The sequence below is a fragment of the Cryobacterium sp. PH31-L1 genome, assembly GCF_030063145.1.
In the GTDB taxonomy this organism is placed as follows: Bacteria; Actinomycetota; Actinomycetes; order Actinomycetales; family Microbacteriaceae; genus Cryobacterium.
Genome location: NZ_JASISM010000006.1, coordinates 171,847 through 229,517, shown reverse-complemented (window position 1 = coordinate 229,517; position 57,671 = coordinate 171,847). Strand labels below are relative to the sequence as shown.

The window sequence follows — 57,671 nt, the reverse complement described above, 5'->3', positions numbered from 1 at the left end:
ATCGGTCACCGCGGGTGCGGTGGTGGTCATCGCGTTCCATTCTTCGCGAACTTCGCGACCTGCTCCGCGTTGTCCTTGGTGACGAAGCCGGGGCCGGAGTACACGGGCAGGCCGCCACCGACGACATCGCCGTTGCGAGCCTGGAGGGTGAGGAAGGTCACGGGCAGGTAGCCCTGGGAGTAGGGCTGCTGGTCGACGGCGAACAGGATCTTGCCGTCGAGGATCAGCTGGGTGACGTCGGAGGACACGTCGAAGGTCGCGAGTTTCGCCGAACTGGCGGCTTCTTCGATCGCCTGGCTGGCCGCTACAGCAATGCCGGGGTTCAGGGTGAGCACGCCATCGATGGACGGGTCGGCGAGCAGGCTGCTCTTGATCGTGTTCTGGGCGTCGGCGACGTTCGCGACGTCGACCTGAACGTTGGTGACCGTGCCTCCGAGGGTGTCGGCCGCTCCCTTGCAACGTTCTTCCAGTCCGCTGTTGCCAGCCTCATGAATGACGCAGATGACGTTGCTGACACCAGCGTTCGCCAGCTGCTCTCCCGCACCCTGACCAGCGATGAACTCACTCTGGCCGACGTGGGTCTGAGCACCGAATGCCTTGGACTGCTCGAGGCCGGAGTTGATCGTGATCACCGGGATGCCGGCGGCAACGGCCTTTTCGATGGCGTTCTTGACTCCGTCCGGGTTGGCCATCGAGACGATCAGTCCGTCGGGATGGGTCGCAACGGCGGCGTCGATGAGCTGGCTCTGTTTCACCGGGTCGCCATCACCCTGGTAGGTGACAGTGGCACCGAGATCCTTGCCGGCCTGCTCGGCGCCGCTTTTGACGACGTCCCAGAAGGTATCTCCCGGGGAGCCATGGGTTACGACTGCGATCGTGACCTGGTCGCCCGAGGCCGCAGCGTCGGTGGTGGCTGCCGTGTTCGTGGTGGACGTGCAACCGGTGAGGGCGAGCGGCAGGACGACGAGCGCCGCCATCCAGCGAGATTTGAGCTTCATGAGTGGATCCTCCATTGGATACATTGTGACTGAGGCGGTGCCGTGTGTGGTGCGGATGGTGCTGTCGGTCGTGAAGAGTCTTAGGGAGTCGCCAAACCGGCGATGAAGTCGATGCTGGTGCGCACATCCGCGAATGGGCCCTGGCCCTCTGCCGGGTTCTCGGTCAGGATCGTGTCCTGCTCGAGCACGTAATAGCCCGCATAGCCCGCTGCTTCCAGAGACCGAACGATCGTTGCAATGTCGATATCGCCGGTACCGAGCGGGGTGTACATGCCCAGACCCACACCGTCGGTGTAGCTGAGCTCCTTGCGCTGCACCTTCTCGGCCAGATCGCGGCGCACGTCTTTGAGGTGCACGTGGGTGATCCGAGCGGCGTTGTTGTTGGCCAGTGCGACCGGGTCGGTACCCCCGATCAACAGATGTCCGGTGTCGAGGCAGAGCCCGATCCTGGAACCGCTCAGCACGCGCTCGACATCAGCGCTCGATTCGATCATCGTTCCGACATGGGGGTGGATGGATGCCACCACGCCCCGCGCGGCCGCCGTCTGCACCAGGCGGTCGAGGTTGGTCAGGAGCGTTTTCCACTCCGGCTCGCTCAGCGTCGGGCGGGAGTCGTAGCCGACCTGGCCGGTGTCGGCTGAGAGAACGAGCCGGGAAGCCCCGGCTGCCAGAAACGAGTCGAGTTCGGCTTCGATTACCGGAACGGGGTCGCTGCCGGCGTCATGAAGCACAATCGGCACGAATCCTCCGACGGCTTTCAGCCCGGCATCCGCCAAGATCGCAGCTTTATCGCTCGGACTCACCGGCAGGAAACCTTCGGGACCGAACTCGGTGGCCACGACGCCCAACTCGCGCATCTCACCGAGCACACGCTCGGGTGTGAGCTGAAACCCCCAACCGGGAACCTCGCAGACGCCCCAGGAAATGGGTGCGGCAGCAATGCGGCTCAGCAGACTCATCTCGGCCACGGTCACCGCTTGACTTCGTCGAGGCGCACGGGGCGTCCCTCGGCACGGGACAGCTCGGCGGCCTCGGCTATGTAGAGCGCTTCGAGGGCGTCCCGAGGAGTGCACGGGCTCACGGTCTCGCCGGCAGCGACGGTGACGAATCGGGCCAGTTCCGCAGCGTAGGCAGGAGCGAACCGCTCCTGGAAATTGGGCCAGGCAGACTCGGTGGGAAAGCTGACGCCCGGTTCGGCACTGGTCAGCGGAACGCGATCGTCGAGTCCAACGGACCGGTTCCCGAGGCTTCCGGCCAGTTCCATGCGCACGTCGTAGCCGGCGCCGTTGTAACGCGAACCCTGAACGGTGACCAGGGTTCCGTCATCGAGGGTGAGCAGGGCTGCGGATTCGTCCACGTCGCCGGCCTCGCCGAAGAAGGACGCTCCACGGTTCGCACCGGTAGCGAAGACCGTAGCCACCTCGCGGCCGGTGACCCAACGCAGAATGTCGAAGTCATGGATGTGGCAGTCGCGGTAGATTCCCCCGCTGGTCGGAATGTACTCGGCCGGAGGCGGCGTCGGATCGAAGGTCAGCACGTGCAGGCGGCGCAGTTCGCCGATCTCACCGTTCTCCAGCGCCCGCTTGGCCTCCGTGTAGCCAGCGTCGAAGCGGCGCTGGAACCCGATCTGTACGGGAACGTCGTGACGCTCGACCTCTTCGACGAGCGCGATGCTCGAGCTGAGGTTCTCGGCGAGGGGTTTCTCGCAGAAGGTCGGGATACCCGCTCGCACGGCCCGCACAATGAGCTCGGCGTGGGCCGAGGTCGGTGCGGCAATCACGATGCCGTCCGGCTTCGAGGCGAAGGCCTCGTCGATGGTGGCAGACGCGGAGCCAACCGAAGCTGCCGCGGCCGCAGCGCGGGCCGGATCGAGATCAGCGATCAGGAGGTCGGTGACGCCGGCCTGCGCCTTCAGCGTGCCGACGTGAGAGAGCCCGATCCTGCCGGCACCCAAAACTACGAATCGCACTTTATTGCCTCCACATTGAGTTTGTTTTAATGTCCTGATGTTGTTGCTTTTGACCAGGGTATAGGGTTGATAACCAGTCGTCAAGAGTTTGTCTTGACATACTGACAAATTTATTCTGACGCAGGTTAGGCGCCTAAGTACGGGCGCTGATTTTCACGCTGCGCCACGTAGTCAATCCGCGCCTGCGTCGTGCTCTCGAGGTCCGATACTTCGGCCACCGGAACGTCCCACCAGCTCTCCGTATCGGGTGAAAACAGCAGGGGATCGCTGTTGATGTGAATCAGGGTGGCCGTGCTGGACGCTTTCGCCGTGGCCACGGCCGCAGCCAGGTCGGCGATGACGTTCACCCCGGGCTCCACCCTGATCACGGCTATCCCCAGACTTGCCGCGTTGGCTGCAAGGTCGATCGGCAGCGTCGCATCCGTTTCAAAGTTATTGTGAGCCTTGTCTTGAAAACGATACTGCGTGCCATACCGCTGTGAGCCCACCGTGTCGCTCAGATGCCCGATGGAGGCGTAGCCGTGATTTTGCACCAGCACGATGATGAATTTGAGCCCCTCAGCCACGGCCGACACGATCTCCGTGTGCATCATGAGATAGGAGCCGTCGCCGACCATGACGATCGAGTCGCGGTCGGGGGCAGCCCGGCGCACGCCGATGCCTCCGGCAATCTCGTAGCCCATGCAGGAGAAGCCATATTCAACGTGGTAACCCAGTTCGTCGCGCACCCGCCAGAGCTTGTGCAGGTCTCCGGGCAGTGAACCGGCGGCGCAGACGACCACGTCGCGCGGGTCAGAGGCCTGCTGCACGGCACCGATAATCTCCGACTGGGCTGGCAACGGCCGACCGCTCGGGGCGATGGCCGCGTCGACAACCGCGTTCCACTCCGCCTTCTCCAAACGGATGCGTTCGGCGAATTCAGCATCGACCTGGTACCGCTCAAGACCCTCGGTCAGTTCCAACAGGGCCTCACGGGCATCCGCTACCACCGCGATGGCTGCGCCATGCTTGATCGCGTCGAAGGATGCCACGTTGATGTTGATGAAGCGCACGCCCGGGTGCTGGAACGTGGTGCGACTGCCGGTCGTGAAGTCACTGTATCGAGTGCCGATTCCGATGATCAGGTCAGCGTTCCGGGCGATTCGGTTGGCCGCGGTCGTTCCGGTAGCGCCCACGGCGCCGAGGCTTTGCGGGTGGTCCCACAGCAGCGATCCGACACCGGCCTGCGACGTGCCCACCGGAATGCCGGTCAGTTCAACCAAGGCGGCGAGCTCAGCGGCAGCGTCGGAGTAGATGACGCCGCCGCCCGCGACTATCAGGGGCCGCTTTGCCTCACGGATGGCGCGCACCACCTTGTCGATAACGCCCCGATCCGGCCGGGGGCGACGGATGTGCCACTCACGATCGGCCAGGAACTCCAACGGCACATCGAGCGCTTGCGCCTGGACATCTTCGGGAAGACACAGGGTCACCGCGCCGGTTTCAACCGGGTCCGTGAGCACCCGCATCGCGCCGATGGCAGCAGAGAAGAGCTGTTCGGGGCGCTGCACCCTGTCGAAGAAGCGCGACAGCGGCTTGAAGGCATCGTTCACGCTGATGCTGGCGTCGTTGGGCAGTTCCAACTGCTGCAGCACCGGGTCGGCCACCCGGGTGGCGAAGGTGTCAGAGGGAAGCAGGAGCACGGGCAGGCGGTTGATTGTGGCGAGGGCGGCACCGGTGAGCATGTTGGTGGCACCGGGCCCGACCGAGGCGGTGCAGGCAAAGGTCGACCGACGCCGCCGCATCCGTGCGAAAGCCACCGATTCGTGCACCATTCCCTGCTCGTTGCGCGCCTGGTGATACGGCATGAGCGTCGGGTCCTCAAGCGAGAGCTGCTTGAGAGCCTGACCGATGCCGGCGACGTTTCCGTGACCGAAGATGCCGAAGGTGCCCGCGATGGTGCGCTCGCGCACGGCGCCGTCGACCGTGAACTGGTGGGCGAGGAACTCGATGAGGGCCTGGCTGACTGTCATGCGACGAGTAGTCACTACGTTGTGTCCTTTCGGGGAAAAGTTATGCCGTGTAGGGAAGCCGGGAATCGAACGCCTGGCCGACCCAGGTATCGCGAATCCAACCGTGCGCCGGATCGTCGCTGATGCGCCATGAGCGGTCGGGATCCGGCCCGGCCATCACGTTGAGGTAGTAGAGGTCGTAGCCGGGAGCCGCAACGCAGGGGCCATGCCAGCCGAAGGGCACGAGGGCCACGTCGCCCGTGTGCACCTCCGCCATGATGTCGATGTCGCCGGCCTCGGATGAATACGTGCGCATGAGGCCGAACGGGTTCGCCGTCTCCGGCGCGCTCTGGCCGCGGGTGACGGCGCTCTCGAAGTAGTAGATCTCCTCAAGCTGCGACTCGACGCCGGCTGTATATTCGTCGTGCTTGTGCGGCGGGTAACTCGACCAGTTCTCGGCCGGGGTGATCACCTCGCACACGATCAACCGGTCGGCCGCGAGGCTGGCCGGCGTGCCGAAGTTGTGCACCTGCCGGCTCGACCGGCCGGCTCCGCGCAACTCGATCGGCACATCCGCTTGCGGAATATAGGCCACCGGCAGTTCCCGGTCGGTCGGCGCTTCGGCCACGGCCACCCGGCCGGCGCCGTCGATCGAAACGACGGCACCGGTGGGTAGGTAAAGGGTGTCGGTGGGGCCGTGAAAAACGGATGCCCGACCCGCGAGCGCCTGCACGCGCTCCTCGGTCTCCCCCGCGAGGGTGTACCGCACCGTGAACGACCCGGCGAGGGGCACCACGATGCGTTCGACCGCCTCGGCGTTCAGCGAGACGGTGTCGCCCGCTGCCAGGGCTGCGACGCGAATGCCGGTGTAGCGCCATCCGCTAATGGTTCGGTCGACGACCGACTCCCAACCGTCACGCTCCAGGGACCCCTGGGCATAGAACCAGTCAGCGGACGGCGTTGTCATGGCGTGGCCTAGGCGTTCTGCGGGAAGCCGAGGTTAATGCCGCCGTGGCTCGGGTCGAGCCAGCGGCTGGTGATAGCTTTGCCGCGGGTGAAGAAGTGCACGCCCTCGACGCCGTGGGCCTTGGTGTCGCCGAAGAGCGAGTTCTTCCAGCCGCCGAAGGAAAAGTACGACACGGGCACGGGAATGGGAACGTTGATGCCGATCATACCCACCTCGATCTCGTTCTGAAAACGCCGGGCGGCGCCGCCGTCATTGGTGAAGATGGCGGTTCCGTTGCCGAATGCCCCGGAGTTGATCAGGTCAACGCCCTCGTCGTAGCTTGCCACGCGCACCACCGGCAGTACCGGTCCGAAGATCTCCTCCGTGTAGGCCTTGGAGGTCACCGGCAGGGCGTCAATCAGGGTCGGGCCGAGCCAGAATCCGTTCGGGTCTCCGTCAACTTCGATGCCGCGGCCGTCGACGACGATGGCGGCGCCGTCCTGCGCGGCGATCTCGATGTAGCTCGCAACCTTGTCGCGGTGCACCTCGGTGACCAGCGGTCCCATGTCGCAGGATCTGCGGCCATCGCCCACGGTGAGGGTCTTCATCCGGCTGACGATCTTCTCGATCAGGGCGTCGGCGACGGGTTCGACCGCGACGACCACGCTGATGGCCATGCAGCGCTCCCCCGCGCTGCCGAAGCCCGCGTTGATGGCGGAGTCGGCGACCAGGTCGAGGTCAGCGTCGGGCAGCACGAGCATGTGGTTCTTGGCGCCGCCGAGGGCCTGCACGCGCTTGCCGTTGCGGGTGCCGGTTTCGTAGACGTACTGGGCGATGGGGGTGGAGCCCACGAAGGAGATGGGCTTCACGTCGGGGTGCTCGAGCAGGCCGTCGACGGATTCCTTGTCGCCCTGCAGCACGGTGAATACGCCGTCGGGAAGGCCGGCTTCCTTGAGCAGCTTCGCCATCCAGATGGCAGCGCTCGGGTCTTTCTCACTCGGCTTCAGGATGACGGAGTTGCCGGCCGCGAGGGCCAGCGGGAAGAACCACATCGGCACCATGGCCGGAAAGTTGAACGGGCTGATCACGGCAACGACGCCGAGCGCCTGGCGGGTCGAATAGACATCCACGCCGGTGGACACGTTTTCGGAGTAGTCACCCTTGAGCAGGTGCGGAATGCCGGTGGCGAATTCCACGACCTCCTGGCCGCGGGAGATCTCGCCGAGGGCATCGGAGAGAACCTTGCCGTGTTCACTCGTGATGATCTCGGCCATCTCGCCCTTTCGGGCGTTCAGCAGCTCCCGAAAGCTGAACAGGATCTGCTGGCGCTTGGCGATCGACAGGTCGCGCCAGGCCGGGAAGGCTGCCTTGGCGCTCGCAATGGCAGCCGCGATCTCGGCCTGGTTGGCCAGCGGCACGTTCTTGCTGACAGTGCCGAGCGCGGGGTCGTAGACCGGCGCGGTTCGGCCGGACATTCCCGCCTGCTCTTTTCCGTCAATCCAGTGCGCGACGAGGGCCAGATCCGTGGTGTTTGCGGGCATGGTGATCTTCTTTCTACTTCGAGTGGATGAAAGTTTCAGGCGCCGTGCACGAGGGCAGCGGCGGTGTCGATGGCTGACTCGACATTGCCGTCGTGCGGGTACAGCAGGCTGCGGCCGACGACGAGTCCGCGCACTCCGGGAAGCTCGAGGGCGTGACGCCAGGATTCGAACGTTTCGGTCTGATCGCCAACCGGGTCACCACCCAGCAGCAGGGTCGGCAGGGTGGTCGCGGCCATGACGCGGTCCATATCGGGCACGACGGGGAGCTTGAGCCAGGAATAGGCGCTGGAGTTTCCGAGACCTTCCGCGATCGCGATCGAGAGGATCACGGCATCCGTTGTGAGATCGTTTTTGACCCGACCGTTGACCCAGCTGCTCATGAACGGTTCCAGCATGATCGGCAGACCGGCCGCGGCGGCCTCGCTCACGGCCAGCGCTGTCGCCTCGAGGGTGGCCAGCGATCCGGCGTCTTCGAGGTTGATGCGCACGAGGTTCTTGGCGAAGTCCAGTCGGTCGCGCTTGATGCGGTCGACGTCGTAAGCCGTGTAGCGGTCATCCATCTCGAACGAGGAACCCCAGAGCCCGCCGCGGTTCATCGACCCCACGACGATCTTGTCGTCGAGCAGTCCGAGCAGGGCGAGGTCGTCGATGATGTCGGGGGTACCCAGCACGCCGTCCACGCCGGGGCGACAGAGTGCGGCGGCCAGGCTTTCGAGCAGGTCGTAGCGGTTGGCCATGGCGGTGGCGTCGTTGCGCACGCCGAGGGCGCCGCGAGCGCGGTGGTCGGCGGCGACGATGAACAGTCGACCGTCATCGCGAATCAGCTCCCGCCGGGTACGGCTGGCGAGGATCTCGCCGATCCGCTCGGGGTGTTGCGCGCGGGCATCGCGCAGCGCATCGAAGTCCAGCGTGGTCATGCGCTCACACCGGCCAGAATCTGCTCGACCTCGCTCGTGGTGGGCATGGCCGTCGAGCATTCACGGCGGCCGGCCACAATGGCGCCGGCCACGTTGGCGAATTGCAGAATACGGCGCAGCGGCCAGTCCTGCAGCAGTCCGTAGCAGAGTGCCCCGCCGAAGCTGTCGCCGGCGCCGAGCCCGTCCACGACATCGACGAAGTATGGGGGCACCTCGACGGTATCGGTGCGGGTCTTCGCGAGCACGCCCTTGGGGCCTTGCTTTACGATGGCCAGTTCCACGCCGCGTTCCAGCAGGGCATCGGCGGCACGTGAAGGCTCGGTCTCGCCGACGGCGATCTCGCACTCCTCCTTGTTGCCGACGGCGACGGTCACCTGGTCGAGGGCAAGTGCCACCTGGGCGCTCGCCTCGTCGGGCGAGGCCCAGAACATGGGGCGGTAGTCGAGGTCGAGAATCGTCAGCGGGCTGCGGCCGCGGGCGCGCCAGGCCGCGAAGTGTGCGGATCGGCTGGGCTCGTCGCTCAGACCGGTCACGGTCGCCCAGTAGATGCGCGCGTTCGCAATGGCCTCGAGGTCGAGTTCGTCGCCGTTGATGACGAGGTCGGGGGCTTTGGGAGCCCGATAGAAGTAGAGCGGAAAGTCGTCGGGCGGAAAGATCTCGCAGAACACGACGGGCGTGTTGAGGTCTGGGACCCCCGAGACGAATTCGTCGCTGACACCGAGGCGCACCAGTTCCTGGTGCACGTAGTTGCCGAAAGGGTCGTTGCCCGTGCGGGTGATCACGGCCGAGTTCAGACCGTGGCGCGCAGCGGCGACCGCAACGTTGGTGGCGCTGCCACCGAGGTACTTGCCGAAGGTCGAGACATCTTCGAGGCCGACGCCATCTTGCAGCGGATAGATGTCTACGCTGACGCGACCAATGGTCAGCACATCGTGCGGGGTTCGCGGTGTTGTCGTCATACTCCGATGAGCAACTTTCTGAGCTAGGAGTGGTCGGCCTGTCGCCGTTCCTCCACAGTAGCGCCCATTACGTTTAATGTCATGACATATTCACAATAAGTTTTTTCAGAGCCAGCGCGGAGCCGCCGGAACCGGTGACTCACCGCAGGAAATGCCCCGGGTCGTTCGCCCGGTCGCCCAGCCAGTGAGGTCGGCGAGGCTCCCGGAGACAACGCTCGCAGCATCGTCATCGCCAATGGTTGTCGCGTATGGTGCAGCAACGACTAAACGGATGCTGCTCGCCGGCCAGGACCCGGCCACGTCACCCAACGTGCGCCGCAGCATCCGCTCGGGAAGGGCATCGAACCCCGCGCCGACGTTGAGGTCGACGCCGTGCACCCAGAGTTCGCGGGTGCGCATCCAGAGCGTAGCGGATGCCGGCACCACGCGACCCTGCCCGCCGCGCACCTTGGCCGACCAGCTCGCCGCGGGCAGGGCCAGCCAGGCGCTCGTGAGGGTTGCGGCTTCGCTGTGGAACAGCGCGCGCAGCGAATTCGGGGCCAGAAGCGCGGTCTCCGCAATATCGCGGTCGCGCACCTCACGCGACTCGTACATCGGGTTCTCGACACCGGTCGCCGCCCAGTTTACGAGGCGGCCGACGGCGAGAGCATTCTGGGCCAGGTGCGCCACGACGTGGCGCCGGGTCCAGCCGGGGAGCAGCGACTCGCCGTCGAGATCGACATCGGAGAGGGTGTCGAGAAAGTCGGCCACAACGTGGTGGCTGCCCGCGCATCGTCCAGCTCGGTATCGATCGACATGGTCGCGTCATTGCTCATGACGACAACGCTACGGCACCCCGCGGGCACGAACTGCATGCACGAAAAAGCCCCCGGAACCAAGGGTTCCGGGGGCATCTGTTGCGGGGGCAGGATTTGAACCTACGACCTCTGGGTTATGAGCCCAGCGAGCTACCGAACTGCTCCACCCCGCGCCGCTGACCGTTTCTATGCGGTCATTCTTCGAAAAAAGCCTAGTCAGATCGGGTTTCCTCGATCCAGCTGTTTGCGTTGGTGATTTTAGTTTAGCTCACTCTTCGGTACACCTCGACCCAGCTCGATCCCGTTTGGGACGCTATCGCGCCGAGTTTTCGCCGACCTTTCAAGTCTCGCTAGAGGAACGATCTTCGCCCGCGATTGTCACGCAACTGGAGGGGGAAGGGTCCACTCTTGGCCGGAGCGATTGCAGCGACACTTTGCCTTGCCTCGCTCTCGGCAAGACGTCGATCGCGATTTTACGCGAACATCGCAATCCTCAAGGTCGTCACGCGCCCAAAGAAGGACCCGCAGTACAAGCTCGTCCGGCCCAAACGGGGTATACAGCGCGCCTTACGTGCACTGCTAGCCTGTCGTTCGTTGGGAATGGCAATCGTGGGGATGCGACATGACGCGGCCGGGGGGCTCTATCGCCTCGTCGACGCCGCCTATCAAAAGCGATCCATCGCCGTCTCGTCAAATTTGCACCCTTCCGGGTTCGACGAGCTCATGCCCAAGACCCTCGCGACAGCGACCGTCGGCCGGCTACTCCACCACGCTCACGCCTGTCAGACGTCGGGCGAATCGATCCGCCTCACTCAGGCCCTCGCCGGGCAGGGCGTGACGCCAATGAACTAACACTCGCCCCGCGCATGGCCAACGCCGCCGATCTCTGCTGGGCAGATCTGTTGGCCACCAGCGGGCATTTCCAGTGGCCACCAGTGGGCATGGCCCTTGACAGCCGGCATCCGCTGTGTCTCAGCCTTGGCTCCGCGCCCGTCTCTAGGCATCATGGAACGTGCCGATATTCGCAAGAAGTCGGGATGGGTCGCCGATACCGTTGTCCACTTCGCGCTGCACAAGCGCGTTCACCGTTCGCATCCCAGCAACTTGTGCTTCTGCTTCTGCTTCTGCTTCTGCTTCTGCTGGCAGATGTTCACGCCGACTCATATCGGGCCAACGCAACCAACACCCGCCCAACGATCGCGCGTCCTGAAACACACGTATCACGCTGCGCATTTTCGTTCATCAGTAAGGTGAAGTTATGACTGAAAATGGCGCCCCTGGATGGATCGAAACCATAGCCAAGGCGGTCGTGACTTCCGTCCCCTTTGTCGGGGGGCCTCTGGAGGTGATCATCAGCGATATCCGGGCACGTCGCGCCGCGAAAGCAGCGGAATTCCTAGAGCGGATCTCGCGCTCCCAAAACGAGCGTGACTTCTTGGAACGGCTCAAGACTGACGCGAGGCTTGAGTGCATCTTCGTAGAGGCCGTTGAGACCGCGATCAAAACGAGTTTGGATTCCAAGCGACGCGTTTTGGCGAATGCCGTCAGCGATGCGTCGTTAAATCCGGATCGGATCGACGCAAGTGAGCTGATCGTAGATACTTTGTCTGAGCTCGACGTACGACATGTGAGAGCTCTCTCACTCCTCTCCGATGAATGGGATACGCTCACGCTTTCGCCGACACATTTGCCTGGAGCCGGCACGAGCGCTATCTGGCAAGAGTTGCCCGCACCTACCAGAGCCGCACTGGTCCGAACCGGAACCGGCAAAGCGACACCGAGCACCATAGTCATTTCTAGCGATCCCCGCCGTTCCGACGGGATCACTGATTTTGGCCTGGAACTCGTCGTTCTGCTGCGGGCTGAGGGTTGGCGGCCGTAGGCAAGGCTGTCGCGCACAGAAGAGTAGTTACTCCTGCCGTCGGTGAATCCAGCAATCATCACCTGCAGTCGGACAAAATCGGAGCGACGTATCAATCCACAGCGCAACGATGCGGTCAGTTGTCAGGGCAAAGAGTCGCGGGGCGCCAGGGCGCGGCAGCGGACGGTGCGCGGCAGCGGAACCGACCAAGATTTTCGATCAGCGTTTGTCGTCGCTCTGCACCGGTACGAGCGCTTTAATGAGCAGATGGATGTTTTCATTAAGGGGCTAGGGATTTGAACCCGGGACCGACGGTTTGCGCCCGGATGCTGATTGAGCCCTTTGGGCAGCTGTCAAAACCTCGAATAATCTGGACCTGACTAGGAGTTCTTCGGTTTAGGCGCCTCCGTTCTCTCGAAATTTCTCGACCCATTTCGGCCCGTTTCGAAGCAATAAACGTTGAATAAACGTGCGTGCGTCAAATCTCCCGACGAACGACCACCGCGACCCGCCGCCGTGCCGAGTTTGATCATGGCCAAAATTCTAAAATATGGCACGAATGTCGTCAAGAGTGCAGCGCACCCAACAACAGCCTAAGGCGGAGGTGCCGCTGGCTGATTCCACCCGTCGGACGTCCATTCAGAAGATTTCTTGTGAACCGTGCAATGAAGACCAAATGTTCAAGCCCACCGCACCCGGCGTCGAGGCGCAAGGCCCCGGATGGGTTCCGGGGGCTGCTTCAGCCCGTCGGCCAGCACCGTCTCACTGGCTATCGCTACACACTGCGATTCGGAAGCACACGCCCACCTCGGTAGATCAGTGGCGGCTTTGTAGACACGCATATCAGTGGAAAATCAAGGGCAGTGCAACGTCAATTATCAAGTAGAGAATGAGGGAACCACCTCCGAGGATTGCCAATGCGAAACCCGTGTAGACAAGCCCCATGCGGTAGCGCATATATCCCGCGAGAGCGCCTGCCCTTGCATCGACCACGATGATATGCCGCTTGACCGGATCGGCAACCGTCACGGAGGAAGACCAGCCAGTGCCGTTCTCATCGTTCTTGGATTTGACCAGACTTGGAGCGAGAAGAATTATGGAAGCAAGGACGGATGACCCGGAAGCGACGATCAGCCACCAAGCGCTGCTTGACAAGTCTGGCTGAAGAGCGAGAACTGCCGCCGAGGCCGCCGAGACAAGTCCAGCGACCACCAGAATGTTGCCAATCGCACTGTCATACTGTGAGCTCCGTCGTTCAAGGTAGCCTTCCTGCCACAGTGCGAGCTCCAAACGAGCAGACTGCAATCCGGAATTCTCTTCTTCGGAACTGGAGATTTGGGCTCCTTCGATGAGAGCCGTCGCGGATTCTGCTGGCGAGATTGGCCCTGAGCCCTTAACCTTCTGAGCAATCCAGGCCATGCAACGAAGGCGGATCCTCTCGCCGCGACGAATCGGCCGCTCATGTGACGTCACGACACCGGCCTGGCGAGGTTTCCCAGAGCTCTCGGGCACAGTTCGAATTCGTGACCTATTTGCAGAATCGTTCACGTAATGTCCCCAATTACTTTCAAATCCGTTGCACTAGTCGATACCTTCGGCGGTAGGGCCAGTCAATATCCTGACCTACCGGCTCATTCTACGAGCCCCCCATGCCTGCACCATCCTCACGAGTAAGCCCTCGCGCTCATGATTCCATGCGGGGACGCAACGGCGTCTTCCTTGACTGCATGTCACGGGGCATGAGGAGCTGGGCGCTTTCTCGCCATCGTCGCAACACATAATCAAATGTGAGCCATTCCCCCGAGCCTATCGAAGTGCGATTGGGTTGACGTCCCGGGATCGATAGGCGACACCGCGGCGCATGACCTCGGCTTCCTGTTCGAGCAGCCGGATTTGTTTCTTCGCATCGCGGAGCTCGGCGGATTCCTTTTCGGTCATGCCGGCCTTGACGCATTCTTCGACGTCGGCTTTCTATAACCAGTTTGCCAGGCAGGACTCGGAGATGCCGAAGTGAACTCTCCCGTGTTTCATTCCGCTTCTTTTCCTGTGAATGCACGTGCAAAGCCCACAGTACTTACCCGAACGACCGTCGGTGAATCCGATCGTCGACCGGCGCCTTTGCCTTGTGGGACGACGTTGCAACGTAAAGCTTAGCGATGCGGGCAGCCTCCCGAGCGTCGTCGGCCGTGAGCATATCCGAGGCACACGCTGGACGACGTTCTGCAAGGCGAGCCGCACGATTAGCGACTCAATGGGCGCACGGGTCAATCCGCGGTTCGCCCTCGCTCTATTCTCAAATTCTGCGTCGGAGTGATACCGCTCTCGATTGCGGCCCACATCGGTCACGACCATCTTCATGAAATTCTCAAACTGCCGCCGTTGCTCCTCACGCCCGACCGCGGCCTTCGTGCTCCGCACGGCCGCCGCGACGTCGCGGCTGGTCAGCAGGTCGACCCGGCGCATCCGCTCTGCGACGATCTCGACGGCTCGCGCATACACGACGTCATCCACCGCCACCGGCGGGAGACCGACGCGATCCCGTGACGACACATAGGCCTCGGCGAACTCACGCATGCGGGCACCGTTCTTGAGCATGTGCTCGGTCAGCGATTCGACGAACACCGTGAACTGCCGCAGATGCTCGGGCCGCGACGGGTCGTTGAAATACGCGTCGGCCTCGCGCTCATTGGCCCGACGCTCAGCCGCAGTCGTCGCGTGCAAAAGTTTCGGCGGGAGCCCGGCCCGACTCAGGCTGCGCTTGACACGTCTGGCGGCAGCGTTGGCCTCCAACTCAGACTGGTAGACTCCCGGGTCCCTGCGCCGGTTGCGCTGCAGCTCTGCCCGGCGCTCCTTGTTGCGCTCGGCCCACTGCCGTGTGATCTGCTTCGTGCGCTCGGGGTCCGCATCCCGCCTGGCCGCAGCCCGGGCGGTGGAATCCGCGTGAATGCCTGATATGCCGGTGTCCTCTTGCTCCCGCACGTACGCATGGCGGATCACTATTACTTCTACCGGGAACGACGGGTGTCTCCCTCGGTTTGAGCCTTTCGCCCTGTCTCCTTTATGCGGCGAGCACGAGACGAGGCGGATTGTCCTTGGCCGAGAAAACTGTCTCCCTTCATAGGGCTGTGAATCCGCGCCCGAGTGTCGTGCGGAGGACGTTTGGGACGGGCTTACGCCCCGTATTTAATGAAGACCCTGACGTAGCCGGGTTGTTTGTCCGGCATACATTTGCCGACCAGTCCGACACTTTGCAGGCGCTGCAGCAACGCCTTGTGCGCATCGTCATCGGGCAGGGTCGCCTGACGTTGGCGGCCAGGCACGCGGGCGTACTCATTGCCGAGCTTCTGGAGAACAGTCAGCAACTCGGCGGCCGGCAGATCATCGAGGTGGTCGACCATCAGCTTCACGATCGGGCGCGGCGGGACATGATGCAGCAGCATCAGTTCGATGTCGGACCCAGCCACGGCGACTCTGTTCGCGAAAGCGAATTGAGCAAAACCGACCATAATCTCGGTGGTAAGCCTGTCGGAATAATGCCCGAGCTGTCGCAGCACCGCCTCCCGCGCTTCCGCCGACACCGTCAGGTCGGTTGCGATCTCTCGTAGCTCCTCGTCGGTCAGCGCGATGTTGGCGACGTACGTGGGGAACTGTATGGATGCGTTGACGACCGCTCGTCGGGCTTCCCACGGTTCGGCCCGTAGGGCGACAAAAGCGTTCTCATCATCGATCAGTAGTTCAGCCTCTATCAGCGCGCCGAATAGTTCACCGGGCTGCGGACTGATTTCCGCCGTCGCGAGCGGAAGATCAGCCACGAGATCCTCGATGAGTCTGATTTTGGTTCCATCCGTGAGGAAGGCGCTCTCGATGATGTCTCGGGTGACCCCACGTGCCATATTGGCGTCCTCGATCTCGCCAACGTTTACGATCTTTGCCTGAGTCTCCAAGAATCGGCCCAGTTCGGAGTCAACTCCTTGAGTCCCTGATTCGATGATGTACTGGTGAATGTTGTTGAGAGTAGGAGCCACCCGACCAGCCCTGGCGAGGGCAGGCCAAACCGCAACATTCACTTGAAGCAGGTCGCGGGTCACCGCATCCGGGACTGCCCGCATAGCGAAGTCCGTGACGGTCCCCAGATCGGCTCCGGCGAGATCGGAAACCACGCTGTCGAACGCTTCTGCCGCGCCCACCGTTGGGTGGTCGACATCGAGAGCCTGTAGATAGGTCCGCAGGTGAATGATGAGGTACTCATAGGTCGGCTGCGGGACAGAGTCGCGCAACCGATCGAGAGATGCAGAACCGCCTGACGCGAGCGCGAGGAGGTTGTTCCAGTTGATGTCGAATGCATTGCGAGCGATGAGCTCCCCCCTTAGCGGGGGTGAGACGGGTTGAAGATCGGGGATTTTCAAGCCTAGCTTCGACGCCACAGAGCCGAGTTGTGTCGCGCTTGACCGCACCGCAGTGGTGGTGAAGGCAGTTAGTTCCGCGACGGAGCCTTCGATCCGCTGCGCAGCCGCCCGGTCAATCGTGTAGAAGCCGACCTGATCGCGCGCACCGGACAGCGCCGCCGACAATAGCCGATTGGTATCCGCTTCGCTGATGCCGTCGAAGCTGTTGAGGAACTGAAAGATGTCTGTCCACGTGCCCGCGAGTCTGGATATGAGCAGGTCGGGCGCCGCGCCGTATTTCAGGTACTGGTCTAGGAACTCGACCTCAACATCTGAGGGCTTGCTGAGACGTTGTAACGCACGGTCGAGCGAATGTGGCCGAACTCGGAGTAGGTGATCGAAAATCTCGACGTTGTAGATTGCTTGCTCGTTGAGGAGGTCGTGGCCGGCAGCAATCTCCAGCTGGTCGATGTCGGTTGGGTTGTCGAAGGCGTAGATGTAATCGTGGCTTCTCGGCTGGACGACCTTGATGATGTATGTCATGGCATTGGCGCTGACGTTGCGGCCGTAGTATCTCGCCGCGTAAAGCCCGAAGTTGCGGTCGATGAAGCCGAACCGGACAAGCTCCGTGGCGAGAGGTGAGCCGAGGACGGCGATCACGGCGTTCGCGAACAGCGGGGTTTCTATCTTCTCCGCCATCGAATCGTTCAGGTCATTCCCGGTCTTTGGATCGGTGACTAGGTCAGTGTCCGCGAGAAGCTCTGCCAGAGTCGCGCGGCGGAGGGTGCTCTTGCGGTCAGTTAAAAGTTCAATCTCACTAGTGAGACGATCGGTCTCGCCCGCAATCCACCCAGAGATGCTAATTTTCGTTCCGAGAAGGCTCTCCAAGTCGGTTCGGGCTCGGCGGAAGCGGCGCCCCTGAGTGGTCGAGGTGAGGAGCAGCGTCTCTGCCGCGCCGACGCTGCGCCAGAATTGCGCAGTCGTCCACTCTTCCGGGGAGAAAACCGTTCCGTCGACCTCGATGGAATTGATGTGGCTGTTGTCAAAGTCGAAGAACTCCATCAACCTCGTCGCAAGGTCCTTGCTGCGTTCGCTTGCCAGTTCGAGCTGGTTCTGTTCTCGGTAGCGTTTCGCGATCTCATCGTCAATGTGGCCAAGGTTTCGTTCGACCGTCTCTCGCATCAGCCTGTAAACCTTGTCCAGATTGCTCGTGCCAGACGTAATCTTCTCAAAGTCACCGAGGTGGTGATTCTTGTAGACGATCATGGCGAAGAGAGAGTCAGCTCTTAGGTTCTTGATTCCGTCAAGCCGAAAAACCATCTGGCTGAAGATGTCGTACTCATTGCCGATGTTCTTGATCAGCCGCATGTCCGTGACGTGCTTGGCCACGAGTCGCACGACAGCACTCCCGACTGCAGGCAAGGAGCGCTCCATCTGGGGCTCGATCAAGTCGAGTGCTGTGCGGTGAGAAATAAATGGGACGATCGGAATGACTAGTTCGAAGAACTTGGTTCTGCTGGTACCCGGCTCGACGCTCCGCGCCGGCTCTTCCTCGGTCACGATCTGTTCGAACATGCTGTCCTTGATTGCGTAGACGAAACGAATGGGCGGGGTTTTGGGGCCACCGGCAGTATTCAGGATTGTGTTCAATTCACGCAGAGTGTCGAAAATGTGAGCGTTGTCGAATCGATCGAGATCTTCCAAGATCACGATGTTTTTGCGTGTGCGTCGGAAGTAGAAGACGATGTCATCGAGGAACTCGTCGAAGTAGTAGGCCGACTTGTCAGTGAGGGTCATCGAGGCCGGTCCTGCACTGAGTTTTTCCAGGTGGAACCGGCCGTGCGTCCAGGATTGAGCCATGTAGAGGATGACGCCCAGCAAGACAATCCCCGTCACCCAGACGATAGGACGTAGCTCATCCCAACCGTTGGGGAGTAATTGCTCGAATCGTTGGTCTCCCCCGGCGAAGAAGGCCAGAAAGCCGCCAGAGAGCGCTCCGACTAACGCCCAAACTATCGCGTCCAAGGGGTTGAACGCTGTGGCCCGGTGATAGCGGGATCCCCTCATCTTTTCCGGGGTTTGGCTGTACAGGAGTTGCTTGACTATCTCCTTTTGGATGAACTTCGTTACTTTGGGTGAGGACGCTTCGGCTTTCTCGCCATCGCCCAAGGTGCTGGGCTCGTTGCCACCAAGGCTGGATAAGGAAATGCTCACGGTTTGATCTGGAAGATCCTCGGCAATTCTGCGGAGAATGCTACTCTTCCCACTGCCGTAGGGCCCTGTCACTGCGATGTTTCTTGGAGCTGCACCGTCGGTCTTGGAGAGGGCACTGAGCAACGCGGTCCGGTAAACCCCGTGCTGATCTTCCTTGTACTGGGGAGTCAACCACCGCAGCTTCAGATCTTTGGCTATTGGTTCAATGGGGAACACGTTCGGCGACATGTTCGAATGTTAGGGGACGCGTTTGCTGGGTCGATGCAACGTCCCCCTCAGTGGGGCCATGGACGAGTCGGATCAAACGCCGCATTGCTCGCCGGCCCGTTTAGGACACGCACCGGATCCCGTTGGAAAGCCCGAGGAATTGACCCTCCCGCGTTTCTCCCTCCCATCGTCGACGACGGTTAGGATGTGAGCCAAAAACGACGGTGAAAACTGAGCCACCCGATCACGATTGATGGGTGCTTACGGTGGAAGAGTGGGCTTTGGTTCGGCGTTTTCATTTGAGTGATGGATTGTCCAGCGCGAGATTGCCCGGCGGTTGGGCCTCGCGCGGAACACGATCGCGAAAGCGATCAGGTCGGAGAAACCGCCCAAGTATGAGGGCATCGACCGATCGTCGGGAATGCGGAATCTGGAGCCGCGGATTCGGGAGTTGTCGTCGCAGGACGCGCGGATGCCGGCGACGGTTTTGGCCGAGCGGTCGGCGTGGACGGGGTCGATCACCTGATTTCGGGAGAGCGTGGCCCGGTTGAGGCCGGAGTATGCGCTAGCGGACCCGGCCGACCGGCTCACGTTCGCCGCCGGGGATCAAACCCAGTGCGACTTGTGGTTCCCGCCGGTATCCCGTTGGGCGCGGGCCAGACGGGGTCACCGCCGGTGCTGGTGATGGTGTCCTCGTATTCGAGAGGCAACGCCGGCGATCCGGCCGACATTGATAAGAGTGTTTCCTCGATCGGGATCCACCAAGCTCTCGAGATGCCACCCGTAGGAAACGCGTAGATGCCTGGCAGTCCGGTTAGCTCCGCGAGAGTCCGGGCCGCGGATTGCTCCTCAAGGATGTCTGCTTCGGCTTCTGCGGCTGGATCGACTTCGTTGCCACCACTCTCCACTGCATTGATATTCCCTTGAAGGAGCCTGAAGGCTTGAGGCGGCAAGGAGTCGTGACGAACTAGGGATTTCAGGCTGGACAAACCCCCCCCACTGCAGCACCCTCCCAGCGTCCGCACGCGACGCCACATGATGCCCTGTCTCGCTCAGCCCACTCCTCAGCGATCTCGTTGCGTTCGGGTTTTAAGAGTTAGAGCAGTCGGAGAGGAGACCGAAGGCGGCATTTGCGATCCGTTCACCACCGCGACTTACGCACTGAAACCGTCCGTTCGGCCTCATACCGACGTATCGAGGAAGGGTCGATAATGAATATAGGCTCCGCCGCGGCCCCGAATGTGAGCCTCCAAAGCTCGGACTCTTCCTTGTCCGGTTCCTTAGTTGAACGCATCGGCGTGTCAGGACCGTAGAACAGTACGATGTTCTTGCCGTCAGGTACTACGCGGGACTCCCATGCAATGCCGTCCAGCTTCGCTTGCGTGCCCCACCGCAGAAACTCCGTGACGACCTGAGTTGGCGCGTAATCGACTGGGTGCTTACCGTCGAGGATGACTGGCTGCGTGATGGCATCACGGAAGAGGTCAAAGAACGCGATGAACGGATATATCGGACCGGCACTCTCATCGAAAATACTCGGCCGCACTGGTACCCGCGTCAGGTCGAAGATGCGCAATGGCTGTTGGACCGTGAACTCCCCCACTACTGCTTCGTTGTATGCGCTGTGCGCGACCACCTCGGCACAAGCGGTCTCTTCCTCCATCGCGGCATAGAAAAGTGAAATGCCCTGCGCATTCATTCGGCCCGCAGCTGCGCTCCCCTGGGGAGCTGGGCCAAGCTTCTTGGCTGGATCCTCCTGGACTTCCCTCTCCAATGCCCCAGCGTCGCGTTCAATTCGGGCTCTATAAATACGCGCTCCGGCTTCTAGCACTTGCACTAGACCCGTCGTCTCATTGACGATCCCCGAAAGCGCCGTTAGGAATGTGTACAGATCCTCAGGCGGTGTGGGTTCCTGAGCGTGACCAGACCGAGGGGCAAGAACGAGCCGTGAGGTGTGCTTGACGGTGTCGGCGAAGCTCGACCAGCCGAACTCCACGTAGGAAACGTTATCGAGCCTTATCCAGATTTGTGGCTCGTGAATCAGTTCGGCGACTGACTTGACTATTGAGTCCAGAAGTGAAGCCGGTAGGGAATCGTCAAGCATGTTGTAAACGACCTCGAGAGTGTCGAAGTCCTGAACAGATATCTCTCCGTCCATGAAAGGTGCGTTGACCGCGTCCTCGTAAAACCGTACAGCGACCTCGGCAACTACTGCCGCCAAGTGTTCAAGATTAACGGCAATGGCCGCTGCGCCATTGGTAGACGTTCGCGGGCAAAACGAACAGACGTGTTCTGCGACATCCGGCGCCAGACGTGCCCTGAGATATTCGTCCTCAATGTGGTCAAGACAAACGCTCTTATTTGTCCAGCCGATAGGTGGAAACTCCATCTGCCCATGATCGCATGGGAACTAGACGCTGGCGCGAGGCTTCGATGTGCAGGGTGCGGGTCACGGTGTGTCCCGTGATTCGTGCGTCATCCGACATGATGTTTCCTTCACTGTCCAGCCGTCGTCGCCACCGACTACGAGAGCGCCCGTCGATGAACCGATTGGTCGACCACGTCGCGAGATTCGAGCGAGATCATTATGTGCAGGCCCGCGATGCGGGCCGCGGTCCGAGCATCCGCTTGGGTCAACCTGCTCGTGGGCACGCGCTCGATGACCTCCTGCAGCGCAAGTTGCACCACCAACGACGCGGCCGGCACCCGCGGCACGCCCAGATGTGCCCGCGCCCGGTTCTCCATCTCTGCCTTGGCTACCAACCGCCCACTGTATTGGTGAAAATGCACCACAATGGCCTTCACAAGCACATCCATCTGATCCTGCCGCTCCGCCCGAAGCGCCTCAGCCTTAGTGCTCCGCACGGCCGCGGCGACGTCGCGTCCGGTCAGTAGGTCGACCCGGCGCATCCGCTCTGCGACGATCTCGACGGCGCGGGCGTAGACGACGTCCTCCACCGACACCGACGGCAACCCAACGCGCGCCCGGGATGACACGTAGGCGTCGGCGAATTCGCGCATCCGGTCGCCGTTCTTGAGCATGTGCTCGGTGAGCGATTCGGCGAACACGGTGAACTGCCGCAGATGCTCGGGCCGTGACGGGTCATTGAAATACGCGTCGGCCTCGCGCTCGTTGGCTCGGCGCTCCGCAGCGGTCGAAACGTGAATGCGCTTCGGCGGGAGCCCTGCCCGACTCAGGCTGCGCTTCAGTCGACGCGCGGAAGCGTTGGCCTCTAGCTCGGCCTGGTAGATCTCCGGGACGCTGCGCCGGTTGCGCTGCAGCTCGGCACGGCGCTCCTTGTTGCGCTCGGCCCACTGCCGGGTGATCTGCTTCGTGCGCTCAGGGTCAGCATCCCGCCTGGCCGCGGCCCGGGCGTTCACCTCCTCGCGGTGGGCCTCGTAGTAGCGGGTAAAATACTCGCGTACCTTCTCGCGATTCTCCGCCACCCACCGCTGCTGGTACTCACGCCTACGCTCCGGATGCTCCACCCGCCAGCGTTTCGCCCGCTCCCTCCCCAGCGCCCGCACCTCCGCCTCGCGGTGCCGGCGAGCCACGGCCCGACGCATCGAGTCTCGATTGAGCTCCCGGGCCCGGTCGAGATGTTCCGACCGCCAAAGACGATTGAGCTCGCGGATCCGGTCACGATTCGCCACCACATACTGACGCCGCTTCTCGGCCTCTTCATCAAGAGACGGATGCTCCGCCAGCTCCTTCCGCAGCACGGCACCTTCCTCAGATGGGTCCTTCATGATCGCGGCTACTCGGCAGGCGGCGGGGCCAGCTCGATGACCAAAGCAAGCAGTTCAGAGCGATGCGCGGTCGGATTCGTGATCACACGCCCGACCACGACGCGGAGCCGCTCGGCATCCTCGTTTGCGATTCCGGCGACGGGCTCCAGGCAGTAGGCGATGTCGTTCTGCAGTTTGCGACCGTCATCGTCGACAGCAACCTCCGGATAGTAGAACAGCGCAGCCAGCGCTGCGCGGCCGAGCAGGTCGTCGAACTGCTCTTGCGGGATCGTCATAGTGAAGCCTCCTGTGCGCGGACGGTGTGTGAGCCAATCATGCCGCTACCAGGAGGTACGCCGGCTGTGACGTGGCGTCAGCCGCGGCTCGACACGAGCACCGGCTCGTCGAAAAGCTCGACGCTGTCGGCGATCAGCGCCCGCGTCATGCGACGGCGCGCCACGGCTTCACGAACACGTACCGCGATCAACTTCAGCAGGCTGATGGGCCCGATCAAAACAAACTTGAGTGTGTTCCACAGAAACAGCAATACGAGCAGGTTCAGCCAGCCCGTACCACCGGTTTCAATCTGGGCTCGGCAATAGACAGCAGCAAGCGCATATGGAACGGCGAGCAGCATCGCTGGCACCCCCCACTTCAGCCCGCGCCGCGTATTGATCGCGTCGATCACGATGGCGGTCGGTATGAACCGGCGCAAGAAGAAGTAGCTGCGGGCAGTGGCGGCCAGGATGAGTTCGAACATGGCGCGGCCTTTCAGATGTTCGGCAACAAGAACCTGAAGGGACTGAAAGTCATACCATCGCAACGGGCGACGGCGCGTAATAGAGGTTGCCTGCCAAAATTATAGGACTGGATACCCACAAGAGAAAGAGTTCCGCACGCCAATTCACAACGAATGCTCCCACGCAGTCCCCTATGGGTCACGCACTCCTGCGCAACAAAATTGCTGGATGGCAGAACGGGTGAGTGCACGTATCCGTCTGTGCGCCGATATGGACACCGCGTTGGACTTCTTCCGGGCTCGGGGTTTCGAGCACCACAATTTTGTCACGGCAGTCGGGACCAGCTCGCGGAATCGCCAGGATGGTTAGGCTGTCACGCCGAGGTCCTTGCGCATTTCGCTCAAGACGTTTTTACAGAGGATATCTAGGTCCTCAAGATACTTTCGACCAGGAAGTCCTCGAAATATTCCATCAGTTTCGAGCTGCAATTTTATCTCAGCCATGTACTCGTCAGTGCGAACGCGGAGCGCCTCGTACGCTTTCACCGCAGCTGTGGAGCCGATAACCCTGAGCTCAAATACGTGTCGATCGAGTTGGCCGCGGATCTCGACAACCGCAAGAAACGCCTCGCCTGCGAGTCGGTCGCTCTCAGGATCATCACCGCCCCGCGGCGTATGAATTACGACGTCGCGCATTTTATCGCTCAGCTGGAAGGCGGGCTCGATTGCAGACAGGTATGCGTTCGATTTTCGTTCATAGCGTTGAGTGGACTCAGCGTTTAGTCGTGCACGCCGGCCTGTCAATAGTGAACCGAGTATTACCCCAATGACTCCAGCTAAAGGAGTGGCAATCATCTGAACCAAGTCGATGAGAGGTTGTCCCACCGTGGCAGCGGCCGCAGGCGGTGCCAAAAGGGCAAACCAAGCCAAACGAATCACCACTTATTTCCCGGTTGCTCGCGATCCGATTCCAGAGGATGACTACCGCCTTGACCTGCTCGCAGAGGATTTGAACCCGCAGGTCTGGAGACCGTTCCGAGACACCTGGTCACGCTGAATATCCCTCAGTAACGTGTCGGCTGCGTTCGAATGAATGCCACCTTGCACAACCTATGGCGAGGAGCCCTCTCCTTTTCATTGGGTGAAATTCCAACAGCGAAGCAAATTCAGTCATTGAGTACATCTCTCGGTTGGGAGCAAAATGGTTTTCGTACTTTCTCACACGGCGCACGAAACTTCTAGAGTCGCAGGGCAATGGTGCGCGATCACAACAGCCGAAGTGATCCCGCCTCCTTCGCGATCGGCGTATACGATTTAGACTGAAAGTTTGTTTGCAGCTGATTCCCTGGCCGGAATTATCGCACTCGCAGTGCGTCTGGGTGAATCATCTGAATTAACAGATTTCAGACGCCGTGCTGCCTCGAGCGCGGCACGAGCCCGAGCAGCATCGAGCTTCTGTGCCGTCGATTCCGGTGCCGCACCGAGCGGCAGAGCGCCGGTGATGCAGTAGCGGTCTCGGTAGGCCGCGACAGTGAATCCGTTCTGCTGCCACCTGGCGGCGGCCGATCCACGCGGCGCGGAGCCGAGCGCTCGAGTCCACGGTTCCCCCGCGAGCAACGCCTGGTCGAGCACGGCGGCCGCACGCGACTCGATCAGGTCGGCGCGCTCGGCCAACGCCTGGTGCATGGCAGCATCCATCGGACCGATAGCACGAGGGATCAGCCCGGCGACAAGACGAGGCACCCGGCGCGTGCGACCTGCCCCGGTATCTCGCGCGACGACCGCCGCGACCCTGGCACGCAGCACCGCCGCAATATCCTGCGCATCCTCAAACCCGCGGGCCGCGACCACGCGCGGCAGCAGGCTCGCAACGTTTACGAAGTGGGCCTCGGCTCGACGCAGCTCCGCGGTCAACGGACCGAAGGCATCCGAATGGACCACATCCAAAGCCTGCGAAGGCGAGAGACCGCTCGCCCGCACGACCGCCGCCCATCGGTCGTGCTGCGCGGCCGCCGCGAGGGTCTCGTACTCCGCCGCGAGTTGCGCCACCGATCCCCAGGCATCCTGCTCGGCCGCGAGAGTCTCGTGTGCGGACAGCTCGGCGCCGACGTGCTGCAGAATGCCATAGAGGATGCTGCGCGCCGTCACATCCGCAGCGTCACCTGGCCGCGGCCCCACGTGCGCAACATTGGGCCGGTCGACGGCGACGTAGACGGTGTTCGCCTCGCGACCCCGCGTCATCGCCACGTACAGGTTCTCGCGCGGCGTGCTCGGCGCGACAACGACGTGCGCGGTATCGGTCGTTATCCCCTGCGCCCGATGCGAGGTGACCGCGTAGCCCAGCTCCACATACTGAGCGACGTACGACGCGGGCAGCAACACCGTGCTCCCCCACCGTCGCCCCTGCCGCCGCACCTCAACCGAACCATTCCGATGCACGCCGATCACGTTCCACCGGTCGCCGTTGCGCACCCAGCTACGCGACGCGTACAGCCGCCGGTCGTTCCTCCGGGTGATGACCGTGTCACCGACAGCGGCGCGGGTTCCGTCATGCAGGGCGACTTCGCGCAGCGCGTCGACCCGACCCTCCAGAATCAGTTCGGTGCGAGCTCGCACGTTCAGCGCTTCGACGGCCTCATTCGAGTCGCTGATCAGCACGGTCGACTTTCCCGAGCGGATGTCCACACGCCACGCCTCGTAGGCAGCATCCGCCATCTCCTCGGTGCTGCCATCATGCAGACGGTCATGCGCGGCATACCGGTCGATCACGTCGGGGTTGCCCTGGCGCAGCCCAAGGGATGCGGTCTTCTCCCACTCGTGCACGAAGCGGTGCACGTCGATGAGTTCGGGCGCATCCGCTCGATCGTGCACGAGCAGCGAGAACGCACCACCTGCATCGACCGACTGCAGCTGCGCGTAGTCGCCGACCAGCAGCACCTTCGCGCCGACTGAAGCCGCCAGCGCGGCGATCCGATCCAGCGGCAGCGTGCCGGCTAGGGATGCCTCGTCAATGATCACGAGCTGCCCGGCCCGAAACGAGGAGCCCTGGTCGACATGGGTCTGCCACCATTTCGCCAGGTTCTCGGTCGCAATGCCGAGATCCGTCGCCAGCACCGTCGCGGCGGCAGCCGACGGCGCGAGCCCGACGACTGATCCTGCTCCATACGCTGACTCCCAAGCCCGCCGGAGCAAATTCATCGCTGTCGTCTTGCCCGCGCCGGCCGGCCCCACCAATACATCGATCACGCGGCCCGAGCCAGCGACGGACCTGAGCGCCGCGATCTGGTCGTCGGCGAGCCGCCCACCACCCGGCAACCGAGCACCAGCGGCCGTATCGAGCGCCACTCGCGGCGCCGTCACAAGCGCAGCCCGCTCGAGCAGCCGAGCTTCCGCGTCCAGCAACTCCGTCGACGTGAACACTTCGGAATGCTTCGGCCGAAATACCGACGTCCTATCCTCCCGTTGAAACTCCAAAGGGCTCACGGCGAGCTCTGGCGGCGTGAGGCGCAGGGACGCGCGCTCGGCAGCATCCACTATGAGGCCGACGACGGCCACCCGATCGGATGCCGCCGCGAACCGGTACGGCATCGTTTGGCGTGCGGCCTCGGCCTGGAGATTCCAGTGCCGCCAGGTGGCACGCTTCTCGCTGACGGCCGTCATCACGCTCAGCCCGAGCGTATCCACGGCCTCGCGCGGTAAGTCCTCGGCACGCAGCAGCACTGGCGACGACTTGGCGACCGGCAACATTTCGTGCCTGAGCACGCGTGAAGCACGTTCCCGCCACGCCGCCGTGAGATCCGCCAGCGAGTGCACCTGCTTCGCCGGCCGTGTGGCGAGCGTGGCCTGCGCGCGCAGCTTCATGATCGTCACCGGCCTCGGACGTCGCCCGTGACTGGTCACGTACTCCTCGATCAGCCGGTCGGTCTCGACATCGATGTGCCGAACACGCGTCGAGAACTCCGCAACGAGCGCCTCCGGCACGCACGCCAGAGCCCACGCCGGGTGGCGATCTCGCCCCCGCTCCCGCCTTTCCCACTGCACGCCGAGCGATCGCGTGAGCTCGTCAGCGAACAGACTCTCGTGTAGTTCGGAGAGCGCCACCACGGCCTCGTGCATCGGCCGGCCGTCGAGCGAGCGCCACTTGCCGTCGAGCACGGTCTGCACCTTGTTGCTGATCACGACGTGCGTGTGCAGGTGCGGATCGCCGGCCCGGCTGTCGAAATGATCAAACGCCGTCGCGATCAGCCCGGTCACATCGACCTGCGCCACCGCACCGCCCTGCGCCGTCGTGCCGGTGCGCGTCGCCGCAACCTCCCGCTCCATGTACGCCAGCACCTCGGCCACCGCCGCATGGTGGGCCGCCACGATGCGCTCCCTCGTGGCCGCGTCACCCACACCCCAAAGGATGCTCGCCGACTTCGGAATCGAAAACGTAAAGTCATACCCCGCAATTGCCCGCCGCCGCTTCTCGTCCGGCTGTTCCACAGCGGATGCCGCAGCCCGTTCGGTGATGCCGTCACCGTCGGCGGGTGGCCGGTCCAGGGCGCGGTCGGCGGCAGAGCGATAGACCGGGTACGCGCGCCCGAGGGGTTCGCCCGTTACCGGGTCGCGCCCCAACCCGATTAGCAGCTGCAGCTGCGCCTCGGTGACCTGATCGCCCTCGACGATGAGGCCGCCGCCGAGCCCGGGAAGGCCGCCGCCCATCCAGCGGCCAGGCGGTGTGCCCTCCGCGGTGTAGTACCGGGTGAGCGGAGTCAACATCGAGCGGTCGCCGTCGCTGGCGGCGACGGTGCGCAGCAGGTACTTGTAGCCGTCCCCGGCACTCATCACCCGCATCGACACCGTCATCGCAGCCACCTCCGTCATCATGACGAAGGTGCGCCGCGACCCTCAAAAGGCTCCGCTTGGACGCTTCGGCGGCACAGAAATCCAAGCGATGCGGGGCCAATAGTGTCTCGGTCAAGCGGATTCAGGCCGCCGCCCGTATGAGGACGCCAAGCCCAACCCGGAGGCGACAACCCTCGGGAGCACGAACCAGGAACGAAGCAGGCGGGTGATGCAGGTGCCGGGGTCGGTGGCCACGGACTCCTGACGTGTGGACGCCCGCAGGCGCCGAGGACCTCGACACGGACCACCGCTGGACGCTTGAGACCGGTCCGACTGCTGCCCGATGTGGGGGTGACCAAGCGGACAGCGCGTATCGCGGCTTTGGACGAGGCAACGGGTGATCCCTGCCATGCTGGGCGCATGGAAACTTTAGACGTTGTGGTCGAACAACCGCACCTTGCGACGCTAGCCAAGACACCAAAGGTGGCCTTGGCTGAGTTGATTTGGAATGCAATAGATGCGGATGCCACCGCCATCGCTCTTGAAGTGGAGTTCGGTGCCCTCGGTGGGATCGAGAAACTAACTGTCGCAGACGATGGTACTGGCATCGCACCCGACGACCGAAAGCAGACTTTTGGGGCACTCGGGCATTCATGGAAACGCTTGACGCAACAGAGCCCAGGTGGGCGGGCATTGCACGGCGCAAAGGGTGAGGGACGTTGGGCTGCGCTCGGCGTCGGCAACTCGGTTCGGTGGACAAGTATTTCGGACAGTACAGCCGACGGACGCGTGCGATTTTCGATCACGGCCAACAGCGCTGAGCTCAAGCAATTTCGCGTATCTGAACTCTCTCCCGCACCCGATGCCTCAACCGGCGTCACGGTCGAAATCGCAAACCTGACTTCGCGCGGGGCGTCGTATGTGCAATCCGATGCTGTCATCGAGGATTTGCTACCAACGTTCGCGCTTCAGATCGAGCAGTACGGCCTCCAGCTCTCTTGGCGCGGTCATCAGCTGAGCGTGGAAGCGCTCAAGAAAGATCAGATTGACATTCCACTTCTGGTCGAAGGAGTAGACGGTGCGATAACGGTCACCGTGATCGAATGGAAGTCCGCAATGCGTCGTCACCTTTACTTATGCGACGCTTCAGGGAACTCGCTGCATGACATGAAACCCAGCATTCATGCTCCTGGCTACAATTTCACGGCTTATATCAAGTGGTCCGGCTTCGCCGATGACGTCGACATGCTGGCTCTGGAAGATGGCGCTCCCGAGCCTGTCAAGTCGGTGATTGAAGCATCTCGCGACGCGTTACGGCAGCACTTTGCCGCCAAGGACGATGAGCGTTCTGCCCGCCTGATCAGGCAGTGGAGAGATGAGGACTCATATCCATTTCGAGAGCCCCCGAAGAATCGGGTGGAAGAGGCAGCCCGCGGAATCTTTGACATCGTCGCCGTTGCGGCTGCACCCATAGTTGAGAAGACAGACTTCGCAGCCCGCAAACTGTCCTTAGAGCTCTTGAAAAATGCTGTGGAGACGAGCCCCTCTAGCGTTCGTCACATTTTGGAAGAAGTCCTTAATCTGACTGCTGAGGAGGCCGACGAGCTCAGCGACCTCATCAAGAAGACTTCCCTGGGGGCGCTTCTACGCGTAGGAAGTCAGGTTGTCGGGCGCCTAGAATTTCTCACCGGGCTAGAGGAAATCATCAATGACTCCGTTCTAAAGAAGCTGGTGACTGAGCGCCGCCAGCTCCACCGTATCCTCGCCGAGGAAACCTGGGTATTTCGCGAGGAGTACGCGCTGACTGCGGACGACACCACCCTGCGAACAGCCCTAAAGGCCCATACCGGTCTTTTGGGACGACATGACTTGGCACCGGGCGACCTCGACTTGCCCGTGATGGATGCAGACGGGCGCATCGTCGTCGTGGACATGATGCTCAGCCGAGTCATTGAACAATCTCGTAATCACCGTGAGCACATCGTGATTGAGCTCAAGCGACCTTCAATCTCAATTGGACAAGAGCAACTTGCCCAGATCGAGAATTACGCTCAGACGGTTGCAGCCGACACAAGATTCGCAGCCATTGACACCGTCTGGGAGTTTTGGATCGTCGGAGACAAGATCGACGACCGCATAAAGCACAAGTTTGGTCAGGGCAATTTGCCTGACGATGTCTATCAAGACTTTGAGCAAGAGGGGCACCACATCACAATCCGGGCAGTCACTTGGGCCCGAATTATCCAAGACGCTCGCCATCGAATGACTTTCGTCAAGGACGCTCTTGGCTACGACCCGAGCTCTGAGGCCAGCATCGACTATCTGCGGCAACGACATGGCAAGGTGCTGCCTTCAGTACTCATGCCGGCCGCCGACATGACGGCGCCGACCGCCTCCGAAAACACGCAGGCAGCGGATGCTCGGCAGGAGCAAGGTACCTTCATGACCGTTTCTGGCTAGGGCGGGGGCCCGGCGCAGAAGACACGCGCCTCGTTCCAGTACCTCAGACATACGCACCGTGGCATCCCGCTCAAACCATTCTAAAAAATTGCCCCGGCGGATGAGTGGCCGCAGCTGGGACTCAATGACCGCACCGCCCTCGACGATCAGTCCGCACCGAGAACGCCGTGCGCAACAACAGGTATGCCCTGTGACTTCTGCAGCGATAATGCCTAGTCCCCCTCGATCTGCAAGAGGCGTGGGATTGAGCTCTGTGTTGGCTCCAGCGCTGGAGCTGGGCTGGGCTGGGCTGGGCTGGGCTGGGCTGTCAGAGGGGCAGATTCGATGCCGAAGATCAGTACTAGTCCTCAAGAAAGCGTGTCATCGTGTTCACCGTTGAGAGTGGAACGACCCATCGATGTTCCGCCCATACAAACTTAACTACGTCATCCAGTAGGCGGCCCTTATGCGCTTTCAGGCTGGGGAAGACAGTGAGCAACCTGTCACAGAGATTATGACCTCGAGTGTCGAGCCAGAAAGCCTCGATGTCGAGGATGCAATTGTCCGAATAGGACACGGACCTGGGTGTCCGATCGTCTCCGCTCTGCACGAGTTTTTCAGTTAGCCAGCTCACGAGTGCCTCAGCGCGGGACCTATCGAAGCTGACGTAGTTTGTCGACCCCAGCGCGGCTACCATTCGCGGTTCCCCGTCTCGAAGAAGAAGGAGTCCCACGGCGAGCGGGTCTAAGAACAAGTTCTCGATGGAGTGGCGCGCTGCGTCGAAGTAGACGTGTGCGCCCGGTTCCCGCGAGCGTTCATCTCGGTCGACGAATCCCCACACCAGATCATTGCCATTTGCGCGCAGGCGAGTTACTAGGTCGACCACTGCATCGCAACCGTTTGGTAGGAGTGAGCTCCCGGCGGCCATGAACTGAAGGGAACGCTCACTGCCGATCATGGGGGAAATGAGAGCGGCCGCCATCGTGTAGACCCGCTCATCGTTCGGACTCTCGACTATTACCGTGCGACGATTTTCCGCTCGCACGCTCAGCGCAGGCACGCCAACGAGGAGGGATTTTAGCGCTTGATCTTTGCTGGCTTTCCGGAGGCGCGGAGATGCTGTGCGTTGCATGACGAATATGGAATCTTCCTCGGCGAGGGCGACGGTCGTCGGCGAGTGGGTTGTCATAATTACCGGAACGGCGAGGTTGCCAACGATCTCCTCACGCACCAATTTCAGGAGACTTCGCACCATCGATGGATGCAGGGTCGCATCCGGCTCGTCGAGCAGAATAACGGAAGGGGGCTCGACGGCGTTTTTTCGGTTGTTGACCGAGTAAATCGAGAGAGCAATCGTGAGAAGCGTCTTTTCACCGGAGGAAAGCTCGCTCGGTGGAAGGTCTAGGCCGGTACCGATGTCCACGAGTCGTGGTGCTGGGTAGGGTGGCATCACTAACGGCTCCGGTGTCTCGTATTGGTAGTTGAGGCCAACATCCTCGAGAACTCGGTTGAGCAGATCCCACGGTGGAGTTCCGTGCATCCGTAAGAAGTCATCAGCTTCGATCCAGTCAACGTCGTCACCGAACTCTGCTGAACGCCATTGTTTGTAGCCATTCAGTGTGTGCAAATAGACATAGTTGAAGAAGACGTCCGCAACCATTACTGAGAAATGGTCCCTGCGTCCGATCTCCAAGGGCGTGAACCTTGCAAAGTCAGAATCAGTCCAGTTCTCGAGCGGCTTGCCAGCATTCAGCTCTGCAGCAGATAACGCTGCAGCGCTCAGAATTCCATTCTGAACGAGGAAATTCTGCATCATCTGCCTGTGATCGGCAGTGCCACGAGTCCGACTGTTTTGCTCAGCGACCGAAGCGCGCAGCTGATCTACTTTCTGCTCTCGAGTCTCTGGCGATGCCAAAATGTGATCCATGATCTGCAGGTCGGCAGTACCCAGCATCCTAGGCATCCGGCCGCCGTAACCACCGTCGAACTGAGTCGCCATCTCGCGCATGGACTCAAGAAGATGCGTCTTGCCGGATCCGTTTGCCCCTGTTATCAGGGTGAAGTCAGGCAGCTCATCGGCTATTGGTGTCTCGACTATTGACTTGTACGGATTGTAGGTCTTTATTCGCAATACATTCCCCCCAACTACATGACGCATTCATATTGACCTCGATGCGCCCCATTCAGCGCGGCCGGAATGAACAACGTCGATTTACAACCCTATCGTCGTCCCCATCGACGACTTCGCCAATCCAGCCAGGCCCATTTCGCTCATCCCGGCGGTAAACCGACGATGGCAGTCGACTTCAAGTTAGTGATGGTCCATAAATGCAACAGCGCTACGCCTGTCCAACCTTGGCAATCCGTCTATAAAGGATTGCGCGGGGACAAGCTCAGATCTTGCGCAACGTGGGCTGCCGATTCGACGGCTTCGACCGGCCGACGGACGTTGAGGGTTTGACTTGCAGTGATTCGTGGTCGACATCCGCCGAAATTGTTTCCCACGGCGAGGCCCTTGATGAGGCTGTCCACGTTTCGTTCGTGTTTGATGGCCAGTTCCACCCATTCAATACAGACGTGCAACACATCGGCCACTATGCGTCGACCTCTCTGCCAAGCAAGTCCAGGTAGATTAGATTCAAGATGACGATCGCGAAGCCTTCGAGCCGGAAGGGCACTCTCCTCGCAGTACTCTCCAACCCGCCGACGACCAATGGCATGCGCACCCTCCAGCGAGTGAAACACGCACAGGAAACGCTGGGCTACTCGTCCATGGCTATTGCGAACGTCTTCGCGCTCCCCACGTACCGCACGGACGGGATCGCTCTCGCTGGGGTCGAGCCCGACGGCTGGCTCGCGGCGCGTTCAAGCCTCACCCAAGCTCTTGCTTCCGCAGATGCCGTGATCTTGGCGTACGGCTGTCACGAGCCGTCGGGACCTGCTCGGCAACACTTCCGCGATCAGCTCGAGTGGCTGCAAGCGCAGCTGGACGCCCGCGGCCTCGCCACGTGGATGATCGACGGACGACCTCGTCACCCGTCGCGATGGCATCGGCACACGCACGCCCAGTACCCCGCCCTGACATTTGCTGAGGCGCTTCCCATTGCACTCATGGACGTCACCTCGGCGACCGGGGAAGGTCGCCTCACTCCGCCTGCTCGTTAGATTACGCTCGGGAGAGAGCCGACCCCGGCTACCCATGATAGCGGGGCGTTGATTTGGGCTTACTCGTCGCCCGTGATGCCGAGCTTCTTGAGATCCTCCTCATTGAGGATGGGTTTGTCCGGCTGGGAGTCGTCGCGCACTCGAAATCCCATCCGTCCCCGCGGAGCGCTCATGTAGGGCATGGCCAGCGCAAAGATTGTTGCGACATCGGGAGATTCAGTGGGGCCTTCCCAACCTGGATCCGTGGCTTTGCGACCCTTTGGATCCTTTTCATCGGGGTCCGCCGAGAAGTTCAGAAGCAGCGCCCCTCGGGTCGGGGTGTGGTGCGCGTCTGCTGCCGGCCCGCCGTGCTCATACGGGCTGCCGGCCATGCGCATAATGGCGGACCTCTGCCGGAATGAAAAGCCGGTGAAGCCAGGACGATCTTGCCGACGGGTACGCGTTAGGAGAGGAACATCGATACCGTCAACGTTCCGAATCGGCGCGTCCGCCAAATAGGGGACCATGACCGCCCAGTCGACCAGTTCGCCCTTGTCGATAGCGTTCTTCATGAACCGAAGTGTCGGTTCCAACGAATAGTTGACCGTCCACTGAAACTTCTTCAATTGCGTATACAGATCATGCGCCGGCACGATCGCGACCCGAGCCTGAAAAGATTTCGTCTTTGCCGGTTGGCCTTCCTTGTATTCGAAGGTCTGGAGCTCTCCCAAGGCGCTTACCCAGTCGCGGACTGCAGCGAAGTGTGCTTCGTTTGTCGCTCCTTTGCCGCGGTCGGGTTGGCGCAGGAACTCTTTAAACTTACCACCGTCGCCTTCGAAGTCGAGGACGGCGTTGTACATCTTGTTGGCCCCTGTCGGCTTCAGCCAAGGCAGCTGCTGGTAGACCATCGGCGGCACGTCAATCGGTAGGACCTGCGGACGGCCATCTTCGTCGAGTATGGCAAAGCTTCGGAGTTGGTCCCGGAAGGCCTCCTCGTCCTCAATGATCGAGGTGAAGGCCTCATACAGGTCATAGGTCTTTCCTCGCGTGTCCTTGGCATCGCGTGCGATGTAAAGCCTGACCAGGTCTTTGTAGCCCGGACGGTAGCCAAACCAGCGACCCATTTGCATGAGTGTGTCGGCAGCGCCGGCCCTGCGCCGGTAATAAGAGATAGTGAGGTCCTCGACAGTGAACCCGCGACTCAATTTGGCGCCGCCCACCATAATGCGCCAGTACGGCCCCCTCTGGAAATCGACGGCCTTGTAGTCGCTGTCCTTCGATCCGTTGACCACGACCACCGGGTCTCCGCTGGCGGTGACCAAATCGACTGCTCGGCCGATCGGTCTCATGAGATCACCAAAAGTGACCGGCATTTCCGTTCCCCAGGTGTCCCGGGCTTGGTGCACCGGCAAAAAGTCTGTGAGGAAAAGCTCCTCAAGTCGATCGAGTCCCGCTGGGCTGGAGTAATCGGCATGCATCCACACCGACCGGATCTTGTTGGCCAGCTCGGAATGCTCATCCTGTTTCACAGACTCGTGCACCAGCATGGTGTGATGACGAAAGCGCAAGGCGGGGTCCTTTATCTGGCGCCAGAGCTTGATGGCACCGGAAAGCACGAATGCGTCAAGTGCATCGCGAATCTCACGCAGTTCTCCCTCACCATCGTCACAGAGGAGGTTGCGAACGAAGGCTTTCTCGTTCGAGTTGGTCGCTGTGATCGCCTCGTCCGACGGGAGCCCATTAATGTCGTGAAAGGACTTGCCGCCCATGTAGCTGGGCGAGGGCTCGAGGCTGATAATGAAGTCTTTGGGGAAGATGTCCTTGGAATCATCAGGCGTGATGAAAACGTTGGCGAAGGGCGTGGCCGTGTAACCGATGTATTGGGCGCGCTTCAACTGCTCAAGCATCTTGCTGATCAGTCCGTTGATAGCGGTGCGCTTCTTGTCCTCTTCGGCGAGGTGCTGCCGATTGGGGTTGATTGTGTTGACCGATGCTTGGTCTGCCTCATCGTCGATGATCAGCGTAGGGATCTCACCGAGATCAGCACGCGCCGCTTTCAGGTCCGCAAGCAGTTTCTTCAGGGCAGCAGGGTTCTTCTTGACGACCGCAATGCGAACATCACTGGAGTACAGGTTGACGGGGTCGTTGACGGGTTTTGTCCGGTCCTTGAGAGCGCCCGCCCGACGAAAATCAATGGCGTCAATTCCCGCTTTGAGTAGTTTGTAGTCGCCGGACATGGTTGTCAGGCGCTTGATGAGTGGCACGTCGTCAAGTTCGATGATCGGAACGCCGTGACGCAGAAATTTACCGTCGATCCAGTCCTGGTCACCCGTGCTGACGTAGTCGACGCCCTTGATCAAGTCTGGGTTGCTGGGATCGCGCCCTTCGAGGATGTTCTCTTCGCCGATAAGTTCCATGTCGAGGCGGCGCTGCGTCTGGGCCCGCAGAAGTTCGACCGTGCCTGTGAGCACGATGATGAGTCTGTAGCCGGAATCGATGGCCTTCGCGACTATGCCGGTGAAGTTGGCGGTCTTCCCGCTCTGTACGTAACCGACGACGAGCCCCTTGGACTGGTACGCCTTCTTCACTGCAGGGTCAGCGAGCCGGCTGATAATGTTCGTCGTCGAGACGTCGACGGCAGCGATGGCGGTCGGGTCCCACCCTTTGCCTTCGAGGACTCCCCGGTAGGCCTTCCAGTAGAAGTCATGTTCCTGCCGGCGTTGCGCGGTGTACCAGGCATCCCACGGACCAGAAATAACGATGTCTTGCTGCGCGAGCCGGGGAAATGCCTCGTCCAAGCGGGGGCGACTCTGCTCCCCGAGTTCGAGCAGGTCGAGGGTTCGCGTGCGGCGTGGAAGGGTTCCGGCTTGCGTACCATCGATCCAGTCAGCCTCAGGTTCGGCGTCCCATCGGGCGAGCGCAATGTGGGTCGAAGTTCGCGCCGGGTCGTTGACGCCGGTGGCGACGATCGCGTCGATAAGTTCAGTTTCACTCAAGGTCACGCCCGATCGCTTGAGCTTCAGATTGACCGTGTCGAGCAGGCCTTCCGGACCGCTGTGGTTCATGCCCTGAAGCGCACCACGGATAGCAGTACTGACCGCAGCGGGGATCTCGGTCGTTGTCATTCGGTGTCCTCGCAGAAGGTGGCAAGCGGCGCAGGGGGCTGAGTAGGGTGCAGCGTGGAAACGTCGACGCGGTAGGTGACCCCACTAACAAGGGCGCGTTGCGGCACGACCTCATTCAGCCGTGGCGTCGTGAGCGCTGGAAATTCGCCATCAACCAGATAGGCCTGCGGCACGGAACGCTGCTGGTAGCGAACCGAGTACAGGTCGGCATCCGCGTGATGCCAAGCGAGAGATTCAAGGTGCTTGTCGAAGGTACGTAGGCGACTCACATCGATGGAGGCGCGCACCGCGTCAATAAGTTCGGGCAAGGTAAAGGAGTCTGCGGCGGCACCGGCTCTTGTGAGTTGTACTGAAATGAGGTACAACGGACGGCCTGGAGTCGGAAGAAGTTGGGTCTCGGAGCCGATCAGGTGGATCCGCCCCTCGGATTGGGTGGTCTTGACCTCTGCCTCGAATTCTTCCAGGGCAAAGTCATGTTCCTCGGCAAGAGGACCGAGCCAGGCCGCGAGGGCGGCCTCATCGCCACGTTCCGAGATGATGTGGCGCAGCAGTAGGAGCTCCCCGACGAGTCCGGTGATCACGGCTTCACTCATCCGCTTGCGACTAGCCAGAAGATCTTTGAGGCCCGACAGGGATTCGGACACCGCATGGCGGAAGGATGCGCCGCCGCGCAGCTGATCAACGACGGACTCCAGTAAAACGTAGGCCTCGTAGTGCATCCCCGAGGCGTCGACAACTAGCTCGAACCATTCTCCGGGCGCTCCAAGAATTCCGACACGATCGAAGGAGATCCGTTCATAGGAAATCACGTCGGGGTCACTCCCGACTGCCGGGCAAAGGAGGCGCATTTGCTCATGTTGAGGGTCGATTTCCAGACGGGCGCTCACCCGTCCGTCCAGCGTAAATGCAGATTGCACCCCCGCGGTGAAATAGGCTTCCACTGTCTCGGGCGAGAGGTGAAGGAGGTCCTCACCTCCGCTACGATCACTCATTGCTGACCTTCCCCATTCGTCGAGCCTGGGCTGCGATCTCATCGCGGAGCGCCGCGGTGAGGAGCTGTTGCCAGGCCGCGATTTCCGCCTTTTCGCGTGAGCCGAGCATGTCCCCCTCGAAGTAGCGAGAGAAGACCAAGAGCAGCAGGGTCTTCACCAACGGGGCGTCGTAGTTGTCACCGCTCTCGTGACCCACGATGACGCCGCGATAGCGGGCGTTGAGCCAGATCGAGCGTTGAGCAAGATCGACTCGAATGGGATCCTCGCTGTCTTGCACCTCCCAACGGATGTCGACAGCCGCATGATCCGAGAACTCAACCGAGGCGGAGAACGCGTCGAGCATGTCAGCGCTGAACCCTCGGAAAGGCTCAACCAGAGTCACGGCGCGTTTAGTGTACCGACGTGATTCGTGGCGGGTGGATTCTGCCACTTCCAGGAAGTCTGCAAAGCGTTGCCCCTGCTGACCCACCATGGCCTCCAGAATGGCTGCCTTCAGATCGGAGTCGAGTTCTAGGCCAGCCTTCTCGGGATTGATGGCGATGTGATCGGAGACGCTTTCATCGATGTCCAGTTCGATCCGCGCAAACTCGAGTTCGGGTCGATTGACTGTGAGCGTATTCCAGCCGCCCATCTGCAAGAGTCGATCGTTGCGATAGAAGAAGAAGCCTTGGGCCAGGCTGCCCGGACGCCCGTTCAGGCGATAGCTGGGCAAGCCTGACTGTGCGGCGGGCCAGAGGTGCACTCGGCCTCGCACGGTCGCACGGTCAATCGTGATGGTGAGTTGGGCAGGGAAAGGTCCCTGCCCAACCTGTCGATATGCAAAAGGGTTGATTGGCTCGACCGTGCGTGGAACGCCCGGTCGGCCACGAACGATATCGAAGACCTCGATCGTGACGGTCAGTTTCTCCGCTTCAAGGATGCGGTGAAAGACGATGCCAAGATGGGTCCTGATAGCCCCAATCCGTTCATCGAGCCAGCGGGCACGATCGTCCTCGTTGGTGGCGGTCAAAAACGTGCGCGGCTCCGCCCATTCGACCACAGTGCCCGTGGCCAAGGGGAAATCGAGTTTGAAGGCAGCGAGGTAGGAATCAACCCCCGCGTACTCGAGCTCCTCGACCTCGGTCGGCGCTGCGGCGCGGATGGACCTGCCGGCGGCCTGGGCTCCATCACGACGCGAATAGACCCGCAGGATATCCGCTTGGCTCAACGATGCAGCCTTCATCCCGATGCCGAAATGACCGAGGTCCTTGCCTCCATACTCGCGCTTTTTGGCAAAGGTCATCGCTTGATCGAGGGCTTCGGAGTCCATTCCGTGGCCGTTATCAATAATCTGAAACCCGGTCACCGCACCATTCAACTGGAGAAACCGGAGCAGCACTTGAGTGGCCGCAGCATCCACGCTGTTGTCGACAAGGTCAGCGATCGCCGTTTCGAAGCTATGATGCCTGCCGACTGCGCTCGTAATGGACGGATCGGGTGCGACCGTACGCCGCCCAACAACGACCGGGGGACCCGATGTCATTACAGCTCCTCGAACCGGTTCTTGGCGAACCCGAGATTTCGGCCATTTTCACTGACCGTGCGAACAGTGTCGATGTCGAAACCGTGGTGTCGCCCTGCGTTGATGGTGAGCTGCACCTCGAAAGTGTCCGGGTCGGCGCTCTGCACGTGAACCAGCAGTTCCTCGGCAATTTCCCGCAACTGCTGAGCGAGGTTTTCCGAGGTGCGCAGCTCCACCACGCCAGAGAAACGCGCGTTGGGAACAGAGACCGAGACGCCCGAACCAGTCGATTTTGTTCCGGTCGGCTCGTTTCCTCCGGCAGCGGTTCCGCCTGGGTGTGGATCCGTGCCTGCGCCGTCCGGCTCGCCCGAGTCCTTCGGCTCTGGCTTCCTACCCGTTTCCCGAATCCGCTGAGCCTCAGCGAGAGAAGGGACGACGAGCAGCGTATCGTCAGTGATCGTCGGTGCCTGCGACTCGTAGATGGGCACGCGCAGGTCAATGAAGTCGCCAGTATTTTCATCGTAACCAGAGGCGAGGGCGAAGCCCATTTCTGACCAGCCTGGATCGGTCATCACCGACTGAACAGCGTCGGTCAACACGGCCTTGTCCCTAAGTCGCGCAAGGTACGGGTAGCGCACGTGGTACTGCCACAACTCGCCCACGCTGATTCGACCTTCGTTCCACCGCGTGCGCAGGTGAATACTGAGTTCCAGGGCGATCGAGCGCGGGGAACTCTGCGTGAAGATCACGTCGTCTTTGGCGAGCTTTTCTCCAGTTCGTGTGGCCAGCCGCGTCTCACCGCTTTCGATTTTCTTGGTCTCGAGCGACAGAGGCTGAGCACCGTCAGGCTGCACCGGGTACAGCGCCCAGATCCAGGTGGCGGCCACCCGCTGGTCGACGACCCGGTTGGCTTCATCGGAGCGAGTGCGGGCCTGCTCAGCCTGACTTGCCGTCAGGTCGAGCTCTCCCACGCTGGCCGCGATGTATTTCCAGGCAAGGAAGATGCGGATGGCTTCGTTAAGCTCGCTCCAGCGGGCCTCGTCGGCGGCGAGCACAACAAAAGTGTTCGCATTCTGACGCGGCGCTCCCCCGCGACTGCGGGCAAGATCCAGAGCGAAGTTCCACGCCGTTGACTCCTTGCCCCGGGCGTTGTGCGTGTGCAGTGGGTGGGCAATCACCAAGCGGCAGGATTCTCCTTCGGCCAGGTCGGAGGTTGACAACGGGGCCACCTCGATATCGGTGAACTCCGGCGTGCTGCGCGAGCCAAGCCGAAGTCGGCGCACCGCCTCCCCGTAGACGTCCTCGGGATGCATTGCCGAGGCGCGTTCCCCAGCCATGCGGTTGAGCGAGGGCTGTCGGTCGAACCAGTAGCGCTGCCCCTCCGCATAGAGGTAGGTGGAGCGGTCCCCCAGCATCTGCAAAGCAGAGCCGAAGTTACCGATAGTGTCGCCGGGCATGGCGACGCCGAGGAAGACTTTCTGGCGCTCGATGCCCTTGTGCGTGCTACCAAGGGTCGCGGCTGAACCCATAAACAAGGTTCGGGAGATGCGTCGGGTGAGCGCTCGGGCGCCGAACAGGGGCCGTTCCCGGTCGATGTGCACAGGGGTAGCGTTCTCGCCGTCGATGTCGGTCTCGATGATAGCCTTCCACGCGTCATCGAGGTAAGAGCTCACCTCGTCGCGCACCGCGGCCGATGCCAGCGGCATCGACCCGGGCATGATTAGGGGGGAGTCGTCTTCTGCCACATGCAACGCGTGAACGACGGCGCTCATCAGCCTCAGTACACCACGAGTGCGCTGGAACCGCTCCAATGTAGACCAGTCACCGTAGAGCCGGTCGAAGAGCTCAGGGTGGATCGGGTACGCCGCGCGGATCCGTGCTTCGTATTCAGGGCTGCGAGTTTCGGCGGGTAGCTCTCCGGTCTGCTTGCGGTAGAACTCCGAGAACTGGCGGGCGGTGGCATCGATCCGGCGGCGGGCATCCGCGTTGGGTTCGACGAACAGCCGGCGGCGCACGATCTCGAACGATTCCTGCGAGCTCGCGGGGGTCCAGTTCTGGGCCACGCGGGAGACAACATTCTGCAGGCGCTCAAGCGCGGCTCGCCCATTGGCGCCTCCAACCTCGAGATCGGAGGCTGCTGGCTCGTCGCTATCTCGGCGGATGTCCGAGGCCGGGATAGAGACGAGAAGCAGCGCGCCGGGGACCGATTTCACGACCTCCGTTAACTGTTGGGCAAAGGTGAACTGGGTCTCGAACGACCCGCCGGGAAGGTCATCGCGACCATACAGCCCGCGAGCGTAAGCAACCCACTCGTCGATGAGAATCAATGCAGGCGAGTAGGCAACGATCAGGTCCCGAAGGGCAGAACCGGGGTTCGTGGCGGAGCGGTCAGCATCGGCGACCATCGCATAGCCTTCGACACCGCCGAGCTGCCAGGCCAGTTCTCCCCAGAGGGTATGGATCACCGTGCCATCGGGCTTTGCCCAGGATTGACCTGGGGCAAGCTCATTACCCACAATGGCGACGCGCTTGATCAGACGGCGAAAGAGGTCTGCGGGCTGATCGTGCAATAAACCCTGCACATGCTGCGGAAACGCCGTGAGGTCGTTACCACTGAACAGATGCCAGACCGCGAGCATGGAGTGGGTCTTACCCCCGCCGAAGGTAGTCTGCAAATTGATTACGGGCGCAGCATTACCGTCACCGGCGAGGCGGCGGGCAGACAGAGTGAGCAGGGTGCGCAAGCCGTCGGTGAGGTACGTACGCGCAAAGAACTCGACGGGGTCGGTGTAGTCGCGGGTACCAATGCCATTGGAGACCTGGTGTAGGTCGGCCGCGAACTCGGCACGCGCAAAGTCGCCGCTGGCGATGTCGACGTGCGGGCGCAGAACTTCACGCCATGGCACAAGGTCGGCTGCCGCGAGGGCCGGCATGGCCGACGCGTTGCGGGTGTCGCGGCGGGTTTCTTCGCTGTAGGCGGCGCGCTGCACATCGAGGCGCAGCTGACGCACACCGTCGGCCTGCGTCGGGGCATTAATGGCGCGTAGCAGCCGCTCACAAGTATCGAGAGCCCGATAGGCATCGTCAGCGCTGAAGGGTTTCTTGTGGGCCCACTTGGCGCGCACCTCACGCATCTCCCCGGCTAAGTTCTGCTCAGCCCTGGAAAGCACCGAGCCAAAGGGGAACCCGAAGGTTCCCAGCCGTTCAGTGAAGACCCTCAGTTGCACCTGCGGGTCGGTGCGCTCGTAGGATTTACCCTCGATCTCGTCTTTGGCCGCGAGCAGTCCGGTCCAATCGACTTCTCCCGGAGGGAGAAGGGGAAGCAGTACCTGATCGATCACGGGTGCTAGCGCTTCGGCGAGCAGGTCAAGTGCTTCGCTGATGCGGTCGGTGTTGGATTTCGCCATGGTCTGTTCCTAGTCTGCGGTGAGCGTGTCGAAATCGAAGGTGCCCACAACGGTGCGCGCGGGCTGAGTGTCCGTCGCAGCCTTCGCCGCAGCGCGCAGTTCGGGCCACGACGAACCGAGGGCGTTGAAGAGGATGCCCGGCTGCACGAGCCCCTTCTTCTCGGTGAGCGCGAAAAGCCGGTAAGCGAGCTCATGGGCCGGAGCCATATCGAAGCCGCGTTCCTCGGCTCGGGCCAGAATCCGCCCGGCCTCCGCGAGCCCACCACCCTGGTCACCGAGCGCGCGCGCCAGGTGAAGGGTAATTTCCCACAGGCTCACATGGTCGTCTGTCGTCGGGTCATAGTCGCCGGGCAAATCGGCGGGCGCGAAGAGACGCACCTTGCCAGCTCCGCTCGAGAGTATTCCAGACCGCGCGAGTGCCGCAACTGATGCGCTCTTCGCGTTCGCGAGCGTCTCGGCTTCGCCATAGTTGCCGGTCTCGAAGCCGTGCCCCTCGAACCAAGCGAGACACCACCGCGTCTCGCGATCGAAGTCGCCTTCTTGCTGCGACAATACCTCATCAAGGACTATGTTAATCTGCTGCAGCGCGTCTCTAACACTCATGTCGCCGCCGGCTGGCTCAATAACCCGTGAGTACTTAGAAAAAATGGCCATACCCGGACCGATGGCGGCTTGCGCAAGGTCGACGGGAGCAATGGCACCCTGCTGGAGCTCACGCAATGCATCGGGAAGGGTCGCCTTCAGCTCAGCGAGAAGACCGCGACGGTCAACGATCGGCGCCTGTATTGGCCGCGGTCGCAGAGCCAAGACAATCGACGATGCTAGGGCGTTTGTACCAATGCTGATCATTCGCCCAGTCCTTTCGGAGCGAACGGGCCATGTTGCTGTGATTAGCCAGCCCGCACGGATCATACTGCCCAGCAGAGTTTCCCATCCGGTCGATGATTCACCGCCGTCGTCAGCTTCAGATTGTTTGAAAGCGTAGTAAACGGTGATTGGATATTCACTCGATGCGCTTGTTCGGGCTCGTTCAAATACATGCTCGAATCCGTTTTCAAAGAACTTCTTAGCGCCATCAGTGCCGTCATGCCTGTACGGATTGGCTACCAGTTCTTCGTCTTTGGGGACCAGCATCGTACTGAAAAGCTTGGGATGCACCGCCCGCAGCGCGCTTCGAAGCCAGACGTAGAAGAAATCTGATAGATCCGAGTAGCCGATGTTGTCGTAGTAGGGAGGGTCCGTGGAGACGATGAAGTTCTCATAGTCTCGGGTCGATGCGTCACTCTGGTGTGCTGTTGCTGGCTGAGAAGCAGGAAGGCGCTCTATGACCTTTGCCATTGACGCTGTCGCAACTGCGAAGTCCCCAGCCGCGCTCGCAAACGGTGACACTTCGGTGAAATCCCAAGCCATTGGGATGGCATGCCGCGTAAAGAGGTGACTGACCTGGTCTCGAGAACTTGACCATGTCGCGAGCGAGTTACCGATGTCTGCAGTACGGCTGACTCCCATGCCAAGGTAGGTGGCGATCGCGTCAGCATAGGCTTCGGGCCGTATCGGATTTTCTTCAGCACCGGGTGTACCTGGGCGGGGTTGCCTCGGTGCCAGGGTAGCGTCTAGAACCACCTTTGCCCTCGCCTCCCCCACGAGATCCGTTAGCGTCGTCAAAGTGGTCAGCTGACGGTTTGTGAATAGATCGCTAAATTCGGTCATTCCGAATGAGGGCGGGGCAAACCACCTCGGATTTTCGGCGATCGTGCCGGGCGGCGTGCCCACTGGTCGGTTTACATCAGCCGCACGGCGCTGCAGGTCGCTTACTGAAAGGTACACGCGACCACGACCGCTGGATGCCACTGTCGCCATCATCACGTACCCGATTCTGTGCGCCTGTCCCTCCGCACGGATGTACGACATCGACGTGGTCGCTGAGCACGACAAACAAATCGCTCCGGCTCGACCGATCGTGCCGTCGGCATCTAGGGCTGGCGTGAATTTTGCGTCATGGCTCACCGCGAAGGAAACCCTTCCTTCGTGGACCGCCGGCACGATATAGGCCTCCTTCCCTGTCCTCTTGCCAAGCCACCACGACCTCACTAGCGGCATCTCAATTCCACATGCTGGGTTGGGACACGTTACGGTGCGGGCCCAAATCCAAGCAATCACGGTGGCTTGGCTGCCGTCCGCGAGGGTGGCCTTTGGATAGAGATTTCCGATGCGCTTCACGGCCTCATCTCGCATCCAGCGGCCGTAGCGACGCACATCCTCGGCGAGTCCCGTCGCCTTGGGCCAGTCGCCAGCTTTCTGACCGGCGGCACCCGGGAATACCGGAGGTTGACCGGCGAATGTCGGAGGGATGTCGATGAGGGCCTTGTTGATGAGTACAGAAACCGGGTTGAGGTCAGAGGCGTGCGCTTCGAGGCCGAGGCGCTGGGCCTCCAGCGGGATAGTGCCACCGCCCGCGAACGGGTCGAGGATTGCCGGCGGGTTGCCGTTGGTGGACCGCCTGATTTCGGCGCGCACCGCGTCAAAAAGGGTTTCGTCGTTGAGGTTATCCCAGTCGACCATGCGCGTGATCAGATCAAAGAGGCGCTCGCGTTCGCTGACAACGCGGCGCTCGACGTAGGCGTCAATCTCGGTTTCACCCCGACGGACCGCATCGGCCCGAAACTCGTCTTCCCGAGCGGACGGATCATCTACCAGCTGGGCAAAAAGCACAGCTCGGGCCGTGGCAAGGGGCCGGCGCGCCCACCAGAGATGAAGCGTCGCGGGATGCCCGTGGCGGATCGATTTTTCGCGGGCCGACTGCTTGTTGATCGCCTCCAAAGGAAGGGCGACTTCAATCAGCTTGCGTCTTACGGTCACGCGGTCCTCCAGAATCGGCGATGCTGTCGGGGCATAGCTGTTTGGGCCATCCCCCGGCTTGGCATTTCTAGCTTATCGACCAGTACCGACGGGCATGAATCGCCCCACGTTCACGCCATAAGCAGACCGGGTTCAACCGACTACTACAAGCGATCCTAGCCACGAGGCGACGACTGCCCGCCAGCGCACGCGATCGGAGTTCCAACTCATTGTGTGATCCGCTTCGAATGCCTCGAGGTCAACTGCGTCGGGACGCAATGCTGTGAGGCGCGCCGAGACCCCGAACGGCGATGACGTGTCCCTTGCGCCGTGGAGAATAACTGTCGGAATGGTCAACTCTTCAGCACGCGCCATCCAGTCGAAGCAGGGCAGACCGACGGGGTCGATTAGACCCGTCATGCGAGCCAGCGGCCGGAAGCTGAGCCACGGCGAGGCTAGCGCGCCGGCCCTGGCAGGCAGGCCCGACCGCGCGCTATTCGCCTTGAGCGTTGCGACCCAGTCGAGGATAGGCGAGTCGAGCACGAGTCCATCGACGATGCCGTGCAGCTTCGGATCAGCGGCGAGCTGCAGTGCAATTGCACCTCCCATTGACCAGCCAAACAGGATGACGCTACGTGCGCCGTTTTCGCGGGCGTAATCCACGGCCGCTCGCACGTCATCGGTCTCGGCACCACCGAGCTCCGATCGTCCGGTCCCCGCGAGAGGACCTTCGCCGTCGTTCCGATATGTCACGACGAGGGACGTCAGCCCAGCTTCCGAGGCGACCTGCACGCCCCGCAGCGTTCCAGCGCGCGTGCTGCCGAGACCGTGGATATGGATAGCCCACGTGCTCGACGGGGGGCCTTGGGGCGCGACGAGCCAGGCGGGCGCCGGGCCGACATCCGTTTGTATCTTGATGTCAGTCGACTGGAGTCCTGCATCGGCTGGGCTCTGGAAATAGATGCCGCTCCAGGACGCGCTCTGGCCGGCGGCCACGCCTGGCCCCGACTCCCCCACGACCTCGCGGCCGACGAGACTCTGCCCGCGGTCCTCGACTCCGGGCGCCAAACGAACCCAACCGCCATTCTCGAGAATGAGGCAGTAGTCGCCGGGTGCGGCGGTGCGCGGCGTGCGATCGAGGATGAGTATGGGTCGCTCCCCCGAGTTGTCTACTCCCCGAATGGTGAGATCGAACTTTCGTCCGCTTATCGGTGCAGTCAGCCGCCTCGCGATCACCAGGCCAAGCCCGCCGAGACCCACGGCGGCCGCGATCGCCGCGCCGGCCAGCGCCAAAGCAACTCTCATCGTTTCTGCAGCACGGGACTGGTCATAGCGCGTGATGCCTCCGCCACCGGCTCAGTCAGACCGCCTCCAAGGAGGTGGCTTTCGGCGCGCTCGATGAGGTGCCGGTCTCGGTCATCGACCTGAAACGACACTCGCGCATCGATGATTGCGTCACGAATTTCGACGATCTGGCGGTGAAGAATCGTCTCAGGCTCAGCGCCAGTTGACCCACGCGTGTTTTGGCTGATGCCCGGTCGTGCGGCGGTCGCCGCTACCCAGAGAGGGTGAAGTTCAGAAACGAGCATCCGCGTTGTCCGATCACGAGATCGCGCCTTCAGAGCGCGGGCGGCAGGCTGGCCGGCGAATCCCAGACACAGCAGCACGAATGTCATCAGGTGCAGCGGTTCATAGGCAATGGCCACGCCCTTCATCAGAGTGAGGTCGCCAGCCAGATGCGCGATATCCATTGTGATGACTACGACGCTCAACAGAACGCCGAGGATGCTTCCGACGAGGAGGGACGTCGGCGGCATCCGCTGGACGCCTGCGCTCTTGCGAACCTGCCGGGCTGCGAGCACGGCCATCGTGGATAGGACGATAGCGTAGTAGGTGAATTGGATCATGGAGTAGGTGCCGGCACTGGGCTGGTCGCCCAGGTCGAGCATGAAGTTGGTCGTGGTGGTACCGCCATCGATGAAGAAGAACGAGCCGACGGCGCCGATGATTGCAGCTGTGAGCACGATTCGGCCAAGCGCGAATCGCTCTGCCCAGGACTGTTGTTCGGAGGCTTTCAGGACGCCGCGGCCGAGAAAGAACACGCCAATCATGAGTGCGAGGTCGGCCGGGAGGGTCGCGATGTTGGTGCCGCCAGCAAGCTTGTCGAGGGGGCGATAGACCTGGTCGGTGTTGAGGGTCATGGCGACGGCGATCGTGACTGCGGCGTAGCTGATGTTGCGGTCGGCGTGACCGCGTCGCAGGATCAGCAGGCTGGCGACGAGCAGCCACATGAGGGCGGAGACGAGTAGGGGAATCATCCGAAAATCTCCGCGAATCGGGAGGAGTTTCTCATTGACCGTCTGATTGCTGCGGCGAAAATGTCGGCAAGGGTCTCGGCCTGAACTTCTTCGGCGGAGTCGAGATTTTGACGTCTGAGCAATCGCCGTCGGGTCTCTTTCGGGATGTCGGGGAGCAAGAAATCGGCAGCTTCGGCATACTCGTCGAACTTGTGACCGAGGATCATGTGGGCCAGCTCGTGCAACACGAACTGCTGGCGATGCAGCGCCGAGTCGCTGTGAGCGTGGAGGATGAGATCTTGGTCTTCGGCTCCGAGCCAGACGGCGCACAGACCATCGTGCACGCCGAGTTCTGCGAGTTCGACTATTCGCAGTTGTCGTCCCCGGTTGCGCTGCACGGCCATAACGAGCTCGTCGAAGGTGAAGGTCTCGCCTAAGGCGAGTTCGTCGACGGCTGTCGCCACACTCGCTGTGTTGTTCACTGCCGTCTCAATTCCCTCCGGACGCGGGTGGGGTTTCATCTGGCGGGCTCTGCGCGACTTCCGCATCCAAAAATTTGCTGATCGCCCGTAGAGCGTTAGGAGAGATGTCTCCCAGTGTACGTGCCGCGTAGGACTTGACTCGGGCCGCACGCATGGAACGCACGAGATCGAGTTGGGCGCTGACCTTGGCCGGGGTCGCGGCGCCCTCCGAGCCAGCGAGGAAAGCCGGGTCGACGTCGAAGTAGGCAGCGAGGCCTTCGAACAGCGCGCGGTCTTGAACGTACCGGTGGCCGTTGATGATGTAGGTCCAGCGCGAACGCGAGAGGTTCGTGCCGCGCGTTTCTAGGAATGCCGCAATCTGAGCGAACGTCGGCTCGCTGCCCGTCTCAGCCTCGGCAACGTCGAGCAGCAGGCGCAGGCGCTTTGCGAGATCCTCCGCGGCTGTCGTGCTCTCGTCGTCTGGCATGGGACTTCCTTGAATTGATCAATGCTCAGGATGTTACGCATGCTCAACATACTCTTTGAGCATGATCAAATCAAGGGTTGCGCATGCTCAAAGGTGGTGCTAAACCAGACCGTGAATTGATATTGAGCATGCTCAACACGGAGCTTTCTCGCCGAACGCCTTAGCGAAGCGAGATTCACCTTCGTGTCATCGAGCCACGCCTGCGTGGCAGTCCTTCGGGAAGGTGATTGTTGTGAATTGGCACGTATGGCTCCGCGTTCGGAGTGTCTGATGGGCGTTGCTGAGGTGTTGCTAGCTTCGAGACGACTGCCGGTGCGGGATGCCGCACTTGCTTTTGCCCGGGCGGGGATTCCGGTGTTTCCGTGTGTGCCGGAGGGTAAGCATCCGCTAACGCCTGCGGGGTTTCACGATGCCAGCCGCGATGTTGAACAGGTGCAGGCCTGGTGGACGCGGTGGCCGGGTGCGAACATCGGCATGCCGACGGGCAGCGCGTCGGGCATCGACGTCGTCGACATCGACGTGACCAAAACGGATGCCGGCTTCGCCGCGTTCGAGCGGGCTACCGCAGCCGGGCTGGTCGACGGCGAGCTCGCCCGGGTGCGTACTCCGTCGGGTGGAATGCACGCGTACTTTGCCGCGATCGCAGATCGGCCGCAGCGATGTTGGCAGGCGGCGAACGCGCACATCGACTTTCGCGGGGACGGCGGCTACGTCGTCGTGCCGCCCTCGACACTGGCGACGGACACCGGTCGCGCCAGCTATCGGCTGCATTCGCTGTCGGCAGCCAGCGCGCAGCCGGTCGACGCCGTTGCGCTCCGCAGCTTCATCGACCCGAGGCCGCCGCGAACGGGGACACGGGCATCAGTCGCCAGGGCGCCGGAGCCGAGCCGGCTCGCGCAATGGGTGAGCAACCTGCAGGAGGGCGAGCGTAACAGTGGGCTGTTCTGGGCGGCCTGCCGCCTAGTCGAGGCGGGACTCGCCCCCGCAGACGTTGAGGCCGCGCTCGGCCCATCCGCCCAGACTGCTGGCCTCGACGAGCGCGAGATTCTCACGACGATCAGCTCGGCGAGCCGTCGCGCCCCTGGCAGTGCGCAAGCGTTCGACAGACCCGCCCCGGCAACCAGACGCGGCGACCCGCCCTGCCTGTCATGAATGGCTCTGTTCAAATCACCAACCCAAAGGAGATGAAGTGATGGATGTAGACGACTTCGATAAGTCACACGGCGCGACCAGCGTCGATGCCGGTGGCGAGCGGCATCCGCTGCACGCCGTGCTGGAGGAGAAATCGCGCCTCGCAACGCGCGCTCGAGGCGGCACCTCGAGTTTGCCGCCAGCAGCCCGGACCTCCTCGCACCCTGCCGTCACCTGGATTCGCGCGGCGGATCTGCTCAATCTGGGCGCCGGACGCATCGCCGGCCGCGGCATCGACTTTCAAGCCAACTCCGTGCGGCAGATTCGACGGGCACCCGTCACCGCCGTGCGGGCGATTCGCGCGCGGGCCGCCCGGCTGGCTCCCCTCTCCGAGTTCGGAGCGGTGCGAGACCGTGCACAGATCGGCCGCGACGCTTTCGGGCGGGCGTGACCATGAGCATCCTGTTGAACACGGCAACACACACCGACTCGACGGGAGGTGCCGCGACGATGACTTTTCGCGAATCCGAAGGCCTGCGCCGGCTGCTCGCACGACTTCAAGCGGATGGCGGCGCCCGCTGGCGCAGCGACCCCGAGGCTTCCGAACTCATGCAGTTCACCGCCCAGCGCTACGCCGGGCTGGCGCGCAAGCACTTCCTCGACCCGTGGGAGGCTGCCGCGGCCGCCTTTGACGCGATGCGGGCACCCTCGACATTGCGCGCCGACGACCCGTGGGCCATCGTCACCCGAGCCGTGCAGGTGACCTGCATCGCCGAGGAACGCGCCCGCGGCCTGCTCTGCTCAGTGCACCAGGCGCGGCGGCCCCAGGTGTCGGTGTTTCACGATGCCGAACGCTTCAGCGATCGCGAGCATGCCCTGCCGGAATATCACCCTGCGTTCAGCGTCAATCAGGCCGACAAATTGGACGAGGAGGAGCCGCTGGTTGAGGTGTCTCTGGCCGTTGAAAATGCGATCTCTCTCTTCACACTGCTCGGCTGGCCGGCAGACCGCGCCCGCGACGGCATCGAGTACGTCTGCAGCCGGTTAGCGGATGCTACGTCTCGCCCGTCGGCCTTCGAGTCGCTTCGCCGCGACTACGCCGCTCGCGCTTTGCTCGACGTTTCGCAGCCGGCCTGGATGAGCATGCTGCGAACCCTTTTGGGATCCGGCAACTCGCTGCACGCGCACACCGCGGCCGGGCGCGGCATCCTCTTGCGCTTGCTGGTCGGCGAGCCGCTGCACGCGCTGCTCGGCGATGACGACCTGGTCTCCGACATCGTTCTGCACTCGCCACGGGTGTTCGCATGACCATCACTCCGGGACACATCGAGTTGGAGCGGTCGATCGACTCCATCCGCATCGGGTCGCGGCATCGCACGGATCTCGGCGACATCGACGCGCTCGCCGCTTCGATCGAGCGGCAGGGACTGCTGCAGCCGATCACGGTGACGCCCGACGGCACTCTCATCTGCGGTGCCCGCCGGTTGGCGGCGCTTCGGCAGCTCGGCGTGCGCAAACTCAATGTCTGGGTACGCTCCGGCATTTCGGACCACCTCGCCCAGTTACTTGCCGAGCAGGACGACAACGCCCTGCACAAGGCCTTCGCCCCCACCGAAGCGGCCGCCCTGTATCGCGAAGTGAAGACGCTTCTCGCTGAGGATGCCCAGCGGCGCCAAGCCGCAACACGCTTCGGCTCAGAAAAGCCCAGATCAGACGGTGGTGCCACGGTGGCACAACCGCAGCAGATTGATCGCGTTCGCGCGCAGGCAGCCCTTCTTGTAACCGGTCGGCGCTCCTATACGACGTTAGAACGCATCGGCCATCTGCAGCGGATGGCGGACGACGAGAGTCTCGACGAGACGCTGCGCACGCGCGCGAGGGAGGAACTGGCGGTGATTCAGAACGGCGGATCGGTAGCAGCTGCGCACGAGAGGGTTGCGGCCGAGGTTGACCGCGTCGCGGCGGAGACGCCCATTCGGTCGCTGGTTCCAGTTGCACCTACTGCCGGGCGTTCCGCCGACCTCGAGCAGCTGGCCCGGGAGGCACTCGCCCGCGCGAAGACAGCGAAGCGCGCCCAGAAGGCCCGCCCTGTAGCTGCGGCCGACTCAATATTGCCCACGCGTTCTTTCGTCTTCCTCTGGAACGACCTGCGCGACTGGTGGCTGCGCTACGACGAGGCCGAGGTCGCCGCCGAACTCACCGACGACCAATGGGGCCAGTTCCAAGCAACCCTTGTCGGCACCGTCGCCTTCTTCGAGCGGATGCGCACCCTCCGCGACTCCCCCACCGTCGCGCCGGTCTCCGCCACCGTTTCCCGCATTAGATAGGAGCCCACCATGCAGATCTTTCGCCGCCGTCGACTTGCCCTCGCCATCGTGGGTGCTGGCATCGCGCTGATCGTGCTGGCAGTCATTGGGTTGGTTGGGCTGGTCCGCGGGCCGGCGAAAGCGAGCCCGCCGGCCCGGCCCGCGCCAACGGCATCCGCTGTAGCGGTCGTGCCAACCGACCAACCGCAGCCGATACTCGAAACGTCGAGCCCTGAGCTGTTTGCGCGCAGTGTTGCGCACGCGCTGTTTGATTGGGACACGCGTCAGGATGCTGGCCTGGCCGACTGGGCGCAGGTTCTGGTGGACGTGGCCGATGCGGAGGAAGCGGCAGCTCTGGCCGCCGACGTGCGGGACTACCTTCCGGGCGCTGAGATGTGGCAGCGTCTCGCTTCGTATGGCACGCGGCAGTGGCTCGACGTGGAGTCGGTGACCGTGCCGGCTGCGTGGGCGACCGCGCTGGATCAGGCGGCGCCCGGCCAGATTCCACTGGGTGCTGCCGCGCTCACGGTCGTGGGAACCCGTCATCGCGCGGGAACGTGGGACACCGATCTCGTTCGTACGGAGCGGCGGGTGTCGTTCACGGTCTTCGTGGTGTGCCCGGGCCAGGAGTCGTGCACGCTGCTGCGCCTGTCGAAGCTCGACCATCCGCTGGAGTGAGCGATGAAGAAGCTCATCGGTCTTGTCGTGGTGCTGATGCTCGCTTGCCCACTGGGTGGTCTGCTGGGCGTGGCCGCGCTGGTGACCACGGTGGCGAGCTCGTGCGGATCGCTGACCGTCTGGACGATTCCTGACTCGCTCACCGCCCGGACTTTAGGCGGCCGATCAGTCATTTTGAATCGGCGCCAGCTGACCCATGCGGGAACGATCATCACTGTGGGCGGGCAAACGGCCGAGGTCGGACGCGCAGGTGTGCTCGTGGCGTTGATGGCCGCGCTCACGGAGTCAGCCTTGCGTCTGTTGGCCAATACCGGCGCGTATCCGGAGTCCGCTTCCTACCCTCACGACGGGGTCGGTTCAGATCACGACTCGCTGGGGCTGTTTCAGATGCGGCCCTCCTCGGGCTGGGGAACGGTCGCTGAGCTCATGGACGCGGAGTACCAGGCGCGGGCGTTCTTCGGTGGAGCGTCAGGGCCGAACGCCGGGTCGCCTCGCGGGCTGCTCGACGTCCCCGGCTGGCAGATGCTCGAGCCGGGCACGGCGGCACAGGCCGTAGAGGTCAGTGCCTATCCGGATCGGTACGCGAACTTTGAGCCGGTTGCAGAAGCGATTCTGGTTGCGCTCACTCGGTCTTCGAGCGTTGTCGAGTCGTCGCGGGTCGTGTTTCCGCTGCCCGCTGGCTCGTACACGAACACTGACAGTTTTGGGTGGCGTATCGATCCGTACACGGGTGAGCGGCGTTTTCACGCGGGAAGTGATCTCGCGGCGCCATTGGGCACGCCGATCCTCGCGGTCGCCGACGGCGTCGTGAGCTTCGCCGGGCAACGTGGCACCTACGGCGGACTGATCACCATCGAGCACACGGTCGGCGGCGAGCGGGTCACCTCGTACTACGCGCACATGTACGAGCAGGGCATGCACGTCGCGGTCGGCGACAGCGTGGTCCCCGGCCAGCACATTGGCGACGTCGGGTCCGCGGGCAAATCGACCGGGCCGCATTTGCATCTGGAGATCCATCCGGGTGGGTCGAGTCAGCCTGCCGTGAACACGGTCGACTGGCTGGCCGCCCACGGTGCCGCCGATCTGACCGAAGCGACCAGCGGATGCCCGGTGGCGTGATGGACGTGTTTCCCGACTTCGGTGCCGTCGGTGGCGCTTTAGAGCTGAAAAGCGTCGTCGGCGCCCTGCTGACGTTCGTGCTCATCATCGCGGTGCTGATGATGATCACCAGCGGGGTGACGTGGGCCCTCGCCTCGGTGCACGGTAACCATCACATGGCAACAAGAGCTCGGGTCGGGCTCTTGGTCGCGTGTGGCGCCGCGGCACTCGCGGGCGCAGGTGTTGCTTGGGTGAATTTTCTACTTGGAGTCGGGTCCACTTTAACGGCCCGATAAGTATCGAAGCCGCCAACAAAACGGTGGCATGAAATCTGAAACGGATCGCTTACTGCGGTGACCAACGTCAACTGTCGACGCCACAAGAAGCAGCCCTAGGGCATGAGCGCCAAACTCGCACTGCGCAGCTCCCTGACTCCGGGGTGGTCGTCCCCGGTTCTCGTGCAGAGCATGATCACGCAGGGTTCGATGTCGCGAACGGGGATGAACTCGACATCCGCCCCGGAGTAGTACGACGCGATTGAAGATGTAGTGATCGCAATGGCGCGGCCGGTAGCGACCAACTGCAACTCTTCATCCATCGTGTGGATTATCGGTCCGTAACGCACGGGTCGTCCGCTGGGGCGCGGGTCGACCGCCCACCAATTCATCCAGTCCGGAGTCATGTGGTCGGCTCCGACGTGCTCATCATCGTCCAGGTCATTGATCGACACGGAGGCGCTGCCCACGAGCGGATGCTCACGATGTACGGCAACAACCCGGGGCTCCGTTCCGATCGGCTCCAGGGTCAGGCCGTCGACGAGCGGAATAGGCGGAATCACAAACGATGCGTCAACCGTTCCGTTGGCTACGGCGGTCAACTGCTCAGGCCAGCTCAGCTGCTTGAGCTCGATGCGGTTGCTCAAACGACGCAGCAGTGCCGTCGCGTGCTGCGTGCCGCCGACGATGAAGCCCACCCGCAGGGTGTGATCGCGACTGCGAGCAAAACGGGCCAGATCGAGGGCTGCCTCCTGCGCGGAATCGAGCAGCCGGCAGGCGTGTGGCATGAACGCCACTCCGGCGGCCGTCAGCGTCAGCGGGTGCGAGTCTCGCTTGATCAGCCGAAAGCCCAACGATTGCTCGAGACGACGAATCTGTTGACTCAGAGCCGGAGCCGTCACAAACATGCTCGCGGCCGCCCGGCCAAAATGACCTTCTCCCATGACCGTGACGAAAGCGCTCACAGCTCTCAAGTTGATATCCAAGCCCGAAACATCTTTGTTCACGCGCGTCGCCCTCCTTGGCAGGTGTTCACAGTGTAGATGCCACCGGTTCGACGCCCCATAAGAAGTTCGTGCGCACACGCACGGTTTGCGACATGTACTTCGAGGCCCGCCACACGGAGACTCAATCTCGAACCAACGAGAGTCAGGTTCCACGAAAACGGATGCCTGCACTCTCGCCATCCACCACTCAATGAGGAGTCGTAGTGAATACAAGAGTTGTGATTGTTACCGGGGCAGCAGGCGGACTGGGGTCGGCAATCGCCGCTCGCGTCGCCGACGACTTCGACGTCGTCGTTCTGACCGACATTCAGGAACAGGCACTGCAAGCGGTTGTCGAGAGCATCGGCGCAAGCTCAAGTGCCCGCGTCGTTTCTCATGTCTGCGACGTGAGTGACCCCGACCAGGTCACGGCTCTGTTTGAGCGAGCCAGCCAAGAGGGCGCCGTGACTGGCTTGGTCAACGCCGCAGGTATCGGCGGTTTCTGCGGCATCGAAGAACTTCAGCCGCAGCAGTGGGATCGTGTATTCGAAATCAATACCAAGGGAACCTTCCTGATGTCGCAGGCGTTTGTTCGCGTCGCGACGGCTCCGGCATCCATTGTCAATATCTCGTCGATCGGCGCGCGCTCGGGCAACGACGTGCTGGCGCATTACGGTGCCTCGAAGGCTGCGGTCATCGAACTGAGTCACAGCTTCGCGCGCGGTTACGGGCGCAAAGGCATCCGCTCGAATGCGATCATGCCCGGGTTTATCTACACCGACATGTGGCGCAATAGCGTGCCCTTCATGCGCGAGAGCAATGCGGCGCTGGCCGACGTGACCGACGAACAAATCTTCGCCGGCATCGTGGATCAGAACGTACCCATGGGGCGGCCGCAAGAGCCGGAAGACGTCGCCGAAGCGACGGCCTTTTTTCTCAGTGAGAAAGCCAAGAACATCACAGGCCAGACGCTGGCCGTTGATGGCGGCACAGTTCTGACCTAGTCCACCCGGTGATGCATACGCCATTCTGCGATCTTGACGAAAGAGAGAATTCTATGACCAACGAACTTCCCACCCGCTATCTGATCATCGGTGCCGGTGTCAACGGGCTCATCGCCGCTCGGGCCTTCCGCCGATACGGCATCGACGTTGACATCATTGAACGCCACACCCGGCTCGGCGGTCTCTGGGACATGGACAACCCCGGAACCCCGATGTATGAAACGTGCAGCATGATCTCGTCTCGGGTGGCCGGTGGATTCGTCGGATTCCCCATGTCTGACGACCTGCCGATGTACCCACGGTGGTCGGACCTCTACGCCTACATTCAGGACTTCGCACACGAGTTTCAGCTCGACGAACTCTGCGAGTTCGGGCTGTCCGTCGTCACGGCCACGCCGGTCGACACTGCGGGCGGCCGCTACTGGAACGTGCTGTTGTCTACCGGTGAAACGCGTCGCTACCGCGGAATATACTCGGCGATCGGGTCGCAGTGGCAGCCGCTCGTTCCGAACATCCCCGGTCTCGACTCCTTCACCGGTCGTGCGATCCACGCGAAGGACTATCGCTCGACCGAGGAGCTGAATGGCAAGCGGGTGCTCGTGGTCGGTGCGGGTAACAGCGGCGTCGACATCGCGTCGGATGCCGCCTTCCATGCTGACGCTGCGTCCCTATCGACTCGACGGCCGTACTATTTCTTTCCCAAGCAGATCTTTGGTGTGGCCCTGCCTGACCTGTTCGACGGCCGAGCGCAGATCACGCCCCGACCGTGGATGGACGGGCTTGAACCCGCAGATTTCATGGACGTCGTGCTCTCCACCGTCGGTGATCTGTCTGCCTACGGGCTCCCCATACCGGACGGGCCAGTCGGTGAAACGCACCCGATCGTGAGCAATACCGTGCTGCACGCGTTTTCACACGGACTGCTCACGCGTCACCCAGACCTCGATCGAATCGATGGCTCAACCGTGTATTTTGACGATGGAACCTCCGAGGACGTCGACGTCATCGTCTTCGCGACCGGGTACGAGGTGCACTACGACTTTCTCCCGGACGGACTGGTCGAGTACCGGCGCGGCCACCCGCACCTGCACCTCGCACTGTTCTTCCCCGGAGTGGAGGGTATCTACTCCGGTGGCAGCCTCCACGCAGCGGTCGGCGCAGGCTGGACGGTTTTCGACTACTTCGCCAACTTCGCCGCAGCCGATGCGCACGCGACGTTGACCGGGGAGAACGCAGAGGGCCTTCGCCGGTTCAAGACCGAATACGACCCGGACATGACGGCAGGTTTTCCCTTCGTCGACACCCCGCGCAACGAGAATCAGTACGACGCGCAGATGCTTCTGGCTACTATTCCGCAGGCAGCCCGCACAGAATTCGGCATCGCCGTACCGACCGGCTTCGATGATGAGGACTTCTACGCGT

45 protein-coding genes and 1 tRNA gene (2 of these 46 only partly in view) are annotated in these 57,671 nt (G+C 62.1%); 13 read left to right on the top strand and 33 right to left on the bottom strand.

Annotation, left to right across the window (positions count from 1 at the left end; all coding sequences use genetic code 11):
- The 11 genes from QMF22_RS13565 to QMF22_RS13515 form a co-directional block, all read right to left on the bottom strand.
- Positions 1 to 30, bottom strand: partial view of an ABC transporter permease gene (locus QMF22_RS13565; protein ID WP_283454475.1) — the 5' end (the start) only. It extends 1,011 nt beyond the left edge of the window; the window shows 30 of its 1,041 coding nt (coding positions 1-30); the start codon lies at positions 28 to 30; its stop codon lies off the left edge, out of view.
- Complete coding sequence (locus QMF22_RS13560; protein ID WP_283454473.1) at positions 27 to 998, bottom strand: sugar ABC transporter substrate-binding protein; 972 nt, start codon at positions 996 to 998, stop codon at positions 27 to 29. Before QMF22_RS13560 ends, QMF22_RS13565 begins: the two co-directional genes overlap by 4 nt.
- A gap of 80 nt (positions 999 to 1,078) precedes the next feature.
- Positions 1,079 to 1,957 carry a TIM barrel protein gene (locus tag QMF22_RS13555; protein WP_283454690.1) on the bottom strand — a complete coding sequence of 293 codons (879 nt, stop codon included), beginning with the start codon at positions 1,955 to 1,957 and terminating at the stop codon, positions 1,079 to 1,081.
- An 11-nt stretch (positions 1,958 to 1,968) separates the two neighbouring features.
- Complete coding sequence (locus tag QMF22_RS13550) at positions 1,969 to 2,967, bottom strand: Gfo/Idh/MocA family protein (protein WP_283454471.1); 999 nt, start codon at positions 2,965 to 2,967, stop codon at positions 1,969 to 1,971.
- 125 nt (positions 2,968 to 3,092) lie between these two features.
- The gene (gene iolD, locus QMF22_RS13545; RefSeq protein WP_283454469.1) at positions 3,093 to 4,979 is read right to left on the bottom strand and encodes a 3D-(3,5/4)-trihydroxycyclohexane-1,2-dione acylhydrolase (decyclizing); all 1,887 of its coding nucleotides are present in this window, start codon (positions 4,977 to 4,979) and stop codon (positions 3,093 to 3,095) included.
- Positions 4,980 to 5,019: 40 nt separating this feature from the next.
- The gene (gene iolB / locus QMF22_RS13540) at positions 5,020 to 5,925 is read right to left on the bottom strand and encodes a 5-deoxy-glucuronate isomerase (RefSeq protein WP_283454467.1); all 906 of its coding nucleotides are present in this window, start codon (positions 5,923 to 5,925) and stop codon (positions 5,020 to 5,022) included.
- 8 nt (positions 5,926 to 5,933) lie between these two features.
- A complete protein-coding gene (locus tag QMF22_RS13535; protein ID WP_283454465.1) occupies positions 5,934 to 7,445 on the bottom strand; it encodes a CoA-acylating methylmalonate-semialdehyde dehydrogenase in 1,512 nt (503 codons plus the stop codon).
- 35 nt (positions 7,446 to 7,480) lie between these two features.
- A complete protein-coding gene (locus QMF22_RS13530) occupies positions 7,481 to 8,362 on the bottom strand; it encodes a class I fructose-bisphosphate aldolase (protein WP_283454462.1) in 882 nt (293 codons plus the stop codon).
- Positions 8,359 to 9,321 (bottom strand): 5-dehydro-2-deoxygluconokinase, encoded by a 963-nt coding sequence (gene iolC, locus QMF22_RS13525; RefSeq protein ID WP_283454460.1) that lies wholly within the window; start codon positions 9,319 to 9,321, stop codon positions 8,359 to 8,361. The genes QMF22_RS13530 and iolC overlap by 4 nt, the downstream gene beginning before the upstream one ends.
- A gap of 105 nt (positions 9,322 to 9,426) precedes the next feature.
- Positions 9,427 to 10,071, bottom strand: coding sequence for a maleylpyruvate isomerase family mycothiol-dependent enzyme (locus QMF22_RS13520; RefSeq protein ID WP_283454458.1), 645 nt, complete (start codon positions 10,069 to 10,071; stop codon positions 9,427 to 9,429).
- Between the two features lie 146 nt (positions 10,072 to 10,217).
- Positions 10,218 to 10,291: transfer RNA gene (locus QMF22_RS13515), tRNA-Met, on the bottom strand.
- Between the two features lie 202 nt (positions 10,292 to 10,493).
- On the opposite strand from QMF22_RS13515, the gene QMF22_RS13510 reads away from it, so the two are divergent.
- Positions 10,494 to 10,970 (top strand): ATP-binding protein, encoded by a 477-nt coding sequence (locus QMF22_RS13510; RefSeq protein WP_349357095.1) that lies wholly within the window; start codon positions 10,494 to 10,496, stop codon positions 10,968 to 10,970.
- Between the two features lie 406 nt (positions 10,971 to 11,376).
- Positions 11,377 to 12,000: a hypothetical protein gene (locus tag QMF22_RS13505; protein WP_283454455.1), complete on the top strand. Its 624-nt coding sequence runs from the start codon at positions 11,377 to 11,379 to the stop codon at positions 11,998 to 12,000.
- A gap of 822 nt (positions 12,001 to 12,822) precedes the next feature.
- On the opposite strand, the gene QMF22_RS13500 is transcribed toward QMF22_RS13505, so the two are convergent.
- The 11 genes from QMF22_RS13500 to mobF form a co-directional block, all read right to left on the bottom strand.
- Entirely contained in the window at positions 12,823 to 13,398 is a 576-nt protein-coding gene (locus QMF22_RS13500) for a hypothetical protein (protein ID WP_283454453.1), read from the bottom strand.
- 387 nt (positions 13,399 to 13,785) lie between these two features.
- A complete protein-coding gene (locus tag QMF22_RS13495) occupies positions 13,786 to 13,917 on the bottom strand; it encodes a hypothetical protein (RefSeq protein ID WP_283454450.1) in 132 nt (43 codons plus the stop codon).
- Positions 13,918 to 13,950: 33 nt separating this feature from the next.
- Complete coding sequence (locus QMF22_RS13490; RefSeq protein WP_283454448.1) at positions 13,951 to 14,976, bottom strand: hypothetical protein; 1,026 nt, start codon at positions 14,974 to 14,976, stop codon at positions 13,951 to 13,953.
- 173 nt (positions 14,977 to 15,149) lie between these two features.
- The gene (locus QMF22_RS13485) at positions 15,150 to 18,806 is read right to left on the bottom strand and encodes a YobI family P-loop NTPase (protein WP_283454446.1); all 3,657 of its coding nucleotides are present in this window, start codon (positions 18,804 to 18,806) and stop codon (positions 15,150 to 15,152) included.
- Positions 18,807 to 19,046: 240 nt separating this feature from the next.
- The gene (locus QMF22_RS13480; RefSeq protein WP_283454444.1) at positions 19,047 to 19,307 is read right to left on the bottom strand and encodes a hypothetical protein; all 261 of its coding nucleotides are present in this window, start codon (positions 19,305 to 19,307) and stop codon (positions 19,047 to 19,049) included.
- 619 nt (positions 19,308 to 19,926) lie between these two features.
- Entirely contained in the window at positions 19,927 to 21,174 is a 1,248-nt protein-coding gene (locus QMF22_RS13475) for an RES family NAD+ phosphorylase (RefSeq protein WP_283454442.1), read from the bottom strand.
- 134 nt (positions 21,175 to 21,308) lie between these two features.
- A complete protein-coding gene (locus QMF22_RS13470; RefSeq protein WP_283454440.1) occupies positions 21,309 to 22,535 on the bottom strand; it encodes a hypothetical protein in 1,227 nt (408 codons plus the stop codon).
- 8 nt (positions 22,536 to 22,543) lie between these two features.
- Positions 22,544 to 22,810, bottom strand: a complete 267-nt coding sequence (locus QMF22_RS13465; RefSeq protein WP_283454438.1) for a hypothetical protein — start codon at positions 22,808 to 22,810, stop codon at positions 22,544 to 22,546.
- 77 nt (positions 22,811 to 22,887) lie between these two features.
- Positions 22,888 to 23,274 carry a sulfate permease gene (locus QMF22_RS13460; protein WP_283454436.1) on the bottom strand — a complete coding sequence of 129 codons (387 nt, stop codon included), beginning with the start codon at positions 23,272 to 23,274 and terminating at the stop codon, positions 22,888 to 22,890.
- Positions 23,275 to 23,619: 345 nt separating this feature from the next.
- Positions 23,620 to 24,195, bottom strand: a complete 576-nt coding sequence (locus QMF22_RS13455) for a hypothetical protein (protein ID WP_283454434.1) — start codon at positions 24,193 to 24,195, stop codon at positions 23,620 to 23,622.
- Positions 24,196 to 24,567: 372 nt separating this feature from the next.
- Positions 24,568 to 28,101 carry a MobF family relaxase gene (gene mobF / locus QMF22_RS13450; protein ID WP_283454432.1) on the bottom strand — a complete coding sequence of 1,178 codons (3,534 nt, stop codon included), beginning with the start codon at positions 28,099 to 28,101 and terminating at the stop codon, positions 24,568 to 24,570.
- 330 nt (positions 28,102 to 28,431) lie between these two features.
- Here mobF and QMF22_RS13445 point away from each other — a divergent pair, with 330 nt between their 5' ends.
- On the top strand, positions 28,432 to 30,540 hold the full coding sequence (locus tag QMF22_RS13445) for an ATP-binding protein (RefSeq protein WP_283454430.1): 2,109 nt from the start codon (positions 28,432 to 28,434) through the stop codon (positions 30,538 to 30,540).
- Positions 30,541 to 30,880: 340 nt separating this feature from the next.
- On the opposite strand, the gene QMF22_RS13440 is transcribed toward QMF22_RS13445, so the two are convergent.
- Complete coding sequence (locus QMF22_RS13440; RefSeq protein WP_283454428.1) at positions 30,881 to 32,650, bottom strand: AAA family ATPase; 1,770 nt, start codon at positions 32,648 to 32,650, stop codon at positions 30,881 to 30,883.
- A gap of 512 nt (positions 32,651 to 33,162) precedes the next feature.
- Between QMF22_RS13440 and QMF22_RS13435 the strand changes: the two genes are divergently transcribed.
- A complete protein-coding gene (locus QMF22_RS13435; RefSeq protein ID WP_283454426.1) occupies positions 33,163 to 33,684 on the top strand; it encodes a DUF1643 domain-containing protein in 522 nt (173 codons plus the stop codon).
- A gap of 59 nt (positions 33,685 to 33,743) precedes the next feature.
- On the opposite strand, the gene QMF22_RS13430 is transcribed toward QMF22_RS13435, so the two are convergent.
- From QMF22_RS13430 to QMF22_RS13390, 9 genes are all read right to left on the bottom strand, one after another.
- Positions 33,744 to 36,788, bottom strand: a complete 3,045-nt coding sequence (locus tag QMF22_RS13430; RefSeq protein WP_283454424.1) for a Z1 domain-containing protein — start codon at positions 36,786 to 36,788, stop codon at positions 33,744 to 33,746.
- A complete protein-coding gene (locus QMF22_RS13425) occupies positions 36,785 to 37,780 on the bottom strand; it encodes a PD-(D/E)XK motif protein (protein ID WP_283454422.1) in 996 nt (331 codons plus the stop codon). Before QMF22_RS13425 ends, QMF22_RS13430 begins: the two co-directional genes overlap by 4 nt.
- Positions 37,773 to 39,302 carry an ATP-binding protein gene (locus tag QMF22_RS13420; protein WP_283454420.1) on the bottom strand — a complete coding sequence of 510 codons (1,530 nt, stop codon included), beginning with the start codon at positions 39,300 to 39,302 and terminating at the stop codon, positions 37,773 to 37,775. Before QMF22_RS13420 ends, QMF22_RS13425 begins: the two co-directional genes overlap by 8 nt.
- A complete protein-coding gene (locus QMF22_RS13415) occupies positions 39,302 to 42,688 on the bottom strand; it encodes a DUF499 family protein (protein ID WP_283454418.1) in 3,387 nt (1,128 codons plus the stop codon). Before QMF22_RS13415 ends, QMF22_RS13420 begins: the two co-directional genes overlap by 1 nt.
- A gap of 9 nt (positions 42,689 to 42,697) precedes the next feature.
- Positions 42,698 to 45,547: a DUF1156 domain-containing protein gene (locus QMF22_RS13410; RefSeq protein WP_283454416.1), complete on the bottom strand. Its 2,850-nt coding sequence runs from the start codon at positions 45,545 to 45,547 to the stop codon at positions 42,698 to 42,700.
- A gap of 132 nt (positions 45,548 to 45,679) precedes the next feature.
- Positions 45,680 to 46,831, bottom strand: a complete 1,152-nt coding sequence (locus QMF22_RS13405; RefSeq protein WP_283454414.1) for an alpha/beta hydrolase — start codon at positions 46,829 to 46,831, stop codon at positions 45,680 to 45,682.
- Positions 46,828 to 47,844 (bottom strand): DUF6545 domain-containing protein, encoded by a 1,017-nt coding sequence (locus QMF22_RS13400; RefSeq protein WP_283454413.1) that lies wholly within the window; start codon positions 47,842 to 47,844, stop codon positions 46,828 to 46,830. The genes QMF22_RS13405 and QMF22_RS13400 overlap by 4 nt, the downstream gene beginning before the upstream one ends.
- A complete protein-coding gene (locus tag QMF22_RS13395; RefSeq protein ID WP_283454411.1) occupies positions 47,841 to 48,305 on the bottom strand; it encodes an ImmA/IrrE family metallo-endopeptidase in 465 nt (154 codons plus the stop codon). Before QMF22_RS13395 ends, QMF22_RS13400 begins: the two co-directional genes overlap by 4 nt.
- Before the next feature lie 7 nt (positions 48,306 to 48,312).
- Entirely contained in the window at positions 48,313 to 48,771 is a 459-nt protein-coding gene (locus tag QMF22_RS13390; protein WP_283454409.1) for a hypothetical protein, read from the bottom strand.
- Between the two features lie 270 nt (positions 48,772 to 49,041).
- Here QMF22_RS13390 and QMF22_RS13385 point away from each other — a divergent pair, with 270 nt between their 5' ends.
- Genes QMF22_RS13385 through QMF22_RS13355 form a run of 7 tightly spaced genes read left to right on the top strand, consistent with a single transcriptional unit; the run spans position 49,042 to position 54,280 of the window.
- Positions 49,042 to 49,923: a bifunctional DNA primase/polymerase gene (locus QMF22_RS13385; RefSeq protein WP_283454407.1), complete on the top strand. Its 882-nt coding sequence runs from the start codon at positions 49,042 to 49,044 to the stop codon at positions 49,921 to 49,923.
- A gap of 37 nt (positions 49,924 to 49,960) precedes the next feature.
- Positions 49,961 to 50,353 (top strand): hypothetical protein, encoded by a 393-nt coding sequence (locus tag QMF22_RS13380; RefSeq protein ID WP_283454405.1) that lies wholly within the window; start codon positions 49,961 to 49,963, stop codon positions 50,351 to 50,353.
- A 2-nt stretch (positions 50,354 to 50,355) separates the two neighbouring features.
- Positions 50,356 to 51,210 carry a hypothetical protein gene (locus QMF22_RS13375; protein ID WP_283454403.1) on the top strand — a complete coding sequence of 285 codons (855 nt, stop codon included), beginning with the start codon at positions 50,356 to 50,358 and terminating at the stop codon, positions 51,208 to 51,210.
- Positions 51,207 to 52,229, top strand: a complete 1,023-nt coding sequence (locus QMF22_RS13370; RefSeq protein WP_283454401.1) for a ParB N-terminal domain-containing protein — start codon at positions 51,207 to 51,209, stop codon at positions 52,227 to 52,229. The genes QMF22_RS13375 and QMF22_RS13370 overlap by 4 nt, the downstream gene beginning before the upstream one ends.
- Before the next feature lie 9 nt (positions 52,230 to 52,238).
- Entirely contained in the window at positions 52,239 to 52,886 is a 648-nt protein-coding gene (locus tag QMF22_RS13365; protein ID WP_283454399.1) for a hypothetical protein, read from the top strand.
- Positions 52,887 to 52,889: 3 nt separating this feature from the next.
- Positions 52,890 to 54,005 carry a M23 family metallopeptidase gene (locus QMF22_RS13360; protein WP_283454398.1) on the top strand — a complete coding sequence of 372 codons (1,116 nt, stop codon included), beginning with the start codon at positions 52,890 to 52,892 and terminating at the stop codon, positions 54,003 to 54,005.
- The gene (locus tag QMF22_RS13355) at positions 54,005 to 54,280 is read left to right on the top strand and encodes a DUF6112 family protein (RefSeq protein ID WP_283454396.1); all 276 of its coding nucleotides are present in this window, start codon (positions 54,005 to 54,007) and stop codon (positions 54,278 to 54,280) included. The genes QMF22_RS13360 and QMF22_RS13355 overlap by 1 nt, the downstream gene beginning before the upstream one ends.
- A 95-nt stretch (positions 54,281 to 54,375) precedes the next feature.
- On the opposite strand, the gene QMF22_RS13350 is transcribed toward QMF22_RS13355, so the two are convergent.
- Positions 54,376 to 55,266, bottom strand: coding sequence for a LysR family transcriptional regulator (locus QMF22_RS13350; RefSeq protein WP_283454394.1), 891 nt, complete (start codon positions 55,264 to 55,266; stop codon positions 54,376 to 54,378).
- Positions 55,267 to 55,484: 218 nt separating this feature from the next.
- On the opposite strand from QMF22_RS13350, the gene QMF22_RS13345 reads away from it, so the two are divergent.
- Both QMF22_RS13345 and QMF22_RS13340 read left to right on the top strand, forming a co-directional pair.
- Entirely contained in the window at positions 55,485 to 56,249 is a 765-nt protein-coding gene (locus tag QMF22_RS13345) for an SDR family NAD(P)-dependent oxidoreductase (protein WP_283454392.1), read from the top strand.
- 53 nt (positions 56,250 to 56,302) lie between these two features.
- A protein-coding gene (locus QMF22_RS13340; RefSeq protein ID WP_283454390.1) for a flavin-containing monooxygenase crosses the window boundary here: on the top strand, positions 56,303 to 57,671 show its 5' portion. Its footprint extends 47 nt past the window's final position; the window shows 1,369 of its 1,416 coding nt (coding positions 1-1,369); it begins with the start codon at positions 56,303 to 56,305; its stop codon lies beyond the right edge, outside the window.

Coding starts and splice junctions, on each gene's coding strand:
- QMF22_RS13400 (WP_283454413.1), bottom strand. CDS start 47,844: ATGATTCCCCTACTCGTCTCCGCCCTCATGTGGCTGCTCGTCGCCAGC.
- QMF22_RS13500 (WP_283454453.1), bottom strand. CDS start 13,398: ATGGCCTGGATTGCTCAGAAGGTTAAGGGCTCAGGGCCAATCTCGCCA.
- QMF22_RS13425 (WP_283454422.1), bottom strand. CDS start 37,780: ATGAGTGATCGTAGCGGAGGTGAGGACCTCCTTCACCTCTCGCCCGAG.
- QMF22_RS13555 (WP_283454690.1), bottom strand. CDS start 1,957: ATGAGTCTGCTGAGCCGCATTGCTGCCGCACCCATTTCCTGGGGCGTC.
- iolD (WP_283454469.1), bottom strand. CDS start 4,979: ATGACAGTCAGCCAGGCCCTCATCGAGTTCCTCGCCCACCAGTTCACG.
- QMF22_RS13370 (WP_283454401.1), top strand. CDS start 51,207: ATGACCATCACTCCGGGACACATCGAGTTGGAGCGGTCGATCGACTCC.
- QMF22_RS13475 (WP_283454442.1), bottom strand. CDS start 21,174: ATGGAGTTTCCACCTATCGGCTGGACAAATAAGAGCGTTTGTCTTGAC.
- QMF22_RS13505 (WP_283454455.1), top strand. CDS start 11,377: ATGACTGAAAATGGCGCCCCTGGATGGATCGAAACCATAGCCAAGGCG.
- QMF22_RS13430 (WP_283454424.1), bottom strand. CDS start 36,788: ATGACAACGACCGAGATCCCCGCTGCGGTCAGTACTGCTATCCGTGGT.
- QMF22_RS13385 (WP_283454407.1), top strand. CDS start 49,042: ATGGGCGTTGCTGAGGTGTTGCTAGCTTCGAGACGACTGCCGGTGCGG.
- QMF22_RS13390 (WP_283454409.1), bottom strand. CDS start 48,771: ATGCCAGACGACGAGAGCACGACAGCCGCGGAGGATCTCGCAAAGCGC.
- QMF22_RS13415 (WP_283454418.1), bottom strand. CDS start 42,688: ATGGCGAAATCCAACACCGACCGCATCAGCGAAGCACTTGACCTGCTC.
- QMF22_RS13355 (WP_283454396.1), top strand. CDS start 54,005: ATGGACGTGTTTCCCGACTTCGGTGCCGTCGGTGGCGCTTTAGAGCTG.
- QMF22_RS13405 (WP_283454414.1), bottom strand. CDS start 46,831: ATGAGAGTTGCTTTGGCGCTGGCCGGCGCGGCGATCGCGGCCGCCGTG.
- mobF (WP_283454432.1), bottom strand. CDS start 28,101: ATGACGGTGTCGATGCGGGTGATGAGTGCCGGGGACGGCTACAAGTAC.
- QMF22_RS13560 (WP_283454473.1), bottom strand. CDS start 998: ATGAAGCTCAAATCTCGCTGGATGGCGGCGCTCGTCGTCCTGCCGCTC.
- iolC (WP_283454460.1), bottom strand. CDS start 9,321: ATGACGACAACACCGCGAACCCCGCACGATGTGCTGACCATTGGTCGC.
- QMF22_RS13360 (WP_283454398.1), top strand. CDS start 52,890: ATGAAGAAGCTCATCGGTCTTGTCGTGGTGCTGATGCTCGCTTGCCCA.
- QMF22_RS13535 (WP_283454465.1), bottom strand. CDS start 7,445: ATGCCCGCAAACACCACGGATCTGGCCCTCGTCGCGCACTGGATTGAC.
- QMF22_RS13485 (WP_283454446.1), bottom strand. CDS start 18,806: ATGTCGCCGAACGTGTTCCCCATTGAACCAATAGCCAAAGATCTGAAG.
- QMF22_RS13465 (WP_283454438.1), bottom strand. CDS start 22,810: ATGACGATCCCGCAAGAGCAGTTCGACGACCTGCTCGGCCGCGCAGCG.
- QMF22_RS13460 (WP_283454436.1), bottom strand. CDS start 23,274: ATGTTCGAACTCATCCTGGCCGCCACTGCCCGCAGCTACTTCTTCTTG.
- QMF22_RS13470 (WP_283454440.1), bottom strand. CDS start 22,535: ATGAAGGACCCATCTGAGGAAGGTGCCGTGCTGCGGAAGGAGCTGGCG.
- QMF22_RS13375 (WP_283454403.1), top strand. CDS start 50,356: ATGAGCATCCTGTTGAACACGGCAACACACACCGACTCGACGGGAGGT.
- QMF22_RS13420 (WP_283454420.1), bottom strand. CDS start 39,302: ATGACATCGGGTCCCCCGGTCGTTGTTGGGCGGCGTACGGTCGCACCC.
- QMF22_RS13530 (WP_283454462.1), bottom strand. CDS start 8,362: ATGACCACGCTGGACTTCGATGCGCTGCGCGATGCCCGCGCGCAACAC.
- iolB (WP_283454467.1), bottom strand. CDS start 5,925: ATGACAACGCCGTCCGCTGACTGGTTCTATGCCCAGGGGTCCCTGGAG.
- QMF22_RS13495 (WP_283454450.1), bottom strand. CDS start 13,917: ATGACCGAAAAGGAATCCGCCGAGCTCCGCGATGCGAAGAAACAAATC.
- QMF22_RS13435 (WP_283454426.1), top strand. CDS start 33,163: ATGACGATCGCGAAGCCTTCGAGCCGGAAGGGCACTCTCCTCGCAGTA.
- QMF22_RS13365 (WP_283454399.1), top strand. CDS start 52,239: ATGCAGATCTTTCGCCGCCGTCGACTTGCCCTCGCCATCGTGGGTGCT.